General features: G+C 57.5%; 49 protein-coding genes (2 of these 49 running past the window's edge). 27 read left to right on the top strand and 22 right to left on the bottom strand.

From position 1 onward, the window contains the following. The 12 genes from narH to QUE75_RS15480 form a co-directional block, all read left to right on the top strand. Nucleotides 1-1521, top strand: the 3' portion of a protein-coding gene (narH, locus tag QUE75_RS15535; protein WP_286251534.1) for a nitrate reductase subunit beta. 57 nt of this gene lie to the left of the window's left edge; the window shows 1521 of its 1578 coding nt (coding positions 58-1578); the start codon falls outside the window, past its left edge; the stop codon is at nucleotides 1519-1521. A gap of 10 nt (nucleotides 1522-1531) precedes the next feature. Further along, entirely contained in the window at nucleotides 1532-2272 is a 741-nt protein-coding gene (narJ, locus tag QUE75_RS15530; RefSeq protein WP_286251532.1) for a nitrate reductase molybdenum cofactor assembly chaperone, read from the top strand. An 18-nt stretch (nucleotides 2273-2290) separates the two neighbouring features. Then, complete coding sequence (narI, locus tag QUE75_RS15525) at nucleotides 2291-2968, top strand: respiratory nitrate reductase subunit gamma (RefSeq protein ID WP_286251530.1); 678 nt, start codon at nucleotides 2291-2293, stop codon at nucleotides 2966-2968. A gap of 60 nt (nucleotides 2969-3028) precedes the next feature. Continuing rightward, the gene (locus QUE75_RS15520; protein ID WP_286251528.1) at nucleotides 3029-3835 is read left to right on the top strand and encodes a peptidylprolyl isomerase; all 807 of its coding nucleotides are present in this window, start codon (nucleotides 3029-3031) and stop codon (nucleotides 3833-3835) included. Nucleotides 3836-4142: 307 nt separating this feature from the next. Further along, nucleotides 4143-4892, top strand: a complete 750-nt coding sequence (locus QUE75_RS15515; protein ID WP_286251527.1) for a Crp/Fnr family transcriptional regulator — start codon at nucleotides 4143-4145, stop codon at nucleotides 4890-4892. 55 nt (nucleotides 4893-4947) lie between these two features. After that, complete coding sequence (locus QUE75_RS15510; protein WP_106694745.1) at nucleotides 4948-5349, top strand: ribonucleotide reductase subunit alpha; 402 nt, start codon at nucleotides 4948-4950, stop codon at nucleotides 5347-5349. A 123-nt stretch (nucleotides 5350-5472) separates the two neighbouring features. Then, entirely contained in the window at nucleotides 5473-7593 is a 2121-nt protein-coding gene (nosR, locus tag QUE75_RS15505) for a transcriptional regulator NosR (protein ID WP_286251524.1), read from the top strand. 62 nt (nucleotides 7594-7655) lie between these two features. Continuing rightward, a complete protein-coding gene (gene nosZ / locus QUE75_RS15500) occupies nucleotides 7656-9551 on the top strand; it encodes a TAT-dependent nitrous-oxide reductase (protein ID WP_286251522.1) in 1896 nt (631 codons plus the stop codon). Between the two features lie 226 nt (nucleotides 9552-9777). After that, nucleotides 9778-11046, top strand: a complete 1269-nt coding sequence (locus tag QUE75_RS15495; RefSeq protein ID WP_286251520.1) for a nitrous oxide reductase family maturation protein NosD — start codon at nucleotides 9778-9780, stop codon at nucleotides 11044-11046. Beyond that, nucleotides 11043-11975 (top strand): ABC transporter ATP-binding protein, encoded by a 933-nt coding sequence (locus QUE75_RS15490; protein WP_286251518.1) that lies wholly within the window; start codon nucleotides 11043-11045, stop codon nucleotides 11973-11975. The genes QUE75_RS15495 and QUE75_RS15490 overlap by 4 nt, the downstream gene beginning before the upstream one ends. After that, entirely contained in the window at nucleotides 11972-12802 is an 831-nt protein-coding gene (locus tag QUE75_RS15485; RefSeq protein WP_058092703.1) for an ABC transporter permease, read from the top strand. Before QUE75_RS15490 ends, QUE75_RS15485 begins: the two co-directional genes overlap by 4 nt. A 20-nt stretch (nucleotides 12803-12822) precedes the next feature. After that, entirely contained in the window at nucleotides 12823-13437 is a 615-nt protein-coding gene (locus QUE75_RS15480) for a nitrous oxide reductase accessory protein NosL (RefSeq protein WP_286251513.1), read from the top strand. A gap of 225 nt (nucleotides 13438-13662) precedes the next feature. On the opposite strand, the gene moaA is transcribed toward QUE75_RS15480, so the two are convergent. The 3 genes from moaA to ytfE all read right to left on the bottom strand — a co-directional run bounded on the left by moaA (nucleotide 13663) and on the right by ytfE (nucleotide 17769). Next, complete coding sequence (moaA, locus tag QUE75_RS15475) at nucleotides 13663-14655, bottom strand: GTP 3',8-cyclase MoaA (protein ID WP_286251510.1); 993 nt, start codon at nucleotides 14653-14655, stop codon at nucleotides 13663-13665. 152 nt (nucleotides 14656-14807) lie between these two features. After that, entirely contained in the window at nucleotides 14808-17093 is a 2286-nt protein-coding gene (locus tag QUE75_RS15470) for a nitric-oxide reductase large subunit (RefSeq protein ID WP_286251508.1), read from the bottom strand. Continuing rightward, entirely contained in the window at nucleotides 17086-17769 is a 684-nt protein-coding gene (gene ytfE, locus QUE75_RS15465) for an iron-sulfur cluster repair protein YtfE (protein WP_072676453.1), read from the bottom strand. The genes QUE75_RS15470 and ytfE overlap by 8 nt, the downstream gene beginning before the upstream one ends. A 227-nt stretch (nucleotides 17770-17996) precedes the next feature. Between ytfE and QUE75_RS15460 the strand changes: the two genes are divergently transcribed. Genes QUE75_RS15460 through QUE75_RS15450 form a run of 3 tightly spaced genes read left to right on the top strand, consistent with a single transcriptional unit; the run spans nucleotide 17997 to nucleotide 19104 of the window. Beyond that, nucleotides 17997-18221, top strand: a complete 225-nt coding sequence (locus tag QUE75_RS15460; RefSeq protein ID WP_072676454.1) for a hypothetical protein — start codon at nucleotides 17997-17999, stop codon at nucleotides 18219-18221. Between the two features lie 23 nt (nucleotides 18222-18244). Continuing rightward, nucleotides 18245-18637 (top strand): YbaN family protein, encoded by a 393-nt coding sequence (locus QUE75_RS15455; protein WP_230713844.1) that lies wholly within the window; start codon nucleotides 18245-18247, stop codon nucleotides 18635-18637. A 29-nt stretch (nucleotides 18638-18666) separates the two neighbouring features. Next, nucleotides 18667-19104 carry an RrF2 family transcriptional regulator gene (locus QUE75_RS15450; RefSeq protein ID WP_058092706.1) on the top strand — a complete coding sequence of 146 codons (438 nt, stop codon included), beginning with the start codon at nucleotides 18667-18669 and terminating at the stop codon, nucleotides 19102-19104. On the opposite strand, the gene QUE75_RS15445 is transcribed toward QUE75_RS15450, so the two are convergent. Both QUE75_RS15445 and QUE75_RS15440 read right to left on the bottom strand, forming a co-directional pair. Beyond that, nucleotides 19092-20183: a fatty acid desaturase family protein gene (locus tag QUE75_RS15445; RefSeq protein WP_072676455.1), complete on the bottom strand. Its 1092-nt coding sequence runs from the start codon at nucleotides 20181-20183 to the stop codon at nucleotides 19092-19094. The genes QUE75_RS15450 and QUE75_RS15445 overlap by 13 nt on opposite strands. Nucleotides 20184-20231: 48 nt before the next feature. Continuing rightward, a complete protein-coding gene (locus QUE75_RS15440) occupies nucleotides 20232-21338 on the bottom strand; it encodes a ferredoxin reductase (RefSeq protein ID WP_286251498.1) in 1107 nt (368 codons plus the stop codon). Between the two features lie 197 nt (nucleotides 21339-21535). Between QUE75_RS15440 and QUE75_RS15435 the strand changes: the two genes are divergently transcribed. Next, entirely contained in the window at nucleotides 21536-22165 is a 630-nt protein-coding gene (locus QUE75_RS15435; protein WP_058092709.1) for a TetR family transcriptional regulator, read from the top strand. Nucleotides 22166-22177: 12 nt separating this feature from the next. On the opposite strand, the gene QUE75_RS15430 is transcribed toward QUE75_RS15435, so the two are convergent. Together QUE75_RS15430 and QUE75_RS15425 are read right to left on the bottom strand one after the other, a co-directional pair. Then, a complete protein-coding gene (locus QUE75_RS15430; RefSeq protein ID WP_286251495.1) occupies nucleotides 22178-23554 on the bottom strand; it encodes a GntP family permease in 1377 nt (458 codons plus the stop codon). Between the two features lie 11 nt (nucleotides 23555-23565). Further along, nucleotides 23566-24336 (bottom strand): class II aldolase/adducin family protein, encoded by a 771-nt coding sequence (locus QUE75_RS15425; RefSeq protein WP_106694756.1) that lies wholly within the window; start codon nucleotides 24334-24336, stop codon nucleotides 23566-23568. A gap of 108 nt (nucleotides 24337-24444) precedes the next feature. On the opposite strand from QUE75_RS15425, the gene QUE75_RS15420 reads away from it, so the two are divergent. After that, complete coding sequence (locus QUE75_RS15420) at nucleotides 24445-25137, top strand: Crp/Fnr family transcriptional regulator (RefSeq protein ID WP_106694757.1); 693 nt, start codon at nucleotides 24445-24447, stop codon at nucleotides 25135-25137. A gap of 23 nt (nucleotides 25138-25160) precedes the next feature. Here the strand turns inward: QUE75_RS15420 and QUE75_RS15415 are convergent, their stop codons facing one another. Beyond that, on the bottom strand, nucleotides 25161-26633 hold the full coding sequence (locus tag QUE75_RS15415) for a WS/DGAT/MGAT family O-acyltransferase (protein WP_106694758.1): 1473 nt from the start codon (nucleotides 26631-26633) through the stop codon (nucleotides 25161-25163). Between the two features lie 212 nt (nucleotides 26634-26845). Between QUE75_RS15415 and QUE75_RS15410 the strand changes: the two genes are divergently transcribed. From QUE75_RS15410 to QUE75_RS15395, 4 genes are all read left to right on the top strand, one after another. Next, nucleotides 26846-27745 (top strand): bile acid:sodium symporter family protein, encoded by a 900-nt coding sequence (locus QUE75_RS15410; protein ID WP_106694759.1) that lies wholly within the window; start codon nucleotides 26846-26848, stop codon nucleotides 27743-27745. 96 nt (nucleotides 27746-27841) lie between these two features. Then, a complete protein-coding gene (locus tag QUE75_RS15405; protein WP_286251486.1) occupies nucleotides 27842-28981 on the top strand; it encodes a putative solute-binding protein in 1140 nt (379 codons plus the stop codon). Between the two features lie 3 nt (nucleotides 28982-28984). Beyond that, nucleotides 28985-31126 (top strand): TRAP transporter large permease subunit, encoded by a 2142-nt coding sequence (locus QUE75_RS15400; RefSeq protein ID WP_286251485.1) that lies wholly within the window; start codon nucleotides 28985-28987, stop codon nucleotides 31124-31126. A gap of 85 nt (nucleotides 31127-31211) precedes the next feature. Beyond that, nucleotides 31212-33314 carry a TonB-dependent receptor family protein gene (locus tag QUE75_RS15395; RefSeq protein WP_286251483.1) on the top strand — a complete coding sequence of 701 codons (2103 nt, stop codon included), beginning with the start codon at nucleotides 31212-31214 and terminating at the stop codon, nucleotides 33312-33314. A 29-nt stretch (nucleotides 33315-33343) separates the two neighbouring features. Here the strand turns inward: QUE75_RS15395 and QUE75_RS15390 are convergent, their stop codons facing one another. From QUE75_RS15390 to tmpT, 4 genes are all read right to left on the bottom strand, one after another. Then, nucleotides 33344-34903 carry a SpoVR family protein gene (locus tag QUE75_RS15390; RefSeq protein ID WP_286251481.1) on the bottom strand — a complete coding sequence of 520 codons (1560 nt, stop codon included), beginning with the start codon at nucleotides 34901-34903 and terminating at the stop codon, nucleotides 33344-33346. Continuing rightward, nucleotides 34900-36189 carry a YeaH/YhbH family protein gene (locus tag QUE75_RS15385; RefSeq protein WP_228704032.1) on the bottom strand — a complete coding sequence of 430 codons (1290 nt, stop codon included), beginning with the start codon at nucleotides 36187-36189 and terminating at the stop codon, nucleotides 34900-34902. Before QUE75_RS15385 ends, QUE75_RS15390 begins: the two co-directional genes overlap by 4 nt. A 26-nt stretch (nucleotides 36190-36215) precedes the next feature. Beyond that, on the bottom strand, nucleotides 36216-38138 hold the full coding sequence (locus QUE75_RS15380) for a PrkA family serine protein kinase (protein ID WP_286251479.1): 1923 nt from the start codon (nucleotides 38136-38138) through the stop codon (nucleotides 36216-36218). Nucleotides 38139-38534: 396 nt separating this feature from the next. Continuing rightward, nucleotides 38535-39194, bottom strand: a complete 660-nt coding sequence (gene tmpT, locus QUE75_RS15375; RefSeq protein ID WP_072676465.1) for a thiopurine S-methyltransferase — start codon at nucleotides 39192-39194, stop codon at nucleotides 38535-38537. A gap of 74 nt (nucleotides 39195-39268) precedes the next feature. Between tmpT and QUE75_RS15370 the strand changes: the two genes are divergently transcribed. The 3 genes from QUE75_RS15370 (at nucleotide 39269) to QUE75_RS15360 (ending at nucleotide 43038) form a co-directional block, all read left to right on the top strand. Further along, nucleotides 39269-40198, top strand: a complete 930-nt coding sequence (locus QUE75_RS15370) for a D-2-hydroxyacid dehydrogenase (protein ID WP_286251475.1) — start codon at nucleotides 39269-39271, stop codon at nucleotides 40196-40198. A gap of 131 nt (nucleotides 40199-40329) precedes the next feature. Further along, nucleotides 40330-41547, top strand: a complete 1218-nt coding sequence (malE, locus tag QUE75_RS15365; RefSeq protein WP_286251473.1) for a maltose/maltodextrin ABC transporter substrate-binding protein MalE — start codon at nucleotides 40330-40332, stop codon at nucleotides 41545-41547. 132 nt (nucleotides 41548-41679) lie between these two features. Next, nucleotides 41680-43038, top strand: a complete 1359-nt coding sequence (locus tag QUE75_RS15360) for a YihY/virulence factor BrkB family protein (protein ID WP_106694767.1) — start codon at nucleotides 41680-41682, stop codon at nucleotides 43036-43038. On the opposite strand, the gene QUE75_RS15355 is transcribed toward QUE75_RS15360, so the two are convergent. The 4 genes from QUE75_RS15355 to QUE75_RS15340 form a co-directional block, all read right to left on the bottom strand. Further along, complete coding sequence (locus QUE75_RS15355; protein ID WP_106694768.1) at nucleotides 43021-44067, bottom strand: HDOD domain-containing protein; 1047 nt, start codon at nucleotides 44065-44067, stop codon at nucleotides 43021-43023. The two genes, QUE75_RS15360 and QUE75_RS15355, sit on opposite strands and share 18 nt — an antisense overlap. Nucleotides 44068-44158: 91 nt before the next feature. Continuing rightward, complete coding sequence (locus tag QUE75_RS15350) at nucleotides 44159-45388, bottom strand: DUF445 domain-containing protein (RefSeq protein WP_072678147.1); 1230 nt, start codon at nucleotides 45386-45388, stop codon at nucleotides 44159-44161. Nucleotides 45389-45659: 271 nt separating this feature from the next. Then, entirely contained in the window at nucleotides 45660-46394 is a 735-nt protein-coding gene (locus tag QUE75_RS15345) for a 16S rRNA (uracil(1498)-N(3))-methyltransferase (RefSeq protein WP_286251467.1), read from the bottom strand. A gap of 9 nt (nucleotides 46395-46403) precedes the next feature. Continuing rightward, entirely contained in the window at nucleotides 46404-47753 is a 1350-nt protein-coding gene (locus QUE75_RS15340; protein WP_230713812.1) for an adenosylmethionine--8-amino-7-oxononanoate transaminase, read from the bottom strand. A gap of 213 nt (nucleotides 47754-47966) precedes the next feature. Between QUE75_RS15340 and QUE75_RS15335 the strand changes: the two genes are divergently transcribed. Then, nucleotides 47967-48455 carry a DUF2505 domain-containing protein gene (locus QUE75_RS15335; RefSeq protein ID WP_106694771.1) on the top strand — a complete coding sequence of 163 codons (489 nt, stop codon included), beginning with the start codon at nucleotides 47967-47969 and terminating at the stop codon, nucleotides 48453-48455. Between the two features lie 38 nt (nucleotides 48456-48493). Here QUE75_RS15335 and ovoA read toward each other — a convergent pair whose 3' ends face one another. Continuing rightward, nucleotides 48494-50656, bottom strand: coding sequence for a 5-histidylcysteine sulfoxide synthase (gene ovoA / locus QUE75_RS15330; protein ID WP_286251461.1), 2163 nt, complete (start codon nucleotides 50654-50656; stop codon nucleotides 48494-48496). A gap of 207 nt (nucleotides 50657-50863) precedes the next feature. Between ovoA and QUE75_RS15325 the strand changes: the two genes are divergently transcribed. Together QUE75_RS15325 and QUE75_RS15320 are read left to right on the top strand one after the other, a co-directional pair. After that, nucleotides 50864-52423 carry a BCCT family transporter gene (locus QUE75_RS15325; protein WP_286251458.1) on the top strand — a complete coding sequence of 520 codons (1560 nt, stop codon included), beginning with the start codon at nucleotides 50864-50866 and terminating at the stop codon, nucleotides 52421-52423. Between the two features lie 55 nt (nucleotides 52424-52478). After that, the gene (locus QUE75_RS15320; RefSeq protein ID WP_286251457.1) at nucleotides 52479-53267 is read left to right on the top strand and encodes an SDR family oxidoreductase; all 789 of its coding nucleotides are present in this window, start codon (nucleotides 52479-52481) and stop codon (nucleotides 53265-53267) included. A gap of 60 nt (nucleotides 53268-53327) precedes the next feature. Here QUE75_RS15320 and QUE75_RS15315 read toward each other — a convergent pair whose 3' ends face one another. The 5 genes from QUE75_RS15315 to ahcY form a co-directional block, all read right to left on the bottom strand. Then, nucleotides 53328-54074 (bottom strand): amino acid ABC transporter ATP-binding protein, encoded by a 747-nt coding sequence (locus QUE75_RS15315; protein ID WP_058092726.1) that lies wholly within the window; start codon nucleotides 54072-54074, stop codon nucleotides 53328-53330. 13 nt (nucleotides 54075-54087) lie between these two features. Next, nucleotides 54088-54759, bottom strand: a complete 672-nt coding sequence (locus tag QUE75_RS15310; RefSeq protein WP_072676474.1) for an amino acid ABC transporter permease — start codon at nucleotides 54757-54759, stop codon at nucleotides 54088-54090. A 71-nt stretch (nucleotides 54760-54830) separates the two neighbouring features. Beyond that, complete coding sequence (locus tag QUE75_RS15305) at nucleotides 54831-55589, bottom strand: transporter substrate-binding domain-containing protein (RefSeq protein ID WP_072676475.1); 759 nt, start codon at nucleotides 55587-55589, stop codon at nucleotides 54831-54833. Nucleotides 55590-55808: 219 nt separating this feature from the next. Then, nucleotides 55809-56678, bottom strand: a complete 870-nt coding sequence (gene metF, locus QUE75_RS15300) for a methylenetetrahydrofolate reductase [NAD(P)H] (RefSeq protein ID WP_061332605.1) — start codon at nucleotides 56676-56678, stop codon at nucleotides 55809-55811. 12 nt (nucleotides 56679-56690) lie between these two features. Next, a protein-coding gene (gene ahcY, locus QUE75_RS15295; protein ID WP_286251448.1) for an adenosylhomocysteinase crosses the window boundary here: on the bottom strand, nucleotides 56691-57671 show its 3' portion. The gene runs 414 nt beyond the window's last position; only the last 981 of its 1395 coding nucleotides appear in the window; its start codon lies off the right edge, out of view; it ends in the stop codon at nucleotides 56691-56693.

Raw genomic sequence — 57671 nt, 5'->3', positions numbered from 1 at the left:
CACACCTGTTCCGTCACCTGCAAAAACGTATGGACAAGCCGTGAAGGCATGGAATACGCCTGGTTCAACAACGTCGAAACCAAGCCTGGCATCGGCTACCCGAAAGAATGGGAGAACCAGGACAAGTGGAAGGGCGGCTGGATGCGCGACAGCTCCGGCAAAATCCGCCCCCGCATCGGCGGCAAGTTCCGGGTACTGGCGAATATCTTCGCCAACCCGGACCTGCCGGAAATCGATGACTACTACGAGCCGTTTGACTACGACTACCAGCACCTGCACACCGCCGGTGATGTGAAGCACCAGCCGGTCGCCCGGCCACGGTCGCTGATCTCTGGCGAGCGCATGAAGAAAATCGAATGGGGCCCGAACTGGGAAGAAATCCTGGGCACCGAGTTTGCCAAGCGCCGCAAAGACAAGAACTTTGACCAGGTGCAGGCAGACATCTACGGCCAGTTCGAGAACACCTTCATGATGTACCTGCCGCGTCTGTGCGAGCACTGCCTGAACCCGGCGTGTGTAGCCAGTTGCCCGAGCGGTGCCATCTACAAGCGCGAAGAAGACGGTATTGTGCTGATCGACCAGGACAAGTGCCGCGGCTGGCGGATGTGTGTCTCCGGCTGCCCGTACAAGAAAATCTACTTCAACTGGAAAACCGGCAAGTCCGAGAAGTGTATTTTCTGCTACCCGCGTATCGAAGCAGGTCTGCCGACCGTCTGCTCCGAGACCTGTGTAGGCCGGATCCGCTACCTGGGCGTGCTGCTGTACGACGCAGACCGCATTCAAGAAGTGGCCAGCGCCCCGGGCGAGCACGAGCTGTATGAAAAGCAGCTGGAAATCTTCCTGGACCCGTTCGATCCGAAAGTGATCGAGCAGGCCAAGAAAGACGGCATCCCGATGAACGTGATCGAAGCCGCCCAGCAAAGCCCGGTGTACAAAATGGCGGTGGACTGGAAATTGGCCCTGCCGTTGCACCCGGAATACCGCACCCTGCCCATGGTGTGGTACGTGCCGCCGCTCAGCCCGATCCAGTCTGCGGCGGAAGCCGGCAAGGTCGAGTTCGACGGCGTACTGCCGAAGATCGAAAGCCTGCGGATTCCGGTCAAGTACCTGGCGAACCTGCTGACCGCCGGTGACGAGAAGCCCATCGTTCGCGCTCTCAAGCGGATCATGGCCATGCGTTTGTACAAGCGTGCCGAGACCGTGGAAGGCAAGGAAGACCTGCGAGCGCTGGAGGAGTGCGGCCTGACCAAAGCCCAGGCGGACGAAATGTACCGGTACCTGGCCATCGCCAACTACGAAGACCGCTTCGTGATTCCGACCAGCCATCGCGAGCTGGCCAAGGAAGCTTTCCCGGATGCGGACGCCTACGGCGAGCGTGGTGGTTGTGGCTTCAGCTTCGGCGACGGCTGCAACGGTGGTGACAGCGAGTTCAGCCTGTTCGGTGGCAAGAAGCAGACCACCAGCATGGTCAGCAAGCTGGCGACCGTAAAGCAGGTCGACCCGAAACAGCTGCAGGATTGAGGAGCAAGTTATGCAACTTCTGAAAGTACTGGCGCGGGTGCTCGAGTACCCCACCGACGAACTGCAGCAATCCAAAGACGCCCTGGTAGCCGCTGTCCTGGAGGACAGCCGGCTGCCCCGGCAGAACAAGGAACAGCTGCTGACCTGCATCGACCGCCTGTGCGACGGAGACCTGATGGACCTTCAGGAATCCTACGTAGGCACCTTCGACCGGGGCCGGGCCACCTCCCTGCTGCTGTTCGAGCATGTTCATGGCGAGTCCCGTGACCGCGGCCAGGCCATGGTAGACCTGATGGAACAATACCGGGCCAATGGCCTGGAGATTGATGCCCGGGAACTGCCGGACTACCTGCCGCTGTTCCTGGAATACCTTTCTACCCGGCCATGGGACGAAATCAGGAACTGGCTGGAAGACATCCATCACATCCTCGGCCTGCTCGGCGAGCGGCTGTACCAGCGTGAAAGCGTCTACCACGTGGTGATGGATTCGCTGCTGGTGCTGTCCGGCCGCCAGACCAACCGCCAGGAACTGGCCCAGATCGTTGCCTCGGAAGAGCGCGACGACACGCCGGAAGCCCTGGACAAGGTCTGGGAAGAAGAAATGGTGAAATTTGTGGATGACCAGGGCAGCTCCTGCAGCACCGGTGGCGTGGTTGGACAACGCCGTCGTGAGCTGGAACAGACCCAGACCATTCACCTGAGCGATCAGCTGATGACGGACGCTACCCCCCGTCAGGCAGGGCGCGCGTAAGCGCAGGAGGAAATGACAATGTCCTATCTACACACACTGGTTTTCGGGGTATACCCGTACATCGCCCTGGCGGTCCTGTTCATCGGAACCTGGGCGCGCTATGACCACGGTCAGTTCACCTGGAAAGCCCATTCCAGCCAGATGCTGAGAAAGAAAAACATGGTACTGGCCAGCGTGCTGTTCCATGTGGGTATCCTGGTGATCTTCCTCGGCCACCTGGTTGGCCTGCTGGCGCCGAAATGGGCCTACGAATGGCTGATGACGCCCGGCCAGAAACAGGTCATGGCCGTGGTGGTCGGCGGCATCGCCGGCGTTATGTGCCTGATTGGCGGCGCCATGCTCGCCTACCGCCGCCTGACCGACCCGCGGGTTCGTGCCAGCAGCACCGTCGCTGACAATCTGGTCATCATCATCCTGGTGGTGCAGGTCGCCCTCGGCCTGGCCACCATCCTGCCCACCATGGGGCACCTGGACGGCTCCGAAATGCTCAAGTTCTCTGCCTGGGCACAAGGCGTGCTGACCTTGCAGGGCGGTGTGGCTGGCCACATTGCGGATGTGCATTGGATCTACAAAACCCACATCTTCCTTGGCCTGACCATCTTCGTGCTCTTCCCGTTCACCCGACTGGTGCACATGCTCAGCGTGCCGGTGGAATATTTCGGACGGAAGTACCAGGTGGTTCGCAAACGCGCGTAATGATGAGATTGCCACGGAGCCTGCCGGCTCCGTGGCAAAGAATCTTTCTGGAGAAGCAACATGCAAATAATCCCCGTCGGCGAAGCCGGCAAACCCAGAAACCAGTTCCCTCCGGTGTATGTGGGTGGCACGCTGATCCACGAAGACGACATCGCCCGGGAAATGCAGCACCATCCCGCCGAAGAACTGGCCGAAGCCTGGCACGAAGCCGCCAAAAGCCTCGTCATCCGCGAGTTACTCCTGCAACAGGCCAGCCGCCTGAACCTGGACAACATCGAAGACGAAGAAGACCGCATCGCCCGGGTACTGGAACTCGAACTCAACGTCCCGGACCCCGAAGAACAGGACTGCGAACGCTTCTACGCCGCCAACCCCGGCCGATTCTGCAGCCCCACCATCATGGCCGTCAGCCACATACTCCTGGCTGCCGCCCCGGACGACATCGAAGAACGCATGCGCCAGGAAGAAGCCGGCCGACAACTCCTGACCGCCCTCCTGGACGGCCGCTCACAGTTCAACCAACTGGCCAAACAATACTCCGCCTGCGAATCCCGCCACCAGGGCGGCAGCCTGGGGCAGATCAGCAAAGGCCAGACCGTCGAAGAATTCGAACGCCCGGTACTGAGCCTCACTGAAGGTTTGAATCCCGAACTCATCGAAACCCGCTACGGCTGGCACATCGTCCGGGTAGACCAACGAATCGACGGCGAACAGCTCCCGTACGAACACGTCAAACCCCAGATTCGCCAATACCTGAGCGAAAGCGTCACCCGCCGCGCGTTCCGCCAGTACCTGCAAGTCCTGGCCGTTGAAACCGGCATAGAAGGCGTCGACCTGGAGTTGCCGGATTCGCCGTTGATGCAATAAATAGGAATATCACTCCGGAGTGCGAAGGCCGGCAGTTGTAGACCCTTCCAAAACCTTGCGGAGCCAGGGATGGCGGAGCAGAGCGTACAGGGATGTATTCACAGCGTGTTTTGGAAGGGTCTACAACTGCTGGCCAAACTCCATGATCTGATTTCCAGTTTGGTTAGCAAAGCGAATAATTGAGTTAAGTCAACTACTCAACAAGAACCCGCCTTATACCCCCATCGGGGGAGCGATTTTTCACCACTATCCCTCTACTATTTAAAACAAGATATTGAATGCATGAATATGCAGAGAGGATACTCCAATGGCCGTCACCCAAAGCGCCGAAAGCCGATACACCAAACCCGTACTCGTCGCCATCAACAAACCGCTTGATGAAGAAGACGGCCTGGAAGCACTACGCAGCCACGCCCTGTTCCGCAGCCTCAAAGCCCCCGACCTGGACTACCTCATCCAGCAGTCCCGGCGCCTGCGTCTCGGCCACCACCAGCTGCTCTACCGCCAGGACATGCCAGCGCACCACTTCTTCTTTGTGATCAGCGGCCGCCTCAGACTCTACCGCCTGGACTCCTCCGGCATCGACAGAACCCTCGACAGCATCGCCCCCGGCGACTGCTTCGCCGAAGTCATGATCTACGCCGATCCGCCAAGGTACGCCTGCTACGCCGAAGCACTCAAATCCAGCGAAGTGCTGATGATCCCGGTCAAAGCCTATCAGGACCTGCTCGACCGGCACCCGGAGTACGCCCAGGCCGCGCTTCGCCATTACGCCATGCGCGCCGTCACACGGTTCCACGACCTGGAAATCATGACCGTCCAGAACGCCCGTGACCGCCTGATCCGCTACTTGATTGACCTGCTGCCTAATGGCGCCCTGGAAGGGGGCGAAGTTGAACTGCCCCTGCCCAAATGCCTGGTGGCTTCGCGCCTGGCCATGCAGCCGGAAACCTTCTCCCGGATATTGGCCGATCTAAAGTCCAACGGCCTGGTTCGGGTGAACCGCAGCAAACTGTTTATTTCCGACCCTCAGCGACTGATCGAAATCAGTCAGTAGCTTTCGGGCCCTCCGGGCCCTTTTTTCCAATTTTCGCCAAGTCAGGGGCATCATTATGATCAGCAGTTACCAGGACCTTGTGAAGGCCAGCCAGAACGAACATGAGCCCCAGCGATTCCTGTTCGTGTTTTGCAAAGCCGAGCTGCCAGATGATGCATCCGCTGCCGAGCGGGCCGCCTTCGAACGTGGTGAGGGTGGGGCGCTGACCCCGGTGATTTGCGTGGATAAAACCCCTGAGGAAGCGCCAGACTTCACTGTGTTGGCTGAAGAATCCCGAACCACCGGCCAAGACTGGGATATGGTGTTCGTGGCGGCCATGTCTGGCCGTGGCGGCATAGAACCCTCCAGTGATGAAGCCCAGCAACCCATGACCATGATGGTCGAAAGCATCCGTATGGGTAACGTTGGCAATTACCTACCCCTCGATCAATCCGGCCAGGCCGTGAGCCTGGGCTGAACCGGTCCGGTTACGCCGCTGGCGTATCCAAAAAGAGGTATGTGATTTTTATCAATCATTGTCCACCCTAGTTGTATTCCGATTGGATTGGGGGTTTGAGTGTTCAGGGAATCTGTTCTCGTAATGCTGGCATTGATGCTTCTTGCATCGGTTGCCAGCGCCACGTCGCTCAGTGAATACGAGCCCGTTGCCGGCCGGCAGGTGATCCAGGTTGCCATTCCGTCGGTCACTCGCTATGAGCCCCGGGAAGACAACCGGGCCATCCAGGAACTCTACGCCGGCGATGAACTGGTGGGCTACGCCTACCAGACCCTCGATTTCGTGCAAACCCCGGCATACTCCGGTAAGCCCTTGAACGCCATGGTGGTGCTGGATACCGAAGGCGAGATCAAAGGCGCACGGGTGATCCATCACGATGAACCGATTCTCTTGATCGGTATTCCCGAAGCCAAGATGCATGAGTTCACTGATCAATACGCCGGCCTGAAAGCTGACCAGCGAGTAACCGTTGGGGGAAAAACGTCCGAACGCAGGGTGGCGGTGGATGGACTGTCTGGTGCGACCGTCACGGTCATGGTCATCAACGAAGTCATTATGCGCACGGCGCATCGAGTTGGCGGTGAGCTGGGCCTGGTCGAAGGCGTTGGCGTTGGTAAGCGGCCACCCAAGGCTGAAGTGATCAAGGACAGCTTTCGGCAACGTTCCTGGACAGAATTAACCGGTGACGGGTCCATTCGCCGGATGCTGCTGACCCGGGGCCAGGTGGATGATGCCTTTGCCGGTGGGCCGGCAGAGGGTTTTGAAACCGCCGCACCGGATCAGCGTGACGAACCCCTGATCGATTTATACACCGCTTACCTGGATGTGCCTTCCATTGGCCGTAACCTGTTGGGTGATCGCCAGTACGAGTGGTTGATGTCTGAGTTGAAGGAAGGTGAGCATGCCATTGCGGTGCTGGCTAATGGTTCCTACTCCTTCCGTGGTTCAGGCTATGTGCGTGGCGGTATCTTCGATCGCTTGCAGATTCGCCAGTTCGGAGACACCTTCAACTTCCGTGACCTGGACTACTATCGCCTGAGCGATGTGTACCTGGGCGATATGCCGCGCCTGCCGGAAATGGCCATTTTCATCATTCGCCAGCAATACAATTTCGACCCCGGCGAGCCCTGGTCCCTGGAGTTGACAGTAAAACGCCAGACCGGCCCTCTGGACAGTGAATTTGCGGTGTTCCCCCTGGAATACCAACTGCCTGACAAGTATTACACCCGTGCGGAACCCGAGCTTACCCAGGAAGAGTGGTTGGAAGAGCAACCCATGTGGGTTCAGGTCTGGTATCAGAAGCAGTTCCAGATCATCGTGGTGGGACTGGGTATTGGCGTGCTGCTGTTCATCCTGTTCTTCCAGGACTGGTTGGTGCAAAAGCCGCGCATGATGCGCTGGGTTCGCCACGCGTTTCTGACCTACACCCTGTTCTTTATCGGCTGGTACGCGCTGGGGCAGTTGTCGATCGTCAACGTGCTGACCTTTGTAAACAGCGTGATCAGCGGCTTCCGCTGGGAAACCTTCCTGATTGATCCGATGCTGTTCATTCTCTGGTCGGTGGTGGCCGGCATCATATTGCTCTGGGGGCGAGCGGTTTACTGCGGCTGGCTGTGCCCGTTCGGCGCCCTGCAGGAACTGACCAACGAAATTGCCCGCAAACTGAAGGTGCCCCAGTACACCGTGCCGTTTGCCGTGCATGAGCGCCTCTGGGCCATCAAATACATCATTCTTCTGGTGTTGTTTGGTGTTTCCCTGGAGTCGCTTGCTACCGCAGAAAGAATGGCAGAGGTGGAACCCTTCAAAACCGCCATTACGCTCCGCTTCGATCGCACCTGGCCCTTCGTCACTTACGCCCTGTTGTTGCTGGTGGTCAACCTGTTCACCCGGAAGGTGTTCTGCCGCTACTTGTGCCCGCTGGGAGCCGCCCTGGCTCTGCCTTCCAAGCTGCGGGTGTTCGACTGGCTCAAGCGCCGCAAAGAGTGCGGTAACCCCTGCCGCCTCTGCGACCACGAATGTGAGGTGCAGGCTATCCATCCGGATGGGCACATCAATTACATGGAGTGCCACTACTGCCTGGATTGCCAGATGACCTATTTCGATGACCACAAGTGCCCACCGCTGATCGTCAAGCGCCGGGGCAAACGCCGTGGTCACAACGCACCGGGCCACCCGGAGGAGATCCCCGTGGTTCAGGTGAACTGAGCAGTACCTATAAAAAGCCATGAGAAGCTAAAACCGCCATAACCAATAACGGAGTTGTCGCTATGAGCAAGAAAGATGATCTGAGCCAGAACGCACCGGAGGTTCCCGAAGGTGGCCTGAGCCGTCGCCGCTTTATGGGGGCCGCGGCCCTGGCCGGCGTGGCTGGTGCAACTGGCCTCGGCACCACCATGATGACCCGCGAATCGTTCGCCGCCGCAGCCCGAGACGCCCGCAACAAGGCCCATATTGAGCCAGGGGAGCTGGATGAGTACTACGGCTTCTGGAGCGGTGGGCATCAGGGTGAAGTGCGTGTTCTGGGTGTTCCGTCCATGCGCGAGCTGATGCGAATTCCAGTGTTCAACGTGGACTCTGCCACCGGCTGGGGCATCACTGACGAAAGCAAGGAAATCCTGGGTAAAGACAAGCTGTACCTGAACGGTGACTGTCACCACCCGCACGTCTCGATGGACGATGGCCACTACGATGGCAAGTACCTGTTCATCAACGACAAGGCCAACAGCCGGATTGCCCGTATCCGCCTGGATATCTTCAAGACTGACAAGGTCACCCATATCCCGAACGTTCAGGCGATTCACGGTCTGCGTCTTCAGAAGGTGCCGCGCACCAAGTATGTTTTCTGTAACGCGGAATTCGTGATTCCACAGCCGAACGATGGCAGCGATTACAGCCTTGAGAACAGCTACACCATGTTTACGGCCGTAGACGCAGACACTATGGAAGTAGCCTGGCAGGTGATTGTCGACGGCAATCTGGATAACACCGATGCGGACTTCACCGGCAAGTACGCAGCCTCTACCTGCTACAACTCCGAGAAGGCGGTAGACCTGGCCGGTACCATGCGTAACGACCGTGACTGGGTGGTGGTGTTCAACGTTGAGCGTATTGAAGCGGCCGTGAAAGCCGGCAACTTCAAAACCATCGGTGATTCCAAGGTGCCCGTGGTTGAGGGGCGCAAGGGTTCCGACGTTACCCGTTACATTCCGGTGCCGAAGAACCCTCACGGCCTGAATACCTCCCCCGATGGCAAGTACTTCATTGCCAACGGCAAATTGTCTCCGACCGTGTCCATCATTGCCATCGACAAGCTCAATGATCTGTTTGATGACAAGATCGGTGACCGCGATCCGATTGTTGCGGAGCCGGAGCTGGGTCTTGGGCCTCTGCATACCACGTTCGATGGTCGCGGCAATGCTTACACCACGCTGTTTATCGACAGCCAGGTGGCCAAGTGGAACATCGCGGATGCGATCAAGCACTACAATGGCGAAGACGTGAACTACATCCGCCAGAAGCTGGACGTTCACTATCAGCCGGGCCACAACCACGCGTCGCTGACCGAATCACGCGATGCCGATGGCAAGTGGCTGGTGGTGCTGTCGAAGTTCTCCAAGGACCGTTTCCTGCCGGTAGGCCCGCTGCACCCGGAGAACGATCAGCTGATCGATATTTCCGGCGAGGAAATGAAACTGGTACACGACGGCCCTGCTTTCGCTGAACCGCACGACTGCATCCTTGTGCGCCGTGACCAGATCCGTCCGAAGAAGATCTGGGACCGTAACGATCCTTATTTTGCCTCTACCCGTGCGCAGGCCGAGAAAGACGGCGTGACGCTGGAAGCGGATAACAAGGTTATCCGGGATGGCAAGAAGGTTCGTGTGTACATGACCTCTGTGGCACCTCAGTTCGGGATGCTGGAGTTCAAGGTGAAGGAGGGTGATGAGGTTACGGTGGTTGTGACCAATCTGGACTCCATTGAGGATGTGACTCACGGGTTCTGTATGGTGAACCATGGTGTGAGTATGGAGATCAGTCCTCAGCAGACGGCATCGGTGACCTTTACGGCGGGTAAGCCTGGGGTTTACTGGTACTACTGCAACTGGTTCTGCCATGCGCTGCATATGGAGATGGGTGGTCGCATGTTGGTCGAGAAGGCCTGACCTTCTCTTTTCCGGGGCTCTTTCTCTGAGTCCCGGCTCCTCCCATTGGATTGGGAGGAGCAATCCAAGAGGAGACTGCTTTCCAAAACACGCTCCTTCGGCACATCCATGTGACGCTTGGGCTCCGCCATCCATGGCTCCGCACAGTTTTGGAAAGCAGTCTCCTCTCGGATTGCCGGACCTCGGGCCGGGGATTCGAAAACTTTCATCGCTCAGAGAACGATTGATGTATCAACTTTTGCGTTATGGGGTGGCCCTGTCAGTCGCTCTGATTTCGCTGACCGCAAGTGCCAACCTGCAAGATCAGCTGGATGCCCTGGAGCCAGGCGCATCGTTCGAGCTTCCTTCCGAGCAGCTTCCGCCATTGGTTATCCGGGTGCCCGGCGTTTCTGTGTCCTGTGCTGAGGATTCGGTGATTGATGCCGGCGGGGCAGGGCATGCTGTGGAGATTCTGGCGGAGGGGGTGTCGTTTTCCGGTTGCGTGGTGCGCAACTGGGGGCAGGATCTGAATGAGTTGGATGCGGGGATTTTTGTAGCTCGGGAAGCTAAGGGGGCGGTTGTTGCGGATAACCGGCTTCAGGGGCCGGCCTTTGGGGTGTGGTTGGATGCGACGCCGGATGTGGTTGTCCGGAATAACGAGATACGGGGGGATACAAACCTTCGGTCCCAGGATCGGGGCAACGGGATTCATCTGTTCAATACCACCGGGGCGTTGATTGAGGGAAATGACATTCGCCAGACCCGGGATGCGATTTATATCGAGACGGCGAATAACAACAAGATTCGCAATAACGTGATGTCGGATCTGCGTTATGGCATTCACTACATGTACTCCATGCACAACCTGCTGGAAGGCAATGTGACCCGTGGCACTCGCACGGGGTATGCGTTGATGCAGAGCAAGTATCTGACGGTGGTGAATAACCGGTCGGAGAATGATGAGAATTACGGGATTCTGATGAATTTCATCACCAATTCCACCCTCAAAGGCAATGTGGTCACCGGGGTGTCTCAGGGGCAAACCGGTGGGGTGATGATTTCCGGAGGCGAGGGCAAGGCGGTGTTCATCTATAACTCGCTGTACAACACCTTCGAGGGTAACTACTTCGGCAACAGCAATATCGGCATTCATCTGACCGCCGGTTCCGAACAGAACGAGGTGTTTGATAATGCCTTTGTGAACAACGAGCGGCAGGTGAAGTATGTGGCCACTCGTACCCAGTCCTGGGCGAAGGATGGGCGAGGGAATTTCTGGAGTGATTATCTGGGCTGGGATCGTAACCAGGATGGCATTGGTGATGTGCCCTACGAGCCTAATGACAACGTGGACCGCTTGTTGTGGAAGTACCCGGAGGCGCGGGTGCTGATGTTCAGCCCGGCGGTGGACACCCTGCGTTGGGTGCAGGATGCGTTTCCGGTGGTGAAGTCTGCCGGGGTGAGTGATCCCAAACCGTTGATGCGAATTCCCGAACACCTGCAATCGGAGATCCGATGAACTGCTTTCGACTGGACAATGTGAGCCACCGCTACGATAAGGCGACGGTGCTCCACGGCGTGGACTTGCGGCTGGAGCCGGGGGAAATTCTCGGACTGTTTGGCCACAACGGGGCGGGTAAAACCACTTCGATCAAACTCATTCTGGGTTTGATGAAACCGACCCAGGGCAAGGTTTCTGTGTTGGGTGGCGAAGCCGGTGATCCCCACGTAAGCCAACACATAGGCTATCTGCCGGAGAACGTGATGTTCTACCCGCAGCTGACTGGGCGGGAAATCCTCAGACATTTTGCCCGGCTCAAAGGTGCCAGCCTGAAGCAGGTGCCAGAGCTGCTGGAGCAGGTTGGCTTGGGCGATGCCATGGATGCCCGCACCAAAACCTACTCCAAGGGCATGCGCCAGCGCCTTGGCCTGGCCCAGGCGCTGCTCGGCAAGCCGAAGCTATTGATGCTGGACGAACCCACGGTTGGTCTGGACCCGGTGGCAACGGCCGATTTGTACCGGTTGCTGCGGCGCCTGCGGGATGACGGCACGGGCATTGTGTTGTGCTCCCATGTCCTGCCCGGTGTTGAACCCTACATTGACCGGGCTGCCATCCTCACCGACGGCGCCCTGAAAGCCGCCGGCGACCTGCCGGCACTTCGCCGCCAGGCCAACATGCCGGTCACCCTCAGCCTGGAGCCGGCCACCACCATGATGGCGCTGGAGAAAGCGATTGACGGTGCACGCCCCAACGCCGGGCTACTCATGAAAAGCAACAACGGACGCCTGCAAGTGGACGTGAGACCGAAGGAAAAAATGGCGTTGATACACGCATTGATGAACTCCGGAGAGGTGGCGGACCTGGGAATACACCAGCCCAGCCTGGAAGATATCTACGTCCACTTCATCGGGTCGGGCGGACTGGCCCACCGGGGAGGTGGCCAATGAATGCTATCTGGACCATTGCCCGCAAGGAACTCAGCGACAGCTTTCGCAATCGTTGGCTGGTGGCGATCAGCCTGGTGTTTGCCACCCTGGCTCTGGGCATTGCCTGGTTTGGTGCGGCGGCGTCCGGGCAGGTGGGTTACGCCTCCACGCCGGCCACCATTGCCAGCCTGGCCAGCCTTGGTATCTTCCTGATACCGCTGATTGCCCTGTTGCTTGCCTACGACGCCATCGTGGGTGAAGAAGAGGGCGGCACACTTCTGCTGCTGATGACCTACCCACTCAGTAAAAACCAGCTCCTGCTCGGCAAATTCCTCGGCCACGGCCTGACCCTGGCCCTGGCCACACTCATCGGGTTCGGGGTTGCGGCCATCGCCATCGCCGTACTGGTAGACGACGTCGCCGTCGGTGCCCTGGCGGCCGCCATGGGCCGGTTCATCGGCTCAACCGTTCTGTTGGGGTGGGGGTTCATCGCCCTGGCATACCTGGTCAGCGTCCGGGTCAGCGAGAAACCCGTAGCCGCAGGCCTGGCCCTGGCCATCTGGTTCTTCTTCGTATTGATCTTTGACTTGATGCTGCTGGGCATCCTCGTTGCCAGCGAGGGCAAGCTCAACCCGGAGCTGCTGCCATGGCTGCTGATGCTGAACCCCACCGATATCTACCGCTTGCTCAACATCGTGGCCTTCGGTGATGGCAACCAGCTGAGCGGTGTACTCAGCCTGGGCTCAGACCTGCCCATCGGCACCGGAGGGCTCTGGCTGGGCCTGGCGCTCTGGTGTGCCACACCGCTGATCGGCGCCCTGTTGTTATTCAAAAACCGAAAAATCTGATACCACTGGAGAACAGAACCATGCCCACACCGCTCACCAAATGGCTTATAGCGGCCCTGACGGCGATCACCCTCGCGGGTTGCTCCAACGGCGAACAACAAACCGCCACCAAACCCGACCCGGTTCACTTTGACTCCGGCGACGAATGCCACGTATGCGGCATGGTCATCACCAACTTCCCCGGGCCCAAAGGCCAGGCCTTCACCGAACGCCAGCAGCACACCCGCAAGTTCTGTTCCACCAAAGACATGTTCGCCTGGTTCCTACAGCCGGAAAACGAAAATCGCGACCACACCCTCTACGTCCACAACATGGCCGAATCCCACTGGGACCATCCCGACGACACCCACCTGATCGACGCCCGTGAAGCCTTCTACGTCGTCGGCTCAGAACGCACCGGCGCCATGGGCCCGACCTTGGCCTCGTTCGAAACAGAATCCGAAGCGACCGACTTTGCAGCGACCTACGGGGGAGAAATTCTCAGCTTTGACGACATCACCCTGGAGCACCTGAACGCAGGTATGAGCATGCACGGCATGGAGGAAATGGGTGAGATGGATCATAAGCATGATCAGAACGAAGAAGAGGATGGGCACTCAACACATGTAAATCATAATGACCACCATGGACACTGAGATGCCGAGAGTGATCAGGTTTCGGTAAACAAAGAAGGTGTTTTAGAGCGAACCAACGAGAGTCAGAAAGAGCCGGTGGCGGTTGGCCTTCCAAAAATGTGCGGAGCCATGGATGGCGGAGCCCAAGCGCCACAAGGAAGTGCCGAAGGAGCGTTTTTTGGAAGGCCAACCGCCACTGGCTCCAGTTCCAAACCTAAATGGCTAGGAATCAACAGGCTGGAACAATCAACCGCCAGTCATATTCATAAACCGAAGAATCTGAACCTCACCATTACTGGAAAAGTGATGCCGCTCTGGCTTCAGATCCATCGCATCAATGATCGCCTGCTGAAGCTTGTCATCCGTCACCGGATTGCCCCGCAGAACCCGCCGCAAATCCACCGAATGCTCATTGCCAAGGCACAGCAAAAGCCGCCCCTCAACCGTCACCCGAACCCGGTTACAGGTCGAACAGAAGTTATGGGAATGCGGTGAAATGAACCCGACCCGAACATCGCTGTCCGGCATCTGATAGTAACGTGCCGGCCCGCCAGAATCCTTGGCCACCGGAATCAGCTCATGGCGCTGACGGATGATATCCCGCACCTCCTCGCTGGTACACAAAGCAAGACCCCGGTCATGCTCCGAAATCTCACCCAGCGGCATCTCCTCAATAAAACTGATATCCACCTGCTTTTTCCGGGCAAACTCAATCAGCTCCGGAATCTCTTCATCGTTACGGCCTTTCATCACCACCGTATTCAGCTTGATACCGCGGAAGCCTGCGTCCCGGGCGGCATCAATACCGTCCAACACCTGCTGCAGATTGCCAGTGCGGGTAATGGAACGGAATTTTTCAGAATCCAGGGAATCCAGGCTGATATTGAGCCGGTGCAGGCCCGCTTTACGCAGTTTCTCCGCCATGGTCGGCAACTGGCTGCCATTGGTGGTCATGGCAAAGTCCCGCAAACCATAGGTGCCTACTTCGCGGACCAGCTCAAGGATGTCTTTGCGGACCAGGGGTTCGCCACCGGTCAGGCGGATTTTTTCCGTACCCAGGGCAACAAAGTTTCGAGCCAGCCTGGCGATCTCTTCCAGCGTCAGAACCTGCTGGCGGGGCAGAAAGGTCATGTCCTCCGCCATGCAGTACACACAGCGGAAGTCGCAGCGGTCAGTTACCGACAGGCGCACGTAATTAATGGTGCGGCCAAATCGATCGGTCAGCTTGGCTTGCGGCATGGGCAGGTTTCCCTGTCTGGAGTTATATGTATAAAGGATAGTCAAAGTATCACAGATATCCCAACCCAATCCGATACCTCTCGGGGGGTAATCCCTGTATGAACCAAAAAAACGGGGCCAGAAAAGGCCCCGGGGAAAACGGTCAATACACTCTATGCCCGCTCGGAGATGACCTCATCATCAGGGTAGGGCGCCGGCTCCAGATTGGGGAAGAAAATGCCTTTTACCACCTGCCAGGTGACCCCAAGCGCTCCAACGATGAACACAACATCGCCAATAGTCCGGATCCAGCGAAGGGTTTGCAGGACATCGCTCTGCAGGAAGGCTTCGCTTCGGGCGTACCAGAGGCCTTCACTGGCACTTGCCAGGAACTGGATGATGCCGATGGGCAACAGACTGGTGAACAGCATGAGGACGAGCCCGATATTCAGCCACCAGAAGCTGATCTTCATCAGTCGTTCGTCAAAGACAATGCTCGGCCTGATGTAACGCAGGATCAGCAGCGTGAAGCCCAGGGCCAGGAACCCATAGACACCAAACAGCGCTGCGTGGGCATGGGTGGGCGTCGTGTTCAGGCCCTGAATGTAATAAAGGGCGATCGGCGGGTTAATCATGAAACCCAGAACACCCGCGCCGAGCATATTCCAGAACGCGACAGCAACGAAGAACATCAGCGGCCAGCGGATATTTTCCATCCACGGAGCGCGGGTCTTCAGCCGCCAGTTTTCCCAGGCTTCATAGCCAAGGACAACCAATGGCACAACTTCCAGTGCGCTGAATGTTGCACCAACCGCCATCACCGGTGTTGTGGTGCCAGAGAAGTACAGGTGATGGAAGGTCCCTGGTACGCCACCGAGCATGAACAGGCTGGCGGAGGCCAGACTGGCCGACGTTGCGATGGTGCGCGAGACCAGTCCCATGCTGCAGAAGATGAACGCCAGGGCGGCCGTGGCGAATACTTCAAAGAAGCCTTCTACCCAAAGGTGAACAATCCACCAGCGCCAGTATTCCATGATGGAAATATGGGTACGTTCTCCGTAGAAGAAACCAGCGCCGTAGAACAGGCCAATGGCAACCACCGAGGCGGTGAGCAATGCCAGCAGGTTTTTGTCACCGGGTTGGCGAAGTGCTGGCACAATGCCGCGTAACATCAAGACCAGCCAGAAAACGATGCCCAGGAATTTGCCGATCTGCCAGAGACGCCCAAGGTCGACAAACTCATAACCCTGGTGGCCCAGCCAGAAACTCAGATGCGGGGGCATGATCTGGGCAATGGCCAGAAAGTTACCGATGAATGAGCCGCCAACGACCACAACCAGTGCCCAGAACAGAACGTCGACGCCCAGCTTCTGGAATTTTGGATCCTTGCCGCCGTTGATGATGGGGGCAAGGAACAGGCCGGCGGCCAGGAAGCCGGTGGCGATCCAGAACAGCGCCGCCTGAATGTGCCAGGTGCGGACCAGCGAGTATGGGAACCATTCTGACGTGTTGATTCCGTAGAAGCCCTGACCTTCGACGGTGTAGTGTGCAGTAAACCCACCTAGCATGACCTGGAAGGTGAAAAGGCCGACGACCAGCAGCAGATACTTTCCCAGTGCCCTTTGCGAGGGGGTAAGTGTAAGGGCGCTGATGGGATCTTTAAGTGGCGCCGCAGGTTCATCTTCATCGTGTTTGCGCAAGAATGCCCAGGCCCAGATCAGGCCTCCTACCCCGGCGATCAGGAGAATGACGCTGATCACTGACCAAACTACATTCTCGCCACTGGGCTTGTTGTCGATCAACGGTTCGTGTGGCCAGTTGTTGGTGTAGGTGACGTTGCTTCCCGGGCGCTCGGTTGCTGCAGCCCAGGCCGTCCAGAAGAAGAACTCCGTCATTTGCTGCCGGCGCTCGGGGCTGGGCAGTGTGTTCTCCTTCATCGCATAGCTTGCGCGGGTGGATTGTAGCTCTGGCGCATCGCTGAATAGCCGGCTGTAGTAGTCGGCCGTTTCGGCAATGGCGCGGGTTCTCCGGTCTGAGAGATGCAGGGTGCCGGTGGCGTCATCATAGGTGTTGTTCCGGTATTCGGTTTTCAGGTCGTACTGCAGAGCGTTCTGTTGTTGGCCGCTCAGGCTGTGCCAGGCATGCCCGAACTCCTCCTGTGCGGCAATTTCCAGCCAGGTTTCCAGTTCACGGTGAAGCCAGTCTGCAGTCCAGTCCGGTGCCTGGTAGGCGCCGTGCCCCCAGATGGATCCAACTTGCATTCCGCCCATGGACTGCCAGGCAGTCTGGCCATCAAGAATGCTCTCATCCGTCATCAGAAGGTCGCCAGTGGCAGAAACCACCTGGTCAGGTATGGGAGGTGCCTCTCGGTAGACTTCTCGTCCAAAGTAACCAAGCAGTGTGAAGGTGATTGCCAGAATGGCGATCAGAATCCACCAGAGTTTTCGATAGTCAGCCACGTTGCGCGCCCCCCAGCAAGCCATCAACCCGGTGGAACAACACATTGTTTTCCAGATGGATGTGTTCCATGAGGTCATTTTCCAGTTCGGTCAGGCCCAGATAGAGCGCTCTCCAGGTGTTGCATGCACCTTCTGGCAAGGTCAGGTTGAAGGTGAGGCTGTGGATTTCAGCCAGGGCGGCACCATGGTCCTCGTGTTCATTGCGCATGACCGAAACCGGGGCTGCGGCCATGCCAGTGATTCCACGGGCAATCATCGGAAACAGGATCTGTTCCTCTTTTTGCATGTGCGATTCAAGCTCGTTCTGCATGTTTTCAAGGTGTGCGCCCAGCCCTGAAGGGCAGCGGGGGTGCTTGCTGTGAACGCGCTCTACGCGCTGAGCCAATCGGATCAACTCAGGGAGTTGTTCACGGTGTACATCGTGGAAGCGAGTAAGAATGTGCTCAATCAACGCTTCGTTACTGGTTTGCTCTTCTGGCGTAGCCTGGTCAGTCCGGGCTTGTAAGGCGCTCAGCTGGCTGGCAATGGCGTTCGGGTCGAGTCCTTTTGCCGTGGCTGCCGCCATCAATGAGGCGTCACCATTACAGCAAAAGTCGAGCTTGTGGCGATGCAGCACGGCGGAGGCCCCAGGAATGTCACGGGCCAGCTGGCCGAGCGGAAGGTTAGTCAGGTTCATGATTATGCACTCCTAAACATGGATAACAGATGAATGTATCGGAATGGATTTTCATGTAGATGTAAGTTGAATGTCAAATATAAAGTTCTAGTAGCCTGTGTTTCAGGTCTTTAAAGTAGCTCTAATAATTGATTGATAAGGGTATTTTTTTGAATTTGATTTTCGCAGCCGTTCGAGATAGCCTTAAAGATGTAAATGTAATAAATGTAAGTTGGTGGAGGGGGGTTATGGAACGCTTTGAAAAATGGCTGGTCATATCCAATACCGCGGTTCTGGTGTCGTTCCTGGGGTTGCTGTTGACGGTGATGCTGGCTTACCCGCTGGCGGATGCCTTGGCACTGCCAGTGCAGATTGCCGCCCACATGGGAACCCTGTTGTTCGCGGTTGGGGTGAAAATTGCCTACGTTGCCCGTCTGGCTTTTCTGAGCAAGTTGGGCAGACCCGTACACTGATTCACGGTAGAATAGATGCAGTTATGAATCGTTCCGAGACCCGTGCCATGAAAGCACCTTCCGGTAAAACCGGTTTCCGGATACTTGCGTATATGTCTGTAGCGATTGGTGCCGTCGGGGTTGTTCTTCCGCTGTTGCCGACCACGCCGTTTGTCATACTGGCGGCTTACTTTGCCAGTAAAGGGTCTCCGGAGTTTGCCCGGTGGCTCGAAGAGCACCCGACTTTCGGCCCGGCAATTGCCCAGTGGCAAGAGCGCAGGGCCATTCCGGTTAAGGCGAAGATTCTCGCCTGCGCCATGATGGCGTTGAGCTGGAGCATGTTGGTCTGGCTAGGTTCAACGGTATTTGTATTGACGGTTTCGGGGCTGTTCCTGCTGAGCGTTGCAGGTTATCTGCTCACGAGGCCATCCTGTTAAAGTTTTCCGTCATATTTATGGAGTTATGAATGCACATCACCCGCTATACAGATTATTCCTTGAGAGTTCTGATTTATCTGGCTGAACAGGGTGATCGTCTGGCCACCATTCAGGAAATTGCAGACAGCTACGAAATTTCCAAGAATCACCTGATGAAAGTGGTTCATCAGCTCAACAAGAAAGGCTACATCGAGACCATTCGGGGCAAGAAAGGTGGTATGCGCCTGCACATGGCGCCCAATGAGATCAACATCGGTGTTCTTGTTAGGGAAACGGAGCAGGACCTCAGCATTGTTGAGTGCTTTTCATCAAAGAATGCCTGCAAGATCACCCCGGTGTGCGGCCTGAAGGCCATGTTTGCCGAAGCCTTGAAGGCATTCCTTGAAACACTCGACAAATACACTCTGGCCGATGTTATCCAGGATAAACACCGGCCACAGCTGGTGCGCTTGCTTCAGATCGCCTGAAGCTCGCGCTTTCCTTCCAATCGGGTTCTTACCACGTCCGGCAGCGAGAATTTGCCGATACGTTTGAGGACCGTGCCATACTGTTTGGCAAAGCTCCCGGTGTTGTACGGAATGTCGTATTTCTCGCACACTGCCTGAACCTTCTCGGAAATCTCCGGGTAACGGTGAGCCGGCAGGTCGGGGAACACGTGGTGTTCAATCTGGTAACTCAGGTGTCCACTCAACACGTGCAGCCACTTGCCGCCGGTGAAGTTGGATGAACCGGTGAGCTGGCGCAGATACCAGTGGCCTTTGCTTTCACCCTCGCATTCTTCCTCGGTAAAGGTCTCCGCATCTTGGGTGAAGTGCCCGCAGAAGATAACGGTGGATGCCCAGATGTTACGAATCAGGTTAGCACCCACGTTGCCTGCCAGAACGATAGGAGCGACAGGCAGGGTCAGCAGCGGGAAGAATACGTAATCCTTGAATCCCTGGCGGCCACCCTTACGGACGAAATCCTTCAGGAACGGCAGCTTGTCGCGCCAGCGCAACTCACCCCGGCGGATCTTCTCGCTCTCAAGCTCGTGTACGCCGACGCCCCACTGGAACAGCACGGTCAGCAGGATGTAGTTGATAAACTGCAACAGGTGGCCCGGGTGCCATTTCACGTCATCACTCAGGCGCAGCACTGCATAGCCATAGTCCCGATCTTTGCCAATGATATTGGTGTAAGTGTGATGTTCGTAGTTGTGGGTCCGGCGCCAGGAATCGCTGGTGCAAACGGTGTCCCACTCATAGGTTTGAGAGTTAAGGGCCGGGTCATTCATCCAGTCGTACTGGCCATGCATGACGTTATGGCCGATTTCCATGTTCTCTATGATTTTTGCGATACCCAGCGTAGCGGTAGCGGCCACGAATACGGGTGGAATGAAGCCAAAGGGCATCATCACCCGGCCGCCCACTTCCAGGGTACGGTGCAGGCGGATGATCTTGCGGATGTACTTGGCATCCCGCTCGCCCAGGTCTGCAATGACCTCGTCACGGATGGCGTCCAGGTCTTTCTGCAGTTCGTTCAGTTGGTCTTCGTTAAGCTTTTTCATATCGATGACTCCCTGCGGCAATAATCGCCGCAATACAAAAGAATGGGGTTATACGTCCAGGGCGACAGGCCCTTGGGGAACCGAAACACAAAGTTGAACAGGCTCTTCACCCGGGCCGGAGACCTTGCCGGTAAGTCGATTAACCACGATGCCGCTGGTTTTGCGGCAGCTGCACTGGTGGCAGATGCCCATGCGGCAGCCGTATTGGGGTTTCAGGCCAGCGGCTTCGGCAATCTCCAGCAGGTTGGCATCGCCTTCTGAGCCCACTTTCAGGTTGCTGTTGGAAAAGGTCACCTCACCGCCCAGTTGATCACTATCCAGTGATGCCTGTGCCGGGGGCGCAAAGAAGGTACTGTGCATCTGCTTCTCCTTCAGGCCGCGCTTGGCCAGAAGGTCCGTTGCCAGGTCCATCAGACCTTTGGGTCCGCACAGGAATACTTCTCTGGCCTTGATGCCCGCGACGGTCTCCAGGTCGCTGTCCCGCAGATAACGAGGCTCGTCGCTCTCATTGGTTGCGATGATAGTCAGTGACAGCGCCGGCCAGCGTGCTGCCAGGGCCTGCAGTGCTTCCCGGGCGATCACGTCATTATGGGTGCGCACGTAATAAAGCAGGGTAACGGGGGCCCGATAGTCCTCTGCTGCCATGGTCTGAAGCTGGCTCAGGATAGGGGTGATGCCGCTACCGCCGGCAATGAACAGCACGGGTTGCGCCGGCTCGGGAATCAGGAACTCCCCAAACGCCTCTGTAAGCCCAATCACATCTCCCGGTTGCAGGGCGTCGTGCATCCAGTTGGTGACCAGTCCACCGGGCAGGCGCTTGATGGTCAGGGTGATCTGCCCCTCGGATTGCCACAACAACGGTGAGCTGGACAGGCTGAAGGTGCGGGTGCGGCGAACACCCTCTATATCGGTACAGATGTTCACATGCTGACCTGCCTGGAACCCGGCCCATCGTTTTGCCGGCTTCAGAACGAAGGTTTTGGTGTCAGCTGTTTCGTTAATAATGTTCTCTACCCGTGCCGGTGTGTACTCTTGTACCCACATCGGGTTGATGGCTTCGGCCAGTGGGTCGAAATAGCCGGCCGGGTTGTCCCGGTTCAGTAACTGCCGGCCAAGCCAGTGAAGTGCTTTGGTGTTTGAAAGTCGTGCCAGCATGATTGGTTCTCCATACTTGTTGGTACTTGTTCCACTGCATGTGTACAAGTGTTCACTAATGTGTACGACTGTACACACAAGTTTGACTTTCAACAATTACCTGGCGTGATGGTTGGCTCGAAATGACAAGTCTGGTGGTTCTTTCTCCGGTCTAATGTGTACACTTGTGAACCTGGTTAAGCGGTACGGGAAGAGGAATGGCAGACAAACAAAGGCGCAAGCCAGGGGAAACCCGCGAGAAGCTGATGAGTGCGGCTCTGGCATTGGTGGGTAAAGGCCGGCATTTCGCCAGCCTGGGCATTCGGGAGGTCACCCGGCAGGCGGGTGTGGTGCCTACATCCTTTTACAGGCATTTCCGGAGCATGGACGATCTGGGTTTGCAGCTGGTGGATGAGCTGGGCCTGGTGCTACGCCGAATGATGCGGGAAGCGCGAGCCAATGTGTTGCAGGCGGACAAGCTGATTGAAGAGTCTGTGGGTATCTTCGTGGCTCATGCCCAGGCCAACCGAAGTTTCTTCCTGTTTATGGCTCAGGGCCTGGCGGGGGAAAGTCGGGCGGTACAGGAGGGGATTCGCAGTGAAATGCGTTTCTTCGCCAGCGAGCTGGCCAACGATCTTCGCCGGCTCAGGTTAATGGAGCATCTTAGTGACGCCGATCTGGATGTAACATGCGATCTGGTAGTGCGAACCGTGGCCTTCAGCCTGACCGACCTGCTCAGCATATCCGAAGACGACGATTACCAGATCGGCCAGGTGCGTAAGCGCACCACCCGTTTCCTGCAGATGGTGTTTGTCGGCGCTGCCAACTGGAACAGCGACAGCGCCTGAGACTGGCGAACGCTAGGTTGCCGACGCCACGCCAATGGCCACCAAGGTGGCGATAACTGGAATGGCGACGGTCACCACAAAGATGTCCTTGTAGGCTTCCTTGTGCTTGAGGCCCATGATGGTCAGCATGGCAATCACCGCGCCGCAATGGGGCAGTGAGTCGATGCCGCCGGAACCGAGGGTGGCAATTCTATGCAGGGTCTCCGGCTCTATACCCATCGCAAGATACTTTTCCGCAAAGGTCTGCATGAAGATCTGCAATCCCCCGGACCCCGAGCCCACAATCGCCGACACCACGCTGACTGAGGCGAACGCGGATAACAGCGGAGGTAGCGGCAGCTCCAGTACCCACTGCGCAAAGCTGTTGAAGCCGGTAGTCTGAGTCACCACGCTGCCAAACCCGATCACGGCGGCCGTGTTGAGCAAAGGCATGATAGCGTCGTTGGCGCCAACGCCCAGACTTTCCATGGCCTTGCTGCGAAAATCCGGGAACAGCAACACACAGCTACCCGCGCCAATCATCAGGGCAAAGCTTGGCCAGACGATCGGCTCGTTACCGGCGAAGGAAATCAGGGGGCCCAGCAAAGGCGTCTCGCCATCGGCTATGCCGAGTGCGGTCAGCAGTCTTGGAATAATAATGGTGCCCAGAACCAGCAACAGCGGAACGATGCTGCGCTGCCACTCGGGCCCATGCTGCAGCGCAGGCGCCATGTTCTCCATGTATTCATCCTGGGCATTCACCTGATAGCCCTCTCCGGCTGCGCGAGCCCGTGACCATTGCCGTTCCAGGTACACCAGTCCCAACGCAAACATAACCGCGCCGGCGGTCAGCCCGATCAGGGCGCCGGCGAACAGGTCTGTGCCAAGAGCGGAAGCTCCGATGACGTTGTGAATCGAGGGGGTGCCAGGCAGCGCTGTCATGGTAAAGGTGCCAGCCCCCAACGCAGTGGCGCCGCAAAACAGGCGTTTTGGCAGGTTGGCTTCGCGCATGAGCGCGACGCCCAGCGGGTACATGGTGAAGATCACCACAAACACCACGACACCACCATAGGTTAACAACGCACACACCAGTATGGTCACCAGGATGGTGCGTTTTGCGCCCAGGCCACGGGTTATGGCATTGGCGATGGAGCCCGCAGCCCCGCTTGAGGCCATCATCTTGCCGAAGATGGCGCCGGCGAGGAACAAAATAAAAAACTTGCCGGCAAAGCTGAACGCGCCCAGCGGACCAAAAGGAAAGTGTTCCAGCAGGGTCGGGGATAGTCCCAATCCGTTGGTCACCGCGACAATCAGGCTGGATACCAGCGCTGCGACCAGAATATTGATTCCGCGCAACGCCATCACAATCAGCAAAATCAGACCGGCCAGAAGGCCAAGGTTTGCAAGCATGTGAGCTCCTGTCAGTCCCGGAAACCTGGGTCAATTCGGTCCAGCTTGCGCAGCAAGCCAGGCCAGGCCAGTTTGCCACCAAGGCCTTTGGTAACCTGTTCGGCTTGCTGTTTGATGGTGTCGACTATGCCGGCGGGGATGGGCGTCAATGGGCGGTCGCCCGACAGCGCTTTGATCTGGATCTGACACGAGGTCTGCAGTATGTACATGGCAAGAAACGCATCGGCAATGCTGGTCCCGGTGGTCAGCAGGCCGTGGTTGCGCAGGATCATGAAGTTCGCGTTGCCCAGATCTTTTTGTAGACGTGCCTTTTCGTCTTCCCTCAGGGCAACACCCTCATAATCGTGATAGGACAGGCTGGCCAGCGCAAACAGGCTTTGCTGGGATAGGGGAAGCAGGCCATCCTGTTGCGCCGATACCGCAATGCCGTCGGCGGTGTGCAGGTGCATCACACAGGCTGCGTCTTCTCTCACCGAATGAATGGCGCTGTGGATGGTAAAGCCGGCGGGATTGATGTCGAAATCGTCGGGGTCGATCTTGTTTGCGTCCTGGTCAACACGTACCAGGCTTGATGCGGTAATTTCCTCGAACATCATCCCGTAGGGATTGATCAGGAAATGGTGCTCGTCGCCGGGGATCCTCGCGGAGATATGAGTAAAGACAAGGTCGTCCCAACCGTGGAGTGCCACCAGGCGATAGGCCGCTGCAAGGTCGACCCGCAGTTGCCATTCTTGTTCACTGACGTTGTTTTTCTTTGACGGAATGGAGAGCTGTTCTGACATGATGTGTTTCTCTCTATGGGTGTTGTTCTTGTGGTATTCATCCTCTTTAGCGTCGAGTGTAGGGATAAGTGATCGGCCAAGACTGTCAAATTGTTTACAATTGAGGTTATGACTAACATCAAGACCATCCTCGCTGACTGCCCCTTGTTTGCAGGTTTCCCTGTGCGGGCGTTTGACGACCTTGCCGACATTGCCCGAGTTCGGATATTCGATGCGGATGAGCCGATCTACGACAAAGGATCTGCCACAGCCACTCTGAACGTGATTGCCTCGGGTGTGGTCCGGATAAGTTCCGTCAATTCCGCAGGGCGGGAAGCCACTCTGATCATGTTCAACGCCGGAGTCTGGTTCGGGGATTCAGTTTTTTCTCCCGGTATGAAAAGGGTGTACGGCGCCACGGCTCATGAAGCGGCAACCCTGGTAGAGCTACCGGGCGATGCATTCCGGAGCGTAATGGCAAAGTACCCTGAGTGCTATCCGGTGGTTCTGGACATGGTAAGCCGCCGCTTATGGGCGGCGATGTCGATTATTGAAGACGATGCACTTCGAGGCGTTGCCGCAAGGATTGGCCGGAGGTTGCTGTTTCTGGCCCAGATTCAGGGCGATGGTGACGCTGGCACCGAGCCGGTGACCATCCGCATTACCCGGGAACACATTGCGAATATGATGGGCATGACCCGACAGGGCGTGCACCAGTGGATCAAGCATTTTGAGCAGCGGGGGCTACTGAAACTGACGTACGGCCGGATCGAACTCACCGATCCGGCCGCATTGCAGGATTACCTTCAGACCCTGGATTAGCGCCGGGGAGGTCTGCCCGGAGATCAGCTTTGGCTTTTGGTGCCCGTAGCTTTCGGCGCTTTTCTGCTTCTTTGAGGTTTTACCTTTGTCGTTTTAGCGGGCGGAGGCAGGATCAGGCTCTCCAGCTCATCCAGTGCTTCCCCGGTGTACACCGCCAGCTTCTGCATGCTGGGCAGCGTGTCGCGGCAGCCGGTGTAACCGAAGTTCAGTGAGCCGGCATAGCTCAGGCAGGTAATGTTCAGGGCCCCGCCGTGGGCAATCAAAGACACCGGGTACATGGCCTCCAGCTTTGCGCCCTCGTAGTAAAGCGTTCGCTCCGGCCCCGGGACGTTGGAAATCGTCACGTTAAACACCGGCCGCATGCGCCCGCCCAGGCCAGACATAAGCTGCAGGATATAGGGTGACATCAGCAGCATGGTGTATTGGGTCAGTGCACTCTTCGGCAGTTTTTGCAGATGTTCCTTGGCCCGTCGGGTAGATGTTTTGATCTGCTGAAGCCGGTTCAACGGGTCGGCTTCATCGGTAGCGAGAGAGGCAATCATGAAGCTGATCTGGGTACCTGTACCCTGGTCATCTGCCGGGCGGATGTTAACCGGAATGCCTGCCGTCAAAGGGATGTCTGGCAGCTGGTCCTGCTCAAGCAGGAACCGGCGCAGAGCCGTACCGCACAAGTACAGAACAATATCATTCAGGGAGCCACCGCTGGCATGTGCCAAGTCTTTCAGCCGCTCCAGTTGATAATGCTGGGTGGCGAAACGGCGCTGGCCGGTCACCCGGTGATTCAGCAAAGACACGGGGCCAGTGAAGGGGGCTGTCAGGCCATCTTCCGGGTGCCGCACAGAGTGAACCAGGCGGTTACCGGCCTGCCAGAGTCTTGGCGCCATATCGGCCTGCAGTTTCAGCGCGTCCATGGCTTGCGAGACGGCCGCCGGCACACTGGCCTCTTTGTCTGTCTTGCTGCCACGGCGCCGCTCGGGACGAACCGTCCAGGGCGGCGGCATGTTGGTGCGATCCGGGTCGGTGGTCAGTACACGCTGCATCAGGCGCACGCCACTGATGCCGTCAATCATCGAGTGATGCATCTTGGTGTACAGGGCAAACCGGTTGTTTTCCAACCCCTCGATGACATGACACTCCCACAGCGGGCGGGAGAAATCCAGGGGGTTGGAGTGCAGGCGCGACACCAGAATGCCAAGCTCCCGCTCGCCGCCGGGACGGGGCAGGGCTGAGTGTCTGACGTGGTAATCGAGATCGATGTCCTTGTCGATTTTCCAGGCTGGTGCCACCAGTCGCCCAAGAAAGCCGGACCAGGCCAGCTTGTATCCCCAGGGGGCTGCGACATCACCTGCTTCCTTCATGCGGGTCACCATGTCCCGCAGAAAAGTCTCCGTAGCGCCTTCCGGTAGCGAGAAAATCTGTAAATTACCGACGTGCATGGGGGTATCTTCAGATTCTACCGCGAGCCATGAGGCGTCCAGTGTTCCGAGACGTTTCATTCCTTGTGTATCTCCGTCACATAGTCATTTTTTGATTGTTACATGCAAGTATACTGATTACCGCAGTAACACACGATCAAAACGCCCATTTAGTTCTGGCTTTTACGGGGTTTTGCAGTTACACAATGTAGCCATCCGGCGCTGCCGATCTGTCGGGTAGTGTGCTAATTTCTCTCTGCAAACAATGAATAACAAAGAATGACGGAGGTTTCGTGGAATCCAGCCCGCTGATCTCGGCAGGTTTGCCGGTGGCGCTCTTTATCATCATGATCGGTATCGGGATGACCCTGACCGTTCGGGACTTTCGCCAGGTGGCGGTTTACCCGCGTGGCATGGTGGTCGGCACCATCGCCCAGATATTGTTGATGCCGCTGGCTGCGTTTGCGCTGGCCTATCTGTTTGGGGTGTCGCCTGCCATCGCGGTGGGGCTGGTGATTATTGCAGCCTGCCCTGGCGGCACCACATCCAACCTGTTCGTTTTACTGGCCAGGGGCAACATTGCCCTGTCTATTGTTCTGACCGTGGTAGCCAGCCTGATCACCATCATAACCCTGCCGCTGTTTGCCAATATGGCCCTGCAGCATTTTATGGGCACGGCGGAGGACATCTCGCTACCAGTGGGCAAAACCATCGGCATGCTGGTGGGCATCGTGTTGTTCCCGGTGGCTCTTGGCATGATTGTGCGCACTCGCAAGCCTGAGCTGGCACGTAAAGCTGAGAGTGTCGTCAGCATTTTCGGGGGCGTGGTGCTGGCGGTTCTGATTGTGGCCCTGCTGTTCGGTGTTCGTGACCAGATTGGCGATTTGCTGAAGCAGGCCGGTCCTTCAACCATCATGCTCAATGTGGTGGGCATTGTTCTGGGCCTGCTTGCCGGGCGCGCGGCGGGCCTGACGCAGCGCGAGTCACTGGCCGTGGCGGTTGAGCTGGGCGTCAAGAACGCGACCATTGGCCTGATGGTTACCCTGACGCTGCTGGAATCCAGTGCCATGTCCATCCCCGCTGCCGTATACGGTGTGCTTATGTTTCCCATCGGGTTCTTGCTGGCGGTTTATGGCCGCAGCATTATTCCCAAATCCAATGTGCAGACCACCGCCTCCCAACCAGTCGATTGACATATTTGCCAGCCGCCCGCTGCCGCCAGAGACAGAGGGGCATGAAGGCATCACTGTTACCCTGAGCACAAAGATTTTCAGCTCGGGATAACAATAATGATGCCTCTTGCCCTTCAAACGCCCCCTTCCTGCCACTGGATCACCCGGTGTCTTTTACTGGCGACCACCTTCGCGATGTCTTGCCTCCCGGTTCTGACCTGGGCCAATGAAGACTTGCGGGCGAAGGTTTATGACCAGAGCCTTCCCCTGGAACAGCGTATCAACGCCATGCAGGAATTGACCGGCCTGCAGCCCGATCCAGACCGGACCTACCGGGTATGTGTCTGGGATATCTTTGGGCGCTCCGGCCCTATTTATGGCGCAGCCCAGGATCAGCGGCACAGAATTCTTCAGTACGGGATCAACGTAGAGATGGTGCCATACACCAGCGAATCGGTGATGGTAGAAGAGCTCAAATCCGGTACCTGCGACGCCGCCCTGATGAGTGGGCTGCGTGCGCGATTGTTCAATCAATACACCGGCACCCTGGATTCGATTGGCGGCTTCCCGAATCACGAGCAAATGCAGTTGGGCTTGCAGCTGATGGCCGATCCCCGCAGTGCGGATCGCATGGTGAGCAACGGTTATGTGGTGATGGGTATTGCTCCGGCAGGCGCCGCCCATGTGTTTGTGAACGACCGCAGTATCAATACCCTGGCAAAGGCCTCCGGCAAGCGAGTGGTGGTGCTGGATTACGATCCTACCCAGGCGGAGATGATTTCCGGGGTGGGGGCAACACCGGTGGTCGCTGACATTGTTAATGCCCCCAATATGTTCAATACCGGGGTGGTCGACGTGCTGGCAGCGCCGCTGGCAGCCTATGAAGTATTGGAACTGCACAAGGGGCTGGAGCCGGACGGTGGCATTATCGACCTGCCGTTGACCCATATCACCATGCAGCTGATTGGCCGCGCCGAGGTCATCCCCAACGAACTGGCGCAGCTTGTGCGAGAGGCTTTTTTCCAGGGGTCCGATGAAATAATCAGTCGCGTCCGGATGGAAGAGGAAAAGGTGCCGGACAAGTGGTGGATCAGAATTCCCGCTGATGACCGCCGGGAATACGATGCCATGATGCAGGCGGCGCGGCTGGAATTGCGTGAGCAAGGCTACTACAGCGGGGATATGTTAACCCTGCAGCGCAAGATCCGTTGCCGCGATGACGGTAGCCGGGAGGAATGCAGTAATCCGGTGGAGTAAGCCATGACCACCGACTCCCGGACCGCCCCGGTATCCCCCAGTCGCACCTGGTCAATGACCCTGGCCAGCGTGCCGATGCTGGCCATTCTTGTGCTTACGTTGTTGGCCTCGGTGGGCGAAACCCTGCATTCTCGGTTATTGGAGATCGGCGGGGAAACCTGGCCCGACTACTTTAACTTGCGGGTGATCGACCGGATCAGCGCGCCGGGTTGCCAGGTCGTGAGCGATGAAGAAGCGGCCGTAGACCTGGCGGTTGCGGTTAAAAAGGCGGAAAAATCTGCCGACCCATTTGCCGATGTGTTCGGCGACCAGATCGACCGTGAACAGGTCCGCGCTTCGGTGTTGGCCGCGTCCCGCGCTTGCGAGAATCGTCTTGCTAATTGGGAGCGCCTACAGTCGCTCAACACTCCAGGGGTTCAGGCTTTCGTTCTGGTAGAGGCAGGGCTGTCTCAGGCCGTTCTGCTGGTAACCGGAAATCGTCGGGTGCTGCTGGGGCTGATGCTGCTGTTCTGTGCAGCGGCCGCAACCCTGGGGCGTCAGCACATTGCCCTTCGCCCTGTAGAAAGCCGTCTGGATGACCGGGTTGCCACCGTTTCCCAATTGGTGGCCAACGGGTTACTGACCGCCTCTACCTGGCTTTATCGGCAACAGGAGCTGGCCCAGGCAGAGGCCGGCATGCCCCTGGCCCATCTGTTCATGCATGATATCTGGGTGGCCGGTTTTGGCACGCTCACCCTGATTTCCCTCTGGCAGCTGCGCCGGCGGAGGGATGACCTTCCCGTGGGCAGAAGCTGGTCTCGGGCCATGCTGAGCGTGCCTCTCTACAGCTTCATGTGTATTTCTGCCTCCATCCAGTTTGCGTTTCACGGCTTCTACCACGGTATTGCCGTCTACCTCACCATGATGGCGGAGTTATCGGCATTGTTCCTAAATCTTGGGCTCTACGTGTGGGTGGGTATGTTGCTGGCGCGCACCCATCTTCCCAGGAAGGTATTCAATGTTCTTCGGCCCTGGCGGTTGCCTCCGAAATGGCTCGGGGTGGCGGTGCTACTGCTCACCGCCTTGCCCACCGCCTACAGCGGTGCGTCCGGTATCTTTATTCTGGCGGCCGGTCTCACGCTATACCGGGAGTTGCGGCGCGCGGGTACATCGGAGCAACTGGCACTGGCGACTACGGCGATCTCCGGCTCCATGGGGACCATGCTGCGTCCCTGTCTGCTGGTGGTCATTGTTGCCACCCTCAACAACAGTGTGACCACCGATGAAATGTTCAGCGCCGGCGCCAGGGTATTGTTGTTGACCGCGTCGGTGTACGCGATTTATGTGTTCCTGATTGGCGGGCCGTCGAAAGGAGAAATCGCTCCACTGCGGGAGGCGGTGCCCGGCATGCTGCGTGCGTTGTTGCCACTGCTGCCTTACGTGGCCATTTTCGCGGGCGTGATCCTGCTGTGGAATCTACTGCTGAATCGGGGGCTGGATGAGTTCTCTGCGCCAGCCATTCTGCCGTTGATTTTGCTGCTGGTGCTGGCGTTCGAGCGTTGGGTGCTCAGATCACCGGATCCTGACGCTGATGATTTGCCGGAGGATGCCCGTGGTCCGTTGGCAAGCGGCTTTTCGCCCGCTGTGTTGCGCGCTACCCGTGAATCCAGTGCCCTGATCGGTGCCCTGCTGATGTTAATGGCGCTGTCCGTCAGTGTCGGCGGCCTGATCGAACGTTCGGGCCTGCTTGAGTTGTTCCCTGAACAACTGGGATCGGTATGGCTGACACTCACGCTGCTGATGGCTTTGCTTGTGTTTATAGGCATGATCATGGACCCCTATGGCGCGGTACTGTTGGTGAACGCCACGCTGGCCCCCATCGCTTTGAACAACGGTATTGATCCGCTTCACTTCTGGGTGATGACCGTGCTCGCATTTGAAATGGGGTATCTGACTCCACCCGTGGCGCTCAACCATTTGCTGACCAGGCAGGTGGTGGGCGTGCCCACATCGCCGGAGAGCCTGTATGGTACCTTCTGGCAGCGCAATTTCCGCTTCATTCTCCCGGTGATGGTCATGGGCACTACGCTGTTGATGGTGACGTACCTGCCAGCCTTTGGGAGCACAATATTCCAACTATTGTTGGGTATTCAGTCTCCGGCTTAGTCGTTATGCTCAGGCCTGCGTGGATGTGATCGGGTTCGCGGCTGGTGCGTATCATGCAACTGATGGCAGGGGGGGGGGAAGCGAAGTGAAAGAGGAAGCTCAGGGGCATGGTTACTCACAGCGGTTGGTGATTGCGTTCGCCATTGTGTCGGTCATGATGCCGTCAAGCGAGTTGGCGGCACAGGTTGCGGACGAGGGCGAGGCGATTGGGGAAATCGTTCTGGAAGTGACCTCACCTCGCCTGGCTCGTGACCTTTACGATACCCCCGCTGCGGTCAGCGTAGTGGACGCCCCCGCCATCCGCCAGGGCCAGCAGCGCCTGCAACTGGACGAATCTCTCAATACCGTGCCTGGGCTTTTCTTCCAGAACCGTTACAACTTCGCCCAGAATCTGCGACTGTCGACCCGGGGGTTCGGGGCTCGCGCGCCCTTCGGTATTCGCGGTATCCGCATTCAGGTAGACGGCATTCCCTATACCCTGCCGGATGGCCAGTCGCAGATTGATGCCATTGACCTGGATTCCGCCCAGCGTATTGAGGTTATTCGGGGCCCGTCCTCGGTGCAGTATGGCAATGCCGCCGGTGGCGTGCTGGATATCACCACCGCCCGTGGCGATGATTTGCCCCCCGGTGCCCGGCTGCGCCTTGATGGCGGCAGCGATGATTACCGCAAGGCCGCCATTCAGGGTAATGGCGTTCACGGCGACACCAGTGCCATCGCAACGCTGTCCTGGATGAATGTAAACGGCCACCGGGAACAGAGTGAGGCGGAAAAGGGCCTGTTCAACGCCCGAGTTTCCCATGAGCTGGATTCCGAGAGGGAGCTGACCGCCACCTTCAACGCCTTACATAACCCGAAAGCCCAGGACCCGGGCGGCTTGACCCTGTCCCAGGTAGAGGATGATCCGAACCAGGCTACCTTTATGGCCAAGCGGCTGGACAGCGGCCAGACGGTGAATCAGCAAACCCTGGGGCTGCAGTATCAGGATGCCGCTGTATTGCCCGGTGAGGTCACCGTGAACACCTTTTATAGCCATCGGGATTTCGCCCAGCAGTTGCCTTTTCCCGGCGCCAGCCGAGTGGCCTACGACCGCCATTTTTACGGAATCAGTTCCCAGTACCAGCAAGGTTCCGAGCTGGCCGGGCGACCTTTGACCTGGGTAACCGGCGCGGATGTCCATAGGCAGTCGGATGACCGCCGGCGCTACCAGGTGTCACCCATGGGCGAGATTACCGGGCAAACCCAGGCAGAAACCCAGAACGCGACAAACGTGGCTGTATTCGCCCAAGGGGATCTGGCGCTGACGGATCGGTTGAATTTTTCACTCGGGACCCGCTGGGATCATCTGCGCCTGTCGGTCGATGATGACCGGCTTGAGGACGGTGATGATTCCGGCAGCCGGACGTTCCGGGAAGTCAGCGGCGTGGTTGGCCTGAGCTATCGCCTGGCGCCCCGGCATCAGGTATACGCCACCGTTGGCACGGCGTTCGAGTCGCCCACCTTTACCGAGTTTGCCAACCCCTCTGGTGCCGGTGGCTTTAACCCGGATGTGGAACCGCAAAAGGCGCTGAACCGGGAGATTGGTGTTCGTGGTTTATGGGGTAACTCTCTCAGTTACGACCTGGCACTGTTCTCCATCCGGGTTAAGGATGAAATCCTGCCCTACGAACTGGACGGCCGCACCTTCTACGAAAATGCCGGCGAGACTCGCCGCAATGGCGTTGAACTGGGCCTGGGCTGGGATATTTCCTATGCCTGGCGGGTGACTACTGCACTGACTCTGGCAGACTACGAGCTGCGCGATTTCACGGACGAACAGGGCAATGATGCTGATGGCAATGACATCCCCGGCTTGCCCGGCACGCTCTGGGTGTCTGAACTGGAGTGGCAGGGTATGGCTGGCCGGTTCGCAGCGCTGGAATGGCAGTACGTTGGCAGCTTTTATGCGGAGAACAGCAACCAGACCAAGGTAAGCGATTATTGGTTGCTGGGCGCCCGCGCGGGTGACTCCGTGCGTCTGGGTAATCAGACGCTCAGTCTCTACGCCGGTGTCCGCAATGTGCTGGATGAAGATTATTTCAGCAACGTGCGCATTAATGCCAACGCAGACCGGGCCGTTGAAGATCGCGGTTACTTCGAGCCCGGTGCCGGCAGAACGTTCTATGCGGGCCTTAAATTGACTTTCTGATTTGTGATCTCAGGGGTGGCCCATTGTGGTCACGCCTCCTCAGCGCCTCTGGGTGGGCAGTGATGTTCCTCAACCACCTTGCCGTCATCCACGCTTTCCAGGTGCACATCAAAGCCCCACAGCCGGTGGGCGTGTTTCAGCACTTCGTCTGTTTCCTTGCCAAGCGGTACCCGGTCCACGGGAATATGCCGCAGGGTGAGTGAACGGTCGCCCCGCACATTCACATTCCACACTTGTATGTTCGGCTCCCGGTAACTGAGGTTGTACTGGCGAGCCAGTTTCTCCCGCAGCACCCGGTACCCCGGGTCGTCGTGGATGGCGGTCACGGTGTAGTGGTCTTCCTGGTCATCATTCTCGATGGCGAAGAGTTTGAGGTCCCGCATGACTTTGGGCGACAGGAACTGTTGGATGAAGCTTTCGTCCTTGAAGTTGCGCATGGCGAAATGCACGGTCTCCAGCCAGTCCTTGCCGGCGATGTCCGGGAACCACTCCCGGTCTTCCTTGGTGGGGTTCTCGCAGATGCGCCGCAGGTCGGTGAAGATGGAGAAGCCCAGGGTGTAGGGGTTAATGCCGGAATACCAGGGGCTGTTGAACGGTGGCTGGTACACCACGGCGGTGTGGCTTTGCAGGAATTCCAGCATAAAGCCGTCGGTCACCAGGCCTTTCTCGTACATCCGGTGCAACAGGGTGTAGTGCCAGAAGGTGGCCCAGCCTTCGTTCATCACCTGGGTCTGGCGTTGCGGGTAAAAGTACTGTGCCAGCTTGCGCACGATGCGCACCAGTTCCCGCTGCCAGGTTTCCAGCAGGGGTGCGTTCTTCTCGATGAAGTACAGCAAGTTTTCCTGGGGCTCTTCCGGGTACCGGGGTTTGCGCTTGACCGGGTCGTCGTCTTCGTCCGGCTTTGGAATGGTTCGCCACAAATCGTTGATGCGCCGTTGCTGGTATTCCTCCCGCTCTTTCTGACGCTGGGCTTCCTCCGCCGCGGAAATGGGTGCCGGGCGTTTGTATCGGTCCACGCCGTAGTTCATCAAGGCGTGGCAGGAGTCGAGGATTTCTTCCACCGCATCCACGCCATGGCGTTCCTCGCATTCGGCCACATAATTGCGGGCGAACACCAGGTAGTCGATGATCGCACTGGCATCGGTCCAGGTGCGGAACAGGTAGTTGCCTTTGAAAAACGAATTGTGGCCATAGCTGGCGTGGGCAATCACCAGTGCCTGCATGGGCAGGGTGTTTTCTTCCATCAGGTAGGCGATGCAGGGGTTGGAATTGATCACAATCTCGTAGGCCAGCCCCATCTGGCCGCGCTGATAGCCTTTGGAAGTCTGCAGGAACTGCTTGCCGAACGACCAATGATGGTAGCCCACGGGCATGCCCACGGAACTGTAGGCATCCATCATCTGCTCGGCGGTAATCACTTCCACCTGGTTAGGGTAGGTGTCCAGCCCGAACTCGGCGGCGCACTTGGCAATCTCCTCGTCGTACTTCTGGATCAGCTCAAAGGTCCACTCCGAGCCGGTGGAAATGGGCGTTCCTGCCTTGGGTTGTTCGCTCTCCGGTGCGTTCGGGCGATCAATCAGGCTGCTCATGCGGCTTTCCTCTCGAACAACTGTCGGAATACCGGGTAAATATCGCCAGGGTCTGCAATTTGCTGCATGGCAAAACTCTGGGGAAACTGTTCCAGGATCTTCTCGTACTCGTACCAGAGCATCTGGTGGTCCTGGGGTGTGATTTCGATGTAAGAGTAGTACTGCACCAGCGGCAGAATGCTGTTGGCCAGCAGTTTGCTGCAAACCGGGGAGTCATCGTTCCAGTTGTCACCATCCGATGCCTGGGCGGCGTAGATGTTCCATTCCGCCGGTGAGTATCGGGCCTCGATGATCCGGTGCATCAGCTTCAGGGCGCTGGAAACAATGGTGCCGCCGGTTTCCCGGCTGTAGAAGAATTCTTCTTCGTCCACTTCCTTGGCACTGGTGTGGTGGCGGATAAACACCACATCGATCTTCTTGTAGTTCTTCTTCAGGAACAGATACAGCAGGATGAAAAAGCGCTTGGCGATGTCTTTGTGCATCTGGGTCATGGAACCGGACACGTCCATCAGGCAGAACATCACGGCGCTGGTAGCGGGCTTGGGCTGCTTCTGGTGCTGGCGGTAACGCAGGTCGATCTCGTCGATAAACGGAATGCGTTTGACGTTGGCTTTCAGGCGCGCAATTTCGTCTTCCAGCACCTTGATCTGGTCCTCATGGCTGAAGGCCGGGTCCAGATCTTCCGGCGCGCTTCTCAGGGCTTCCAGTTGCTTTTCCAGATCCTTGATTTTCTTCTTGCGGGCGCCGCCCAAGCCCAGCCTGCGGGCATGGGCGCCCCGTAGCGAACGCACCACATCCAGTTTGGCGGGCACACCCTGGCTGGTGAACCCGGCGCGAACGTAACTGAAGGCTTCGGTATCCTTGAGTTTCTTGCGGGCCAGGTTGGGTAACTCCAGGTCATCAAACAGGAATTCCAGGAATTCCTCCTGGGTGATCTGGAAGGCAAATTCATCCATGCCTTCACCGTCCGGGCTGGCTTGGCCTTGCCCCTGACCTTTGCCGCCACCGCCCGGGGGTTTGGGAATGGTGTCGCCGGCTACCCATTCCTGGTTGCCGGGGTGTACCACTTCCCGCCGACCACCGGGACCATGGTGGAAGATGGGCTCCTGTATATCCCGGGCCGGAATGCTGACCTTCTCGCCCCGTTCAATATCCGTAATGGAACGTTTCTGGACCGCTTCAGACACCGCTTTTTTGATGTGATGGCGATAGCGGCGCAGGAACCGTTCCCGGTTCACTGCGCTTTTGTTTTTACCGTTCAGTCGCCGGTCGACTATGTGGGTCATACCCATGGGTCTGCTCCCGCTGGCCGTTAATGGGACTTACGCACACGCAGATACCACTCGGCAAGCAAGCGGACCTGTTTCTCGGTGTACCCACGTTCGACCATGCGTTCCACAAACTGTTTGTGTTTCTTCTGGTCTTCCTGGCTGGCTTTCGGGTTGAAGGAAATCACCGGCAGCAGGTCTTCGGTGTTCGAGAACATCTTCTTCTCGATCACGCTGCGCAGTTTCTCGTAGCTGAGCCAGCTGGGATTCTGGCCTTGGTTGTTGGCCCGGGCCCGCAGCACAAAGTTGACCACTTCGTTGCGGAAGTCTTTCGGGTTGCTGATGCCCGCAGGCTTCTCGATCTTTTCCAGCTCGTCGTTGATGGAGCCCCGGTCCAGAATTTCCCCGGTTTCCGGGTCCCGGAACTCCTGGTCCTGTATCCACAGGTCGGCGTAGGTCACGTAACGGTCGAACAAGTTCTGGCCGTATTCGCTGTAGCTTTCCAGATAGGCGGTCTGGATTTCCTTGCCGATGAACTGCACGTAGTGCGGTGCCAGGTATTCCTTGATGAACCGCAGGTATTTTTCCTGAATCTCAGACGGGTACTGTTCCTGCTCGATCTGTTTTTCCAGCACGTACAGCAGGTGTACCGGGTTGGCCGCCACTTCGGTGGTGTCGAAGTTAAACACCTTGGACAAAATCTTGAACGCGAAGCGGGTAGACAAGCCGTCCATGCCTTCCATCACACCGGCAGCGTCCCGATATTCCTGGATGGACTTGGCTTTTGGATCGGTGTCTTTGATGCTCTGGCCGTCGTACACCTTCATCTTGGAGAAGATGCTGGAGTTTTCCGGATCCTTGATGCGTGACAGCACCGAGAACTGGGCCAGCATGTCGAGGGTGTCTGGGGCACAGGGGGCGCCGGACAGGGAGCTGTTTTTCAGCAGCTTCCGGTAGATCTCGATTTCTTCGGTAACCCGCACACAATAGGGCACCTTGACGATGTATACCCGGTCAAGGAAGGCTTCGTTGTGCTTGTTGTTGCGGAAGGTCTGCCACTCGGATTCGTTGGAGTGGGCCAGGATCACGCCGTCAAACGGCACGGAACCCATACCTTCGGTGGTGTTGTAGTTGCCTTCCTGGGTGGCGGTCAGCAGTGGATGCAGCACCTTGATGGGGGCCTTGAACATCTCCACAAATTCCATCAGCCCCTGGTTGGCTTTGCACAGGCCGCCGCTGAAGCTGTAGGCGTCCGGGTCGTCCTGGGAGTAGTCTTCCAGCATGCGGATATTGACCTTGCCCACCAGCGCCGAAATATCCTGGTTGTTGTCATCACCGGGTTCGGTCTTGGACACCCCGATCTGGTCGAGCACCGAAGGGTAGCGTTTAACCACCCGGAACTGGCTGATGTCGCCACCATACTCGTGCAGTCGCTTTACCGCCCAGGGCGACATGATGTTTTTCAGGTAGCGGCCGGGAATGCCGTACTCTTCTTCCAGAATCGGGCCGTCTTCGTCCGGGTCGAACAGGCCCAGGGGGCTCTCGTTGACCGGCGAGCCCTTGATGGCATAGAACGGCACCTTCTGCATCAGTGCCTTGAGTTTTTCCGCCAGGGAGGATTTGCCGCCGCCCACCGGGCCCAGCAGGTAAAGGATCTGCTTCTTCTCTTCCAGGCCCTGGGCGGCGTGGCGGAAGAACGACACGATGTTTTCCACGGCTTCTTCCATGCCGTAGAACTCGGAGAATTCCGGGTATCGCTTGATGACTTTGTTGGAAAATATGCGTGACAGGCGAGGGTCACGGGAGGTGTCGATCAGTTCTGGCTCGCCGATGGCTATCAGCATTCGCTCGGCGGCGGTGCTGTAGGCTGTTGGGTCCTTTTTGCAGATCTCCAGGTATTCCTCAAGGGAGTATTCTTCCTCCTGAGTGGATGCATACCGGTCTTTGAAGTGCTGCAGAATGCTCATAGATGGCCCCTCGCTTGCTCTTGCTTGTTATAAAACCGCTTTAACTCACGCAATATCCCCGTTGCTGAAACGCCGCCGGTCCGGGCGGTGTGCTCTGGTTAATAGGTTGATGGGATGGTTCTGTTAAACAGGTATACGTTATCCGGAGCTTTCCGGCCTGCTTATTCTGAGCTTAGTTCAGAGTTCGGGGGTTGGACAGGTGGGGTTCACCTTAGGTTCATTAAATTATGTTACGGGGCGTATCGGATTTTAGGGCTGACGTACACCGGGGCGGATTTTTTAGATCAAACTGAAACTCGCTTTGCTCAGACATTCAGTTTGATCTAAAAAATCCGCCCCGGCATACGTCGATCAGGGCTTCGGAGGGGGCCCCAGCCTTTGGACTGCGGTGGGCCTTTACTTCTTCGTCAGTGTAAACACGCTTTCTGCGGCGCCGTTTCTCAGGCCTCTTCTTTTGGCGAAGGGGTTGTCGTGGGCCATGTCGCGCTTCAGTACGTGGTTAACTTCGTAGTCCTCGCTATACAGCTGGAACACTTCCTCGTCGCTGACGTTGAAGGGAGGGCCTTGCATTTCGTTGCTGTCGTAATCGAGGGTGATCAGCAGGATTCTGGTGCCGTCCGGGATGATGGCGGTCAGGTGGTCCACATAGCCTTTGCGCATTTCCGGGGGCAGGGCGATGAGCGCTGCGCGGTCGTAGACCAGTCGGATGTGTTTGAGATCATCCGGCACCAGTTGAAAGAAGTCGCCGCACCAGATTTGTAGGTCGTCGTGTTTGAAGGTGGTGAAAGGCTCGCCCGGATGGACCTTGGCTTTTTCGCCGGCCTCTTCGAAGAAATCCTTGCAGGCGATGTCGCTGAGTTCCACGCCGATGATGGGGTGGCCACGGTCGTGGAGCCACCACATGTCATGGGCTTTGCCGCACAGGGGCACGAACACGGCTTCGGTGCCCTGGCCGGCCAGTTCCGGCCAGTGATCGTGCAGGTACTGGTTTACCGTGCCTTCGTGGAAGCCGATTTGGCTCTTTTCCCAACGTTCGTGCCAGAATTCGTGTTCCATGGTTTGCCTCCCTGAATTTGCTCGTTTTACCCAGTCTACCTTAATCTGTGCCGATCATGAGTTGGGAGAAAAGTATGAAGGCGGTCTTTCTGGATACCCTAACCCTTGGCAGTGATGTGGATCTGTCGCCGCTAGAGCAGGTGACCGGTGGCCTGACCTGTTATGACCGAACCGCGCCCGAGCAGGTTGTGGAGCGGATTCAGGGTTTTGATACGGTGCTGGTAAACAAGGTGGTGCTGGGCAGGGAGCACTTCGACGCCTGCCCGGAGCTGAAGACGATTGCGGTGGTGGCCACGGGGCTGAACAACATTGACCGGGCGGCCGCAAAGGAGCATGGGATCACGGTGATGAACGTGACCAACTATGGCCGTTCCACGGTAGCCCAGCATACTATGGCGCTGATATTGGCGCTGGCTACGCGGTTGCTGGATTACAACCGGGATGCCCGAAACGGCACCTGGGGCAAGAGTGATATGTTCTGCCTGATGGACTACCCGATTATGGAGCTGGAGGGCAAAACCCTGGGCATTGTCGGCTATGGCGACCTGGGCCAGGGCGTGGCGGAACGGGCAAAGGCCTTTGGTATGAACATTGTGCTGGGTTGTCGGCCGGGTCAGCAGCCCGGGGAGGTCGATGGCTATTCCCGGGTTCCGTTGGACGACCTGTTGGCGCAGGCCGACGTACTGTCTCTGCACTGCCTGCTGACCGATGACACCCGGAATATGATTGGTGAGCGGGAACTGGGGTTGATGAAACCCACAGCGCTGCTGGTCAACACCAGTCGGGGAGGTCTTGTAGATGAAACGGCGCTGGCGGAGGCCCTGCGTAGAGGCGAGATTGCCGGGGCCGGCTTTGATGTGCTGACTGAGGAGCCGCCACGTAACGGGAATCCACTGCTGGCAGGGGACATTCCGAACCTGATTCTGACTCCCCACTCCGCCTGGGCCAGTCGTGAGGCCCGTCAGCGGATTGTGGAGATCACTGCGGGCAATCTTGCACGGTAGGTTCCTGCCGGGGGCGGAGAACTTACGCCCCCTCGTTCACCCCTTGGATTATGGCAGGTGTATGACGCGATCGTTGACGTAATCTGCTCTCATGGCGCAAAACCCGAATAACAACAAAAGGGCTACGCGCGATGATCCGAACCACTCTGGCAGTGTTGGTCTGCCTGTTTTTCCAATCCCATGCCGTGCAGGCGTTTGAACGCGGCGAACTGCTGATCTGGATAAATTCCGATAAGGGGTATCAGGGGCTTGCCGAAGTCGGCAAGCGCTTTGAGGTCGCAACCGGCGTGCCCGTGACCGTTGAAACGCCAGATGACCTCACCACCCAGTATGATCACTATGGTTACACTGCCAAGGCGCCCGATATCATCATCTGGCCCCATGACCGTTTTGGTAGCTGGATTAATGAAGGCCACCTTGCGGCTATTGAACCTTCCCGTGCTGTCCGTGACGAGATTGCCCCATTTGCCTGGCAGTCGGTGTCGGTTGGTGAACGGGTCTACGGGTACCCTATCGCCATGGAGGTGGTGAGCCTGCTCTACAACCGGGAACTGGTGTCCGAACCGCCGACCACTCTGGAGCAGGTGGCAGAGGTACACCGACAATTGGCCGGCAAGGATATCCAGGGCATCGCCTGGGATTATCGCAATGTCTATTTTTCCTGGCCGATCTTTGCCGGTTCCGGCGGCTACAGTTTTGGTGTTGATGACTACGTATACAACCTGTCTGATGTGGGGGTCGCCACAGACGGTGCGATTCGCGCCGTGGCCGGCATTCGCGGGCTGTTGGAACAGGGGGTGCTGGCACGGGATACCGACTATGGAACCATGATGGAAGGCTTCAAGGCCGGAAAGGTGGCCATGATCATCAATGGTCCCTGGGCCTGGAGCGAGCTACGGGCCTCCGGGATCGATGTCGGTATCGCCGATGTGCCCACAGTGGAGGGCACAGTGGGCCGGCCGTTCGTGGGGGTGTTGGCTGCAGGCATCAGTGCGGTTTCCACGAATCAGGATCTTGCCCGGCAATTTATTGAGGATTATCTGCTGACGGAGGAGGGGCTTCACGCAGTCAATGATGACAAACCACTGGGAGCGGTCGCCCACCTTGAGGTGGTGAAGACGCTGAGTCAGGACCCATTTATCGATCACACCTTCCGGTCGGCCCGTGGTGGCGAAATTATGCCCAATATTCCCGAAATGAAACGCTTCTGGGACCTGATGACGCGCCGCTTCTCGACCATGCTGGAAGGCGATGCGCCGATTCGCCCAACCCTCAGCCAGGCAGCTGTCCGCCTGCAGCGGCTGGACGAAATGCGGGGATGGACGCGCCGGCACTACGTTGCCAACTAACCAGGGACTGGATTGCTGCGAGCGGTTGGCACCAGCGTGCCGGCCTGGCAAGGATGCGGCGCCACTATAATCCCCTTGTTTACTGGCTTTCGGCTGATAAGCTGTAGAAAACACTGACAAGCAGGATCTTGCGTGGCATCAATTCAAACCAAAGAGCGGCTTCAGGCGGCGGAGAAGTGGATTCTCGCCAACCCCAATCCACCCCAGAAGTGGCCCTGGACCTGGCTCTATAAAACCGGGCGTTCTGTGTATGCCGTGGCTAGGGATGTCATCAGCGGGCAGCTGACCCTTCACGCCATGAGCCTGGTCTACACCACCTTGCTAAGCATTGTGCCCTTGCTGGCTCTGAGCTTTTCGGTGCTTAAAGCGATGGGTGTGCACCAGCGCATGGAGCCCTTGCTATACCAGTTTTTTGAGCCGATGGGCCCCCAGGGCATGGAGGTTGCAGAGCGCATCCTGGGTTTTGTCGATAACATGAGAGTTGGCGTGTTGGGCTCTGTTGGTCTGGCACTGCTGGTGTACACCGTCATTTCGCTGGTCCAGAAAATCGAACGTTCGTTCAACATGATCTGGCGCGTGCCCGAGATGCGATCCATGGCCCAGCGCTTCAGCAACTATCTGAGCGTGATCATGGTTGGCCCACTGCTGATGGTGTCGGCCATTGGTGTGACCGCCACCATTTTTTCATCCAACGTGGTGCAGCGGTTCATGGAGATTGAGCCGTTCGGTTCTTTGATTGTGATGGTAAGCCGCTTTACCCCGTTTTTCCTGGTGGTGGGGGCCTTCACGTTTGTCTATGTGTTCATCCCCAATACCCGCGTGAAGCTGCGTTATGCGTTTATTGCTGGTCTGGTGGCGGGTGTTTCCTGGCAGGCGGCGGGTATGCTGTTTGCGTCCTTCGTAGCCAATTCGACCAAGTACGCGGCAATATATTCGGGCTTCGCGGTGGGCATAATCCTGCTGATATGGACCTACCTGAACTGGATGATCCTGCTGCTCGGCGCTAGCCTGGCCTTTTACATGCAGAATCCGGGGTCTGTGGCCAAGCGTCAGAACGTGCAGCTGGCTCCGGAGTTGCAGGAGCGGGTGGGCCTGGCGTTGATGTGGATGGTGGCCAAGCCGTTCAGCCTGGGGCAGCCAGCACCGCAGCAAGAGGCGCTGGAATATGATCTGCGTGTACCTGGGGAGGTCACACGGAGCATCAGTGACAAGCTGATTCGCGCCGGCCTGTTGAGTCTGGCGGGGCGTAATGGTGATCAATTGGTACCCGGCAAGGCATTGCACCTTATCACGGTTGGAAGCGTCCTTCAGACCATCCGCCGGGATGAGGACCGGGTTGTTGACCGCCTTCCAAGCAGTGCCATGCCGGTGCAGCTGAGAGATCTGGTGGGCCACCGGGAAGATGTCAGTTTTGCGGAGTTGCTGGCTGGCGGGGAAGATTCCCAAGACAGCGCCAAGGATGCTTCGACGGTGTCAGGCGTCGGCTTTTGAGCTTTTGCCTTCCTGCAGCATTCTGACAACGGCCTTGCGCACAGGGGTAACCTGCTCCGGTGTCAGGTGCACGATCTGAGCCAGCTTGTCTTCCGGCAGGTTGCGTTGGCGGGCATGGCGCAGCACTTCACGGGTGCCCAACAACAAACCATCGGTGAGCGCTGAGTGTGCCTGCCTAGGCGCCGGGCGCTCTGCCGAGAGCAGCCAGGCATGATACTTCGGCGGCAGGTTCCAGACATTGGCCAGCAGCTGGCAGGCGGTCCATTGATGGCGGATCAGGGCTATCCTCAGAACTGCTGGCTCTGGCTCGCTGCCCGTATTCTGTGTCCGGCAGATGCGTCCCAGTTCCCGACGAATGGTGATATAGGCAAGTGCCGGTAGCAGTCCCACCATGAAATGGGCACTGGTGTCGTCGCGGTGAATGCGGGCAATCAATTCTGCGGATCTGGCGCAGGTAAGCCCCCAGCGCCAGGCCCGCTGGGCAAACAGGGCTTCCCGACTGTTTCTTGCGGCCATCATCGGGCGCATAACGGCTGCTGAAATGACGTTACGGATGCCATCCAGCCCTAAGACAAACACCGCTTGATCCACTGACTCTATGGTGTTGTCACCGGGCCGGAAGTAGGGGCTGTTGGCTACCTGAAGGAGTTGGTCTGTGAGCGACGGGTCACTCAGGATGATGTCGGTAATCTGCTTGCGGTCGGTCGTTTCGTTAGACAACGCCCGCATCAGCATGGGCAGGCTGCCGGGCCTGCGCGGTAGCTCTTCCATTTCACTGGAGCGCAGGCGGCGCTCCAGCTCGGCCAGTATTTGTTCTGCCCCGGCGGGTTCGGACCGGAGCATAGCGGGAGAGGCGTCAAGCAGCCAGCAGAACAGGTGGTCTTCCAGTTGTTTGACAACCACGGCGTCTGACGCGTGTTGTTCGGGGCTGTGACTTTGCGCCGGGTTAAACAGGCGTGTCTCGGTGGCAGCCGCGGCTGGTGGCGGCGTTGCAAACAAGCCTGATATCCAGGAAAAAAAGCCCGGCATCCATTGCCTCCGGTTTAACGTGTATTTAAAAGTGACCGTTCACCGGTTCAGTATAGTTGCGTTACGCAACCCTGCACAGCCTTGTGTGGCTTCAGAAGAAGGCTTCTCCAAACACGAATACCAGTTGGCACACACCGGCGACGAAGCCCAGGAAAGCCCCAACCAGAATCAGTTTGATTTCGTCTTCCTGGAAACAGGGGCGTAGCAGGTCCTGGAACTCTTCCGATGACAGCGCAATCATCCGCTCAACCATGATCGATTCCACTGCGCGGGCACGGTCCTGCTCGAACACCGGGTTGTTGAAGGAGCTCTGGGAGATCTGGATGGCTTTCTCGCCCACCTGGTTTTTCAGGGTGGCAAAGCCGGTGGGGCCGAAGGCCATCTGGGTCAGCGCCTTGCCCATGCCGGCGGTTTCATCCACCAGGGGTTTGATGTGTTTCTTGACCATGTTGCGGGCCCGCCCGCCCTTGGGGCCTTCAAGGATGGAGTTGATGATGTTGCCCACGGTGAGAATTTCATGGGTCACGATGTGACAGAAAGACTCGGCAACTTCTGGCTGGCGCTTGAGAAACAGGCCCTGGAGCCGAAGTGGGCCGACTTTGTGTTCATGAAGCGGTCGGAAGATCACGTTCAGGGCAATCCAGTTGGTGGCCCAACCGACCAGAAGGCCGAACAGGGGCAGTACCCAGATGGCGGGGTAAAAGTACCAGACGGCCATCTGGATCAGGCCGAACAGGAAACCGAAGTAGAGACCCGAGTTGATGATGAAACGGAACTCTACGTCGCCGCATTCAAGGAAAATGCGGTTAAGCAGTTTTTTGTCCCGGGCCAGGCGTTCGATGACCATGCCTTTGATGTCCAGCAGGTCTTCGATGTTGTCTGAGATGTCGTCAACCAGGTTGTCGACCAGTTGTGGTGTGGACTTTCGAACCCTGTCGTAGACCATTTTGCGGGCGGATGCTGGCAGGTTTTCCCAGAAGGTGGGGTATTCCCGGAGCATGAGTTCGTCTACGTATTCTTCGATGCGTGGGTCGACGGTGTAGATGATGTGGGCGGCCAGGACTTTGGGGTCGATCTGGTCGAAGATTTCCTGGACGGTGCCGATTTTGGAGATGGTGGCATCGACGCTGATGGCGGCCATTTTCCGTGCTTTGGAGGGGATGATGCCTTGCCAGCCCAGGAGTGGTGGTTTACCAATGAATTCCAGGGGGTAGAAGGTCATTTTGATGGCGAGCCAGTTGGTGCTCCAGCCGATCAGGGCCGCTATCACGGGGATGCTGAGGTATTGCCAAAACTCTGGATTGGTAAGTAGGTCTGTCATCCTGGGCTCGCGAATCTATTTATTTTTACCTGGTCCTTGGTGCCCGGCAGCTGGTTGCGGAGAGGCTTTCCAAAACACGCTGTGAATACGTCCTTGTACGCTCCGCTCCGCCATCCATGGCTCCGCAGGGTTTTGGAAAGCCTCTCCGCAACCAGCTGCGCCAACATCGGCAATGGCTTCAGGCTTTTTGTCAGACAAGGATAATGTTAGCCGCCGCCAGATCTGTCAATGACTGCGACGCCCGCAGGTTTGCCAATCAGGGCCACAAACCTCAGCTGCCGATGTCTCCCCACAGCCACTGGCACAGAGCAATGGCTGCAACTGGGGCGGTTTCGGTGCGCAATACTCGGGGGCCAAGGGCCACGGGCAGAAAGCCGTTTTGTTCTGCCAGGTTGATTTCATCGGCGGTCAAACCACCCTCCGGGCCGATCATCAGGGCAACGCTGCCCGGCTTGGTGAGGGTGTTCAACGACTGCTCGGTGCGGTGGTGGAGTACCAGTCGCAGGTCGGCTGTCTGGCTGTATTGCAGCCATTCGGCAACGGTCATTACTGGCAATATGTTCGGTACCCGCGCCCGGCCGCATTGTTCGGCAGCGCTGATGGCGACTTGTTGCCAGTGGCGCAGGCGTTTTTCTTCCCGGTCACCTTTGAGTTTTACATCGGAGTGTTCGGTGGTCAGGGGCACGATGGTGGTGGCGCCCATTTCGACCGCTTTCTGTACCGCGTAATCCATCCGGTCGCCCTTGGACAGGGTTTGGCCCAGGATGATGTTCAGGGGAGATTCGGTGTTGTTGGTTTCAGCACCAGTTATTTCCACCTGGACGTTTTTCTTGCCGGCCTGGGTGATGGCGGCGGTGTAGTCCTGGCCGTCGCCGTTGAACAGGCGTAACTCCTGGCCTGGCTGCATGCGCAGTACCCGGCCCACGTGGTTGGCGGCGTTTTCGTCAAGCTCGCAGAGGCTGCCCGCCTGGAGCGGGCTGTCTGTGAATATCCTGGGTATGCGCATGGGCCGCCCTCAGCCTTTTACCGCGATGCCGATGCCTTCGGTCGCTACCTGTGCCAGGTGGCGTATCTGGTCTTCGGTGATGACATAAGGGGGCATGAAGTACACCACGTTGCCCAGCGGCCGCAGCAGTGCCTGGCGGGTGAGGGCATGCTGGTAGACTTTCAGGCCCCGGCGTTCCTGCCAGGGGAACGGGGTTTTGCTGGCTTTGTCTTTGACCATTTCGATGGCCAGTGTCATGCCGTGCTGGCGGATGTCACCTACGTTGGGGTGGTCGGCCAGGTGGGCGACGGATTCGGCCATGCAGCGGGACAGTTGGCGGTTGTTTTCGATGACGTTTTCGTCCCGGAAGATGTCCAGGGTGGCCAGGGCGACGGCGCAGCCGATGGGGTTGCCGGTGTAGCTGTGGCTGTGCAGGAAGGCTCGCAGGGTTTCGTAGTCGTCGTAAAAGGCGTTGTACACGGTTTCGGTGGTCAGTACGGCGGACAACGGCAGGTAGCCAGCGGTAAGGCCCTTGGACAGGCACATGAAATCCGGGGTAATGCCGGATTGTTCACAGGCGAACAGGGTGCCGGTGCGGCCAAAGCCCACGGCGATCTCGTCGGCAATCAGGTGTACGTTGTAGCGGTCGCAGGCTTCCCGCAGTTTGGTGTGGTAAATCGGGTGATGCATGCGCATGCCGCCTGCGCACTGGATCAGGGGCTCGACCACCACAGCGCAGATTTCATCGTGGCGTTCGGCCAGCAGTTTTTCCATGGCCTCGAACTGGCGCAGGGCGTAGTCTTCGTCGGTTTCACCCGGTTCCTTGTTGTAGGCATCCGGGGAGGGGGCAGTAAGTACCTCCATCAGCAGCGGCTGATAGGTGTCTTTATAGAGCGCCACATCACCGAGTGCCAGTGCGCCCAGGGTTTCGCCGTGGTAGCTGTTGCTGAGATTGACGAAGTTTTTCTTGCCGGGCTGGCCCAGGTTTTTCCAGTAGTGGTAGCTCATCTTCAGGGCGGCTTCGATGGCGGATGAACCGTTATCCGCGTAGAAACACTTGCTGAGCCCTTCCGGTGTGACTTCGATCAGGCGTTCAGACAGGTTGACCACCGGTTCATGGGTAAAGCCCGCCAGAATCACGTGTTCCAGCTGGCCAATCTGTTCCTGGATAGCGGAGTTGATGCGCGGGTTGGCATGGCCGAACAGGTTCACCCACCACGAACTGACCGCATCGATATACCGGTTGCTCTCGAAGTCTTCCAACCACACGCCTTCGCCGCGCTTGATGGGAATCAGCGGCAGGCTTTCGTGGTCTTTCATCTGGGTGCAGGGGTGCCACACGGATTTGAGGTCCCGTGCGACCAGATCAGCATTGCGCATCGTGTTCTCCTGTCGTCCCGGCTGGGGCATTTTGTTTGAGACCGCCCATGATACTTCCCGGAACGCTCGGTTAACAGCGCCTGGGTGTGACCCAGAACAGCGGTGGCGTGTGAACCAGTCGGATGGCTTCCATGCCAGAAACGCTCGCTCGGGCGGCCAATGTGAGGATGGCCGGCTAAAGCAACAATGAATTCAACACAACAGGAGGCGATTATGGAGCTGACTCTGGAGCATCCCTATGAGGTAGGGCTGGATCACATCATCGAACGGTTCTTCAGTGAGCATCACATTATTGAAAAGAACGAGAAGCTCGGTTCCCGGAACCTTCGTGTCGCTGAGCTGCAACGGGACGATGCTGCAGCCAAGCTGGTCATTGAGCGGGAAATGATGGCCTCAGCCCCGGTACCGGGCATGCTGGCGAGCTTTCATCGGGAGTGGAACCGGGTGCGCCAGGAAGAGCACTGGTTCAAGAAAGACGATGGCGAGTGGCACTGCGAGTTTCGGGTAAGGATTGATGGGGTGCCAGCTCGAATCAAGGGCATTATGCGTTTGCTGGGCAATGGTAATCGCTGCATCAACTACGTGAACCTGTCTGTTCACTGCGATGTGCCTTTCCTGGGAAAAAAGGTCGCCAAGTTCCTGGCCGAGGACTCCCACGCAAAGATTGAGCGGGAGTATGAGGTTACCCGGCAGTTGTTGTGACCTTCCAGTATCCGTTTGGATGCGGGTTGGCGCCCTGATCAGCGCGCCAACCGCTCCCAAATGGTAACCTCAGACAGGGTGTGCTGAAACTTGTGCTGTGTCTCACGGATGACGAACGGCACTTTCCGAGGCTCCCCGATCATTTTGAAGTGTTTGCCGAGGTGCTCTTTTAACCCATCCAGGGTGGTGTGGTTTTCGCCGTCTTTCTTGTATCCGCCAATCCACTCCTCTTTTGGTGTGTGCTCCTCCAGCCAGGTGTAGGGTGAGGCAATCACCAGCAGCCCGCCGTCGTTGATGCGTTCGTGAATGTTGTCCAGGAAGCGTCGCGGCTTGTACAAGCGATCAATCAGGTTGGCCGCCAGTACAAGGTCGTAACCGGTAAACTGGGGTTTCAGGTTACAGGCATCACCCTGATGAAATGACACCCGTCTCGCCGTGCTCTCCAATCCGAGGTCTTTGAGCGCCCGGGTGTGGTAGCTGACCAGCTCACCCTCTTCTGCCAATGCGTAGCGAATGGACTCTTGTTCGGCCATCTCTACGCCAAGACGTATGAAATTGGCTGAAAAATCGACGCCTTCCACCGTTTGGAAAACGTTCGCCAGTTCAAAGCTTGAGCGACCACATGCACAACCGAGATCCAGAGCTTTCACTGTCGGCTTATCCAACATGGCTTCAAGAGCCAGGTCTGCCATGGCCTTCGGGAAGTTTTCGACGCCAAACCAGCGGTCGCCGAAGTGGAATTCGGCGTACTCGGTCAGAAGACGGTCGCTCTCATAATACGCATTGGGTTGAACCGCCTCGGCTTCCGAAGCGATGTACCGGAACCCGGCATGCTGGAAAAAGTGCCGTCTGAAAGCATAGCGGGCGGCCAGTCGTGCCTCGTTTCCGCAGGAAATCCAGGAACCGCCTTTAATCAGATTATGCTGGCCATCAAAGGTCGGCGTTGTGAAGTCGTCGTAAAGCGGGTGTACCTTGAATTCGTCGAACGGATAGGTGGGCGTTTCGGTCCATTGCCACACGTTACCGATTACATCAAACCACTCTCCGTGCCGGAACCTGGTTACCGGGCAAGACGACGCGCCATGGTCAAGGTGCAGGTTGCCACTGGCAGGTTCTTCACCCACTTCAGACACGCCGGCTACCGAACACAACCGATACCATTCATCCTCCGTGAGCAGGCGAATGGGTTGGCCGGTCTGTTCCCGCTTCCATTCACAAAAGGCCTTGGCCTCGTGGTAGTTGACCTCAACTGGCCAATCCCAGGGCATTTCGACCTCCTGCGTCATCAAGCGCAGATGCCAGCCGTTTCGCCAACACCAGAAGGTCGGGTGTTTGGCCTTGGTGAACTGCCGCCATGAGAGTCCTTCTTCGCTCCAATGCCGGTCCTGTTGGTAACCACCTGCTTCAACGAATTCCAGAAACTCTTGATTGCTTACCAGATACTGGCTGGCTTTGAATTCGCTCACTTGCGCGTGATGATGGCCGTATTCGTTGTCCCAGCCGTACCAGGGGTCGTTGTAGGACTTGCCAATGCGAACCTCACCGGCGGGAACCGTGATCAGCGTATTTTCGGGCGCCTCGCCAGTCTCCTGAATCGGCGCCCATTCCGGTTGTGGCTGCACTCGGGCAAGGTCGTGCTGACGGATCAGTACTGATGATGTTTCAAGATGGATGCGTTCATGCTCAACCCCCATCACTATTGGCCACCAGGGGCTTTCCCAGTTGATCGGGAGGGTTAACGGTAACGAGTCGATGAGCGCCAGTACGGCAGAGCGGACCTTCGCCCGGTACTCCATGACCTCTTCCACACTTGGCCAGTCATAGTGATCGTCGTTCAGATCGTCCCAGCTCATTTCGTCCACGCCGACAGCGAAGACGGATTCCATGCGCGGATCAATCCTCTCCGGCAGCAGCTTGGCCAGAACCAGTTTGTTGATAAAGAATGTTGCGGTATGACCCAGGTAAAAAATAAGGGGGTGTCGCAGAGGGATGGATTTCTGAAAATATCCGGCATCATCGGCCAGGCAGCTGAACAACCGAGTGTAGACATCGAACGTGTTGGTGAAATACGCCGCAATCTCTGCACGCTTGTCGCTTGGTGAGCCTTCGTCGAGTTTGGGGGTTCTGAGTAGCTTTGGTAATGATCCGGAAGGTCCGCTGAGTTGAGTGGCGGTTTTCTCTTTTTGAGTTGGTGAGTGCATCTTCAGACAGTTCCCTTAGCGTGTTTTATAACTTCCAATACGACCGTCTTTGACATTGTGGTTCATTCCCACGTGACAAAGTAGCACATGGAAAGTCGGTTACGTTGTGATGCCTTTTCTCCATAGCCGCGTACTTTGTAGCTGATTCGTGCAAGATCACGAACTTTCCTGTAGCCTGCGCGGCTTTTTCTTCGAGAGGCATCACTCATGAAAGCGACATCATCCGGTCCCGAGATACGGGACAAATCCAGCGCCCTGGCCGACAGTGATCCGGTGGTTCTGATCCTTACCATCGGTTTTATCCTGTTCTTTGTCGGGGCCTCAATCGTCAACAGCGCATCTGTGGCCAGTGTTATTGGTGCCGGTTTCACCTGGACAGCAAAGTATCTGGGTTCCTTTTTTCAGTTACTTCTGCTGCTGACATTCTTCGTTGCCATCGGAACGGCGCTCAGTCGCGCCGGGGCTGCGCGCGTCGGTGGCCTTGACCGCCCCCAGATTGGTCGCTTTCGCTGGTTATCTATGATCATGTGTACCTTGCTGGCCGGTGGCGGCGTGTTCTTTGCCGCCGGTGAGCCGGTGTATCATTTTGTGGTGACGCCCCCGGCGTTTAGTACCGAGGCGGGGACTGCGGCGGCAGTCGCACCGGCCATGGCGCAGGCGTTTACTCACTGGGGCTTTTTGGCCTGGGCGGTACTCGGTTCGCTGACAGCTCTGGTTCTGACCAGAGCCCACTATGATCAGGGCAAGCCACTGCAGCCCCGCACATTGTTGTATCCGGTGTTTGGCGAGAAGGTTATCCAGGGACGCCTTGGCGGCATCGTTGATGCGTTTTGTGTGATTGCGGTGGTGGCGGGCACCGTTGGGCCGATAGGCTTTCTTGCCACGCAAATGAGCTTTGGTCTACACGAGTTGTTTGGCGTGACCGACGGCTATGGCACGCAGCTGACCGTGCTGATTGTACTGGCGGGCGTTTACATGACGTCCGCGATGACCGGGCTACACAAAGGCATCCAGTTGCTCAGCCGTTTTAACGTGTTGCTTGCGCTGGCCATTGCGGCGGTCATTTTTATCTTTGGCCCGACGTTGTTCCTGGCAAACACCTATACCCAGTCTATGGGTGAATATGTCACGTCATTTTTCGCCATGGCCACCATGACTGCGCAAACGGCGCCAGACTGGTGGATGAAATGGTGGACCGTGTTTTTCTTCGCCTGGTTCATCGGCTACACACCGTTGATGGCCGTTTTTGTCGCAAGGATTTCCCGTGGGCGGACCGTGCGGGAAATGATTCTTGCCGTGGCTTTGCTGGCGCCGATCGCTACGACTATCTGGTTCACCCTGTTGGGCGGTTCCGGTATCTATCACCAGTTGGCCGGAACCTTTGACCTCACCGATGCGCTGAACAGTTTCCGCTTTGATGTTGCCACTCTGACCGTCGCTCAGGCGTTGCCCGGCGGCACCTGGATGGCCGCAGCAATTCTTTTGCTTACCACCATTTTTGTTGCTACTACCGGCGATTCCATGAGTTACGCCATTGCCATGGTCGGTGCGGGTCACGATGAGCCCAGCCCCTGGATTCGGGTATTCTGGGGAGGCGCGATGGCGCTGATGGCCGCCATTCTGCTGTATATGGGTGCTGGTCAGATCGGGGTGCTTCAACAGTTTATTGTGCTCACAGCCATACCGGTTTCCCTGATTATCCTGCCTTCACTCTGGACCGGGCCTAAAGCTGCAATGGCTATGGCGAGGGAACAAGGGCTGGTGTAGTCTCAGGTTCAGATTAGGCAAGAACAACAATCGACAACTCAAGGACTCACTGGTTATGTCTGCACAAACTGTCTGGATTACCGGAGCTTCCTCCGGCATTGGTGAGGCGCTCGCCCTGCGATATGCAAAAGAGGGTGCGCGTTTGGTGTTATCGGCGCGGCGAGCAAGTGAACTGGAGCGAGTCGCGAGCCGTTGCCGGGAGGCCGGTTTGGCTGCTGATGACGTCCTTGTGCTCCCGCTGGATGTGACCGATTGGGCCTCGTTGCCCACGGCGGTACAGACGGTTCTGGATACTTTCGAAACCATTGATCTTCTGGTTAACAACGCCGGTGTGTCTCAACGCTCTTTGTGCAAAGACACCGATATGTCGGTCTATCAGAAACTGATGGATGTGGATGTGATGGGCCAGATTGCACTCACCAAGGCCGTACTGCCCCTCATGCTGGAGCGCGGTTCCGGCCACTTGGCGGTCACCTCCAGTGTGGCCGGCAAAGTCGGCGCCCCCATGAGAACCGGATATTGCGCCGCCAAGCATGCGGTTATGGGCTTTTTTGATGCCCTTCGTGCGGAAGTGGAAGGCGAGGGTGTTCAGGTTTCCACCATCACGCCGGGCTTTATTCGCACGGAAATTTCCCGTAATGCCTTGGCCGGTGATGGCTCTGCCTATGGTGAGGAAGATGCCGACATTGCCGGTGGCATGGACGTAAACGAATGTGCTGAGGTGATCTTCAAAGGGCTTCAAGCGAAAAAGCGTGAAATCCCGGTAGGCAAGGGCAAGGAAATGGCGGCGCTCTGGGTCAAGCGGCTGTCGCCGGAATTGCTGTTCCGCCTGGCCAGAGCGTGATTGCAGGCCTCGGTAAGCCTTAGACAACTACCGAGACCAAAAGAACCGGGTGCGAGGCGGTCAGTGCGCCAGCACCCGTGACAGAAATGCCTGGGTACGCTCGTTCTGGGGATTGTCGAAGACATCGTCGGGCCTGCCTTCCTCGACAATCTGGCCTTCATGAATGTAGATCACCCGGTCTGCGACTTCCCGGGCAAATCCCATCTCGTGGGTAACCACCATCATGGTCATCCCCTCCTTGGCCAGTTCCCGCATGACATCCAGCACCTCCCCGATCATTTCCGGGTCCAGCGCCGAGGTAGGTTCGTCGAACAGCATTAATCGGGGTTCCATGGCCAGGGCCCGGGCGATGGCTACCCGTTGCTGCTGACCACCCGACAACTGGCTGGGGTATTTGTCGGCCTGGTTGCCGATACCCACTCTGTCCAGCAAGCGCTCTGCGGTGGCGTTGGCCACTACCTGGGACGCTTTTTTGACTTTCATGGGGGCCAGCATGATGTTCTTTCGTACCGTCAGGTGAGGGAACAGATTGAACTGCTGGAACACCATGCCCACTTCCTTGCGTATTTCCGACAATGCCTGCTGGTTGCCACCTTTGGGCGCGAGTTTCTGGTTATCTACTTCCAGGACGCCGGATTCATATTCTTCAAGGCCGTTCACACAGCGGATCAAAGTGGACTTGCCGGAGCCGCTGGCACCGATAATCACCACTACTTCTCCCTGCTCGACGGTAAGGTCAATATCCTTGAGGACATGCAGTTTGCCGAAGTACTTGTTCATGCCCTTCATTTTCACAATCTGAGTCATTTGTCGGGCTCCTTCAGACAGACGCTACGCCACGGCGCTCAAGCAAGCGCAGGAGCAGGGACAGAGTTAAGGTGATGGCCAGGTACATGAGCGCCACCACGAAATACACCTCGAACGCGGTAAACGTGTTGGCAATGTACACCTGCCCCTGGCGGACCAGTTCACCTACGCCGATGACAGAAAACAGGGACGTGTCTTTGATGCTGACAATGCCCTGGTTGCCCAGTGGCGGAATCATGCGCCGGAACGCCTGGGGCCAGATGATGGACCAGAAGGTCTGGGTTCTTGAGAGACCGAGCGACAGGCCGGCTTCGGTCTGGCCTTTGTCGATGGACTGCACGCCACCGCGCACCACTTCGGAAATATAGGCGCCGGAATTGAGAGCGATGGCTGCAATGCCCGCGGTGAGTGGGTCGATGGGCCCACCGATCAGGTCTGGCAGGCCGTAGAAAATAAACAGGACCTGAACCAGAATCGGCGTGCCACGAAAAATCTCGATGTAGGCAATGGCTGGCCAGCGCAGGAACCAGCTTTTGTTGATGCTCAGCAAACCGAACAGGATGCCCAGCACAAAGCCAATGGCCAGGCCGCCAAAGGAAATCATCAGAGTGTAGGGGATGCCTTTGGCCAGAAATGGAATGGCATGGATTGCTGCCTGCCAGTCAAACTGAAACTGGAATTCCACAGTATGAGTCTCCGTTGAGTTGGGAGGAACCGGTCAGGGCGTTGTACGCCCTGACCAGAACGGATGGTGGTTTACTGGTCTTCAGGCATGGGGCCAAACCATTTTTCGTAAATGGTCTTGTAGGTGCCGTCTTCCTTAATTGAGGCAAGTGCTTCGTTGACCGGGCCAACCCATTGGCTGCCCTTCTTCAGGGCGATACCGTACTGCTGGCCTTCATAAAGCTGGCCGACGGTTTTCACCCGACCTTCGCCACGGGTGCTGGCAAAGTAGCCTACGTTGGGGGCATCGTAGAACACTGCATCAATGGCACGGGACATCAGCGCCATATACATATCGGAGCTGCCCGGGTACGGCGTCACACCGCCATTGTTATCCAGGTTCTGCATCAGGAAGTCGTAACTGGTGCTGCCGATCTTGGTGCCAACTTTTTTGCCCTCAAGATCAGAAAGCTCATCGACATCACTGTTGTTTGCCCGCACCAGAATCCGCAGGCCTGAGTCGTAGTAGGGATCAGAAAAATCGACAATCTGCTTACGCTCTTCGGTGATGGTTATGCCGGCAATCGCGATATCCACGTTACCGGTTTGCAGGGCCGGGATAATGCCGTTGAAATCCATGGTCTGCAGGTTGTACTCAAATCCCGCGCGCTCGGCCACCTCAGAGATGATATCCATGTCGAAACCGATCATCTCGCCGGTTTCCTGGTCCATCATTTCAAAGGGGACAAAACTGGGGTCGGTCACCACTCGGAGGGTTTCTGCGCTAACGGTTGACGCTGCAACCGACAATGCCAGACCAGCGCCCAGTGTTTTCAGCCATTTCGTGCTCATGTGATCTCCTTTCTGTTTTTCTATGCTCCATTTGCCCGGTAAGGCAATTCGCACAGGTAACCGCTTTTAACGCTTGCCGTGCGAGGAGCGTTGATGGGGATACATCAGACACAGCCTAGACCAGAAAAGCAGGATTTGCAGAAAATCAGTTGGTTATGAAACTGGGGAGGGAGAAAGAGAAAGCCCTCTGCCGGCTGGCAGAGGGCTTCGGGGAGCAGATCAGAAAGCGATCTTCTCCCGGTCGCTGATGCCCAGATTCTTCCAGATGGAGATGCTGGGTTCAGCCTGGTTCAGGGTGTAGAAGTGCAGCCCGGGCGCCCCGGCTTTCAGCAGCTTTTCGCACATCTCGGTGACCACTTCTTCGCCGAATTTGCGGATGCTGTCGGTGTCGTCGCCGTAGGCTTCGAGTTGCTTGCGGATCCAGCGGGGGATTTCCGCACCGCACATATCCGAGAACCGCACCAGGCTGGAGAAGTTGACGATAGGCATGATGCCCGGCACCACCGGAATGGTGACGCCCATCTTCTCCAGACGGTCGATGAAGTAGAAGTAACTGTCGGCATTGAAGAAGTACTGGGTGATGGCGCTGTTGGCACCGGCCTGTACCTTCCGTGCGAAGTTCTTCAGGTCTTCCTCGGCGTTGCGGGCCTGAGGGTGGAACTCCGGGTAGGCTGCCACTTCCAGATTGAAGTGATCACCGCTGTGCTCCCGGATAAACTCCACCAGCTCGTTGGCGTAACGCAGCTCACCGGAGGCGCCCATACCTGAGGGCAGGTCGCCGCGCAGGGCGACAATCCGGTTGATGCCGTTCTCTTTATACAGATCCAGCAGCTCCCCGATCTCTGCGCGGGTACCACCCACGCAGGACAGATGCGGTGCTGTGGAAATGCCCTGCTTGTGCAGGTTCAGTACCGTTTCAATGGTGCGGTCCCGGGTGGAACCGCCGGCGCCGAAGGTGACCGAGAAGAAATCCGGGTTCACCTCGGCCAGCTGGTTGCGCACCGCCTGGAGTTTTTCCTTGCCCTGATCGGTCTTGGGCGGGAAAAACTCAAAGCTGAAACGGCGCTTGAATTGCTTCTGGGATTCCATGATCGTTTCCGCTTAGTACCTGTAGCTTTCCGGCTTGTACGGGCCTTCGACCGGCACACCGATGTATTTTGCCTGGTCCGGCGTCATCTTGGTGATCACACCACCAAAACCTTCCACCATCGCGCGGGCCACTTCTTCGTCCAGCTGCTTGGGCAGCACCTGAACGTAAACGCCCTTGGCCTTGGACTCTTCCGGCAGGTCAGCAAACTTGCGCTCGAACAGGTACATCTGGGCCAGCACCTGGTTGGCGAAGGAGCCGTCCATGATCCGGGACGGGTGACCGGTGGCGTTGCCCAGGTTCACCAGGCGGCCTTCGGACAGCAGGATCAGGTGGTCGTTGCTGGCCTTGTCACGGTAGATCACGTGAACCTGCGGTTTGACTTCATCCCACTCCCAGTTCTTGCGCATGTAGGCAGTGTCGATTTCATTATCGAAGTGGCCGATGTTGCACACCACAGCACCGTTCTTCAGGGCCTTCAGCATGTTGGCGTCGCACACGTTGACGTTACCGGTGGTGGTCACCAGAAGGTCGGTGGTGCCCAGCAGATCAGCGTTGATGCCCTGCTCGGTGCCGGTGTTGATGCCATCGATGTACGGAGACACCACTTCAAAGCCGTCCATGCAGGCTTGCATGGCGCAGATCGGGTCGGCTTCGGTCACTTTTACGATCATGCCTTCCTGACGCAGGGACAGGGCAGAGCCTTTACCCACGTCACCGTAACCGATCACCAGCGCCTTCTTGCCAGACAGCAGGTGGTCGGTAGCGCGCTTGATGGCGTCGTTCAGGCTGTGGCGACAGCCGTACTTGTTGTCGTTCTTGGACTTGGTGACCGAATCGTTCACGTTGATCGCCGGGATCTTCAGGGTGCCGTCACGCAGCATTTCCTGCAGGCGGTGTACGCCGGTGGTGGTTTCTTCGGTCACACCGTGGCACTTGTTGATGATGGCCGGGTACTCTTTATGAAGTACTTCGGTCAGGTCGCCGCCGTCATC

The organism is Marinobacter shengliensis, assembly GCF_030297115.1.
Lineage (GTDB): Bacteria > Pseudomonadota > Gammaproteobacteria > Pseudomonadales > Oleiphilaceae > Marinobacter > Marinobacter shengliensis.
Note: the sequence above shows the minus strand (reverse complement) of the source record. Positions and strands in the feature narration are given on the sequence as shown.

Excerpts from the sequence above, each read along its gene's own strand:
- narJ (WP_286251532.1), top strand. The coding sequence starts at position 1,532 with ATGCAACTTCTGAAAGTACTGGCGCGGGTGCTCGAGTACCCCACCGAC.
- narI (WP_286251530.1), top strand. The coding sequence starts at position 2,291 with ATGTCCTATCTACACACACTGGTTTTCGGGGTATACCCGTACATCGCC.
- QUE75_RS15520 (WP_286251528.1), top strand. The coding sequence starts at position 3,029 with ATGCAAATAATCCCCGTCGGCGAAGCCGGCAAACCCAGAAACCAGTTC.
- QUE75_RS15515 (WP_286251527.1), top strand. The coding sequence starts at position 4,143 with ATGGCCGTCACCCAAAGCGCCGAAAGCCGATACACCAAACCCGTACTC.
- QUE75_RS15510 (WP_106694745.1), top strand. The coding sequence starts at position 4,948 with ATGATCAGCAGTTACCAGGACCTTGTGAAGGCCAGCCAGAACGAACAT.
- nosR (WP_286251524.1), top strand. The coding sequence starts at position 5,473 with ATGCTGGCATTGATGCTTCTTGCATCGGTTGCCAGCGCCACGTCGCTC.
- nosZ (WP_286251522.1), top strand. The coding sequence starts at position 7,656 with ATGAGCAAGAAAGATGATCTGAGCCAGAACGCACCGGAGGTTCCCGAA.
- QUE75_RS15495 (WP_286251520.1), top strand. The coding sequence starts at position 9,778 with ATGTATCAACTTTTGCGTTATGGGGTGGCCCTGTCAGTCGCTCTGATT.
- QUE75_RS15490 (WP_286251518.1), top strand. The coding sequence starts at position 11,043 with ATGAACTGCTTTCGACTGGACAATGTGAGCCACCGCTACGATAAGGCG.
- QUE75_RS15485 (WP_058092703.1), top strand. The coding sequence starts at position 11,972 with ATGAATGCTATCTGGACCATTGCCCGCAAGGAACTCAGCGACAGCTTT.
- QUE75_RS15480 (WP_286251513.1), top strand. The coding sequence starts at position 12,823 with ATGCCCACACCGCTCACCAAATGGCTTATAGCGGCCCTGACGGCGATC.
- moaA (WP_286251510.1), bottom strand. The coding sequence starts at position 14,655 with ATGCCGCAAGCCAAGCTGACCGATCGATTTGGCCGCACCATTAATTAC.
- ytfE (WP_072676453.1), bottom strand. The coding sequence starts at position 17,769 with ATGAACCTGACTAACCTTCCGCTCGGCCAGCTGGCCCGTGACATTCCT.
- QUE75_RS15460 (WP_072676454.1), top strand. The coding sequence starts at position 17,997 with ATGGAACGCTTTGAAAAATGGCTGGTCATATCCAATACCGCGGTTCTG.
- QUE75_RS15455 (WP_230713844.1), top strand. The coding sequence starts at position 18,245 with ATGAATCGTTCCGAGACCCGTGCCATGAAAGCACCTTCCGGTAAAACC.
- QUE75_RS15450 (WP_058092706.1), top strand. The coding sequence starts at position 18,667 with ATGCACATCACCCGCTATACAGATTATTCCTTGAGAGTTCTGATTTAT.
- QUE75_RS15445 (WP_072676455.1), bottom strand. The coding sequence starts at position 20,183 with ATGAAAAAGCTTAACGAAGACCAACTGAACGAACTGCAGAAAGACCTG.
- QUE75_RS15440 (WP_286251498.1), bottom strand. The coding sequence starts at position 21,338 with ATGCTGGCACGACTTTCAAACACCAAAGCACTTCACTGGCTTGGCCGG.
- QUE75_RS15435 (WP_058092709.1), top strand. The coding sequence starts at position 21,536 with ATGGCAGACAAACAAAGGCGCAAGCCAGGGGAAACCCGCGAGAAGCTG.
- QUE75_RS15430 (WP_286251495.1), bottom strand. The coding sequence starts at position 23,554 with ATGCTTGCAAACCTTGGCCTTCTGGCCGGTCTGATTTTGCTGATTGTG.
- QUE75_RS15425 (WP_106694756.1), bottom strand. The coding sequence starts at position 24,336 with ATGTCAGAACAGCTCTCCATTCCGTCAAAGAAAAACAACGTCAGTGAA.
- QUE75_RS15420 (WP_106694757.1), top strand. The coding sequence starts at position 24,445 with ATGACTAACATCAAGACCATCCTCGCTGACTGCCCCTTGTTTGCAGGT.
- QUE75_RS15415 (WP_106694758.1), bottom strand. The coding sequence starts at position 26,633 with ATGAAACGTCTCGGAACACTGGACGCCTCATGGCTCGCGGTAGAATCT.
- QUE75_RS15405 (WP_286251486.1), top strand. The coding sequence starts at position 27,842 with ATGATGCCTCTTGCCCTTCAAACGCCCCCTTCCTGCCACTGGATCACC.
- QUE75_RS15400 (WP_286251485.1), top strand. The coding sequence starts at position 28,985 with ATGACCACCGACTCCCGGACCGCCCCGGTATCCCCCAGTCGCACCTGG.
- QUE75_RS15390 (WP_286251481.1), bottom strand. The coding sequence starts at position 34,903 with ATGAGCAGCCTGATTGATCGCCCGAACGCACCGGAGAGCGAACAACCC.
- QUE75_RS15385 (WP_228704032.1), bottom strand. The coding sequence starts at position 36,189 with ATGACCCACATAGTCGACCGGCGACTGAACGGTAAAAACAAAAGCGCA.
- QUE75_RS15380 (WP_286251479.1), bottom strand. The coding sequence starts at position 38,138 with ATGAGCATTCTGCAGCACTTCAAAGACCGGTATGCATCCACTCAGGAG.
- tmpT (WP_072676465.1), bottom strand. The coding sequence starts at position 39,194 with ATGGAACACGAATTCTGGCACGAACGTTGGGAAAAGAGCCAAATCGGC.
- QUE75_RS15370 (WP_286251475.1), top strand. The coding sequence starts at position 39,269 with ATGAAGGCGGTCTTTCTGGATACCCTAACCCTTGGCAGTGATGTGGAT.
- malE (WP_286251473.1), top strand. The coding sequence starts at position 40,330 with ATGATCCGAACCACTCTGGCAGTGTTGGTCTGCCTGTTTTTCCAATCC.
- QUE75_RS15355 (WP_106694768.1), bottom strand. The coding sequence starts at position 44,067 with ATGCCGGGCTTTTTTTCCTGGATATCAGGCTTGTTTGCAACGCCGCCA.
- QUE75_RS15350 (WP_072678147.1), bottom strand. The coding sequence starts at position 45,388 with ATGACAGACCTACTTACCAATCCAGAGTTTTGGCAATACCTCAGCATC.
- QUE75_RS15345 (WP_286251467.1), bottom strand. The coding sequence starts at position 46,394 with ATGCGCATACCCAGGATATTCACAGACAGCCCGCTCCAGGCGGGCAGC.
- QUE75_RS15340 (WP_230713812.1), bottom strand. The coding sequence starts at position 47,753 with ATGCGCAATGCTGATCTGGTCGCACGGGACCTCAAATCCGTGTGGCAC.
- QUE75_RS15335 (WP_106694771.1), top strand. The coding sequence starts at position 47,967 with ATGGAGCTGACTCTGGAGCATCCCTATGAGGTAGGGCTGGATCACATC.
- ovoA (WP_286251461.1), bottom strand. The coding sequence starts at position 50,656 with ATGCACTCACCAACTCAAAAAGAGAAAACCGCCACTCAACTCAGCGGA.
- QUE75_RS15325 (WP_286251458.1), top strand. The coding sequence starts at position 50,864 with ATGAAAGCGACATCATCCGGTCCCGAGATACGGGACAAATCCAGCGCC.
- QUE75_RS15320 (WP_286251457.1), top strand. The coding sequence starts at position 52,479 with ATGTCTGCACAAACTGTCTGGATTACCGGAGCTTCCTCCGGCATTGGT.
- QUE75_RS15315 (WP_058092726.1), bottom strand. The coding sequence starts at position 54,074 with ATGACTCAGATTGTGAAAATGAAGGGCATGAACAAGTACTTCGGCAAA.
- QUE75_RS15305 (WP_072676475.1), bottom strand. The coding sequence starts at position 55,589 with ATGAGCACGAAATGGCTGAAAACACTGGGCGCTGGTCTGGCATTGTCG.
- metF (WP_061332605.1), bottom strand. The coding sequence starts at position 56,678 with ATGGAATCCCAGAAGCAATTCAAGCGCCGTTTCAGCTTTGAGTTTTTC.